At 40.5% G+C, this 50,456-nt stretch carries 42 protein-coding genes and 1 pseudogene; 35 read left to right on the top strand and 8 right to left on the bottom strand.

Features of this window, described 5'->3' with window-relative positions:
* The 3 genes and pseudogenes from AN944_RS18510 to AN944_RS18500 all read right to left on the bottom strand — a co-directional run.
* Positions 1-266: pseudogene (locus AN944_RS18510) on the bottom strand (hypothetical protein); the annotation flags it as partial.
* Positions 267-348: 82 nt separating this feature from the next.
* On the bottom strand, positions 349-4,638 hold the full coding sequence (locus AN944_RS18505; protein ID WP_055026132.1) for an EAL domain-containing protein: 4,290 nt from the start codon (positions 4,636-4,638) through the stop codon (positions 349-351).
* 275 nt (positions 4,639-4,913) lie between these two features.
* Positions 4,914-7,727: an insulinase family protein gene (locus AN944_RS18500; RefSeq protein ID WP_235531005.1), complete on the bottom strand. Its 2,814-nt coding sequence runs from the start codon at positions 7,725-7,727 to the stop codon at positions 4,914-4,916.
* Positions 7,728-7,906: 179 nt separating this feature from the next.
* Between AN944_RS18500 and sixA the strand changes: the two genes are divergently transcribed.
* The gene (gene sixA / locus AN944_RS18495) at positions 7,907-8,380 is read left to right on the top strand and encodes a phosphohistidine phosphatase SixA (protein WP_055026131.1); all 474 of its coding nucleotides are present in this window, start codon (positions 7,907-7,909) and stop codon (positions 8,378-8,380) included.
* A gap of 92 nt (positions 8,381-8,472) precedes the next feature.
* Here the strand turns inward: sixA and smrB are convergent, their stop codons facing one another.
* Positions 8,473-8,997, bottom strand: coding sequence for an endonuclease SmrB (smrB, locus tag AN944_RS18490; RefSeq protein WP_055026130.1), 525 nt, complete (start codon positions 8,995-8,997; stop codon positions 8,473-8,475).
* 80 nt (positions 8,998-9,077) lie between these two features.
* Here smrB and prmB point away from each other — a divergent pair, with 80 nt between their 5' ends.
* The 6 genes from prmB (at position 9,078) to AN944_RS18460 (ending at position 14,404) form a co-directional block, all read left to right on the top strand.
* Positions 9,078-10,022 (top strand): 50S ribosomal protein L3 N(5)-glutamine methyltransferase, encoded by a 945-nt coding sequence (prmB, locus tag AN944_RS18485; RefSeq protein ID WP_055026129.1) that lies wholly within the window; start codon positions 9,078-9,080, stop codon positions 10,020-10,022.
* A gap of 38 nt (positions 10,023-10,060) precedes the next feature.
* Positions 10,061-11,155 (top strand): chorismate synthase, encoded by a 1,095-nt coding sequence (gene aroC / locus AN944_RS18480; RefSeq protein WP_055026128.1) that lies wholly within the window; start codon positions 10,061-10,063, stop codon positions 11,153-11,155.
* Positions 11,156-12,337, top strand: coding sequence for an MFS transporter (locus AN944_RS18475; RefSeq protein ID WP_055026127.1), 1,182 nt, complete (start codon positions 11,156-11,158; stop codon positions 12,335-12,337).
* A 74-nt stretch (positions 12,338-12,411) separates the two neighbouring features.
* Positions 12,412-13,554 carry an ATP-NAD kinase family protein gene (locus AN944_RS18470; RefSeq protein ID WP_055026126.1) on the top strand — a complete coding sequence of 381 codons (1,143 nt, stop codon included), beginning with the start codon at positions 12,412-12,414 and terminating at the stop codon, positions 13,552-13,554.
* A 3-nt stretch (positions 13,555-13,557) separates the two neighbouring features.
* Complete coding sequence (locus AN944_RS18465) at positions 13,558-13,833, top strand: YfcL family protein (RefSeq protein ID WP_055026125.1); 276 nt, start codon at positions 13,558-13,560, stop codon at positions 13,831-13,833.
* A 25-nt stretch (positions 13,834-13,858) separates the two neighbouring features.
* The gene (locus AN944_RS18460) at positions 13,859-14,404 is read left to right on the top strand and encodes an RNA methyltransferase (RefSeq protein WP_055026124.1); all 546 of its coding nucleotides are present in this window, start codon (positions 13,859-13,861) and stop codon (positions 14,402-14,404) included.
* 2 nt (positions 14,405-14,406) lie between these two features.
* Here the strand turns inward: AN944_RS18460 and AN944_RS18455 are convergent, their stop codons facing one another.
* Positions 14,407-14,880: a hypothetical protein gene (locus AN944_RS18455; RefSeq protein ID WP_055026123.1), complete on the bottom strand. Its 474-nt coding sequence runs from the start codon at positions 14,878-14,880 to the stop codon at positions 14,407-14,409.
* A 21-nt stretch (positions 14,881-14,901) separates the two neighbouring features.
* The gene (gene mnmC, locus AN944_RS18450) at positions 14,902-16,953 is read right to left on the bottom strand and encodes an FAD-dependent 5-carboxymethylaminomethyl-2-thiouridine(34) oxidoreductase MnmC (protein ID WP_144430225.1); all 2,052 of its coding nucleotides are present in this window, start codon (positions 16,951-16,953) and stop codon (positions 14,902-14,904) included.
* Positions 16,954-17,218: 265 nt separating this feature from the next.
* On the opposite strand from mnmC, the gene fabB reads away from it, so the two are divergent.
* From fabB to AN944_RS18375, 15 genes are all read left to right on the top strand, one after another.
* Entirely contained in the window at positions 17,219-18,430 is a 1,212-nt protein-coding gene (gene fabB, locus AN944_RS18445; protein ID WP_055026121.1) for a beta-ketoacyl-ACP synthase I, read from the top strand.
* Positions 18,431-18,641: 211 nt separating this feature from the next.
* On the top strand, positions 18,642-19,808 hold the full coding sequence (locus tag AN944_RS18440; RefSeq protein WP_055026120.1) for a 4-phosphoerythronate dehydrogenase: 1,167 nt from the start codon (positions 18,642-18,644) through the stop codon (positions 19,806-19,808).
* A 2-nt stretch (positions 19,809-19,810) separates the two neighbouring features.
* Positions 19,811-20,827 (top strand): aspartate-semialdehyde dehydrogenase, encoded by a 1,017-nt coding sequence (locus tag AN944_RS18435; RefSeq protein WP_055026119.1) that lies wholly within the window; start codon positions 19,811-19,813, stop codon positions 20,825-20,827.
* A gap of 178 nt (positions 20,828-21,005) precedes the next feature.
* Entirely contained in the window at positions 21,006-24,557 is a 3,552-nt protein-coding gene (locus tag AN944_RS18430; protein WP_055026118.1) for a FimV/HubP family polar landmark protein, read from the top strand.
* A 127-nt stretch (positions 24,558-24,684) separates the two neighbouring features.
* Positions 24,685-25,470 carry a tRNA pseudouridine(38-40) synthase TruA gene (truA, locus tag AN944_RS18425; protein WP_055026117.1) on the top strand — a complete coding sequence of 262 codons (786 nt, stop codon included), beginning with the start codon at positions 24,685-24,687 and terminating at the stop codon, positions 25,468-25,470.
* 42 nt (positions 25,471-25,512) lie between these two features.
* Positions 25,513-26,805, top strand: coding sequence for a bifunctional tetrahydrofolate synthase/dihydrofolate synthase (gene folC / locus AN944_RS18420; protein ID WP_055026116.1), 1,293 nt, complete (start codon positions 25,513-25,515; stop codon positions 26,803-26,805).
* 13 nt (positions 26,806-26,818) lie between these two features.
* The gene (locus AN944_RS18415) at positions 26,819-27,415 is read left to right on the top strand and encodes an SPOR domain-containing protein (protein ID WP_055026115.1); all 597 of its coding nucleotides are present in this window, start codon (positions 26,819-26,821) and stop codon (positions 27,413-27,415) included.
* Between the two features lie 115 nt (positions 27,416-27,530).
* Entirely contained in the window at positions 27,531-28,019 is a 489-nt protein-coding gene (locus AN944_RS18410; RefSeq protein ID WP_055026114.1) for a CvpA family protein, read from the top strand.
* A gap of 33 nt (positions 28,020-28,052) precedes the next feature.
* Entirely contained in the window at positions 28,053-29,564 is a 1,512-nt protein-coding gene (gene purF / locus AN944_RS18405) for an amidophosphoribosyltransferase (protein WP_055026113.1), read from the top strand.
* 320 nt (positions 29,565-29,884) lie between these two features.
* Positions 29,885-30,952, top strand: a complete 1,068-nt coding sequence (locus AN944_RS18400; RefSeq protein ID WP_055026112.1) for a DUF4382 domain-containing protein — start codon at positions 29,885-29,887, stop codon at positions 30,950-30,952.
* A gap of 192 nt (positions 30,953-31,144) precedes the next feature.
* The gene (locus AN944_RS18395; RefSeq protein ID WP_055026111.1) at positions 31,145-31,390 is read left to right on the top strand and encodes a DUF2164 domain-containing protein; all 246 of its coding nucleotides are present in this window, start codon (positions 31,145-31,147) and stop codon (positions 31,388-31,390) included.
* A 117-nt stretch (positions 31,391-31,507) separates the two neighbouring features.
* Positions 31,508-32,398 (top strand): dienelactone hydrolase family protein, encoded by an 891-nt coding sequence (locus AN944_RS18390; protein ID WP_055026110.1) that lies wholly within the window; start codon positions 31,508-31,510, stop codon positions 32,396-32,398.
* 356 nt (positions 32,399-32,754) lie between these two features.
* Positions 32,755-33,429, top strand: coding sequence for a signal peptidase I (gene lepB, locus AN944_RS18385; protein ID WP_055026109.1), 675 nt, complete (start codon positions 32,755-32,757; stop codon positions 33,427-33,429).
* A gap of 217 nt (positions 33,430-33,646) precedes the next feature.
* Entirely contained in the window at positions 33,647-34,051 is a 405-nt protein-coding gene (locus tag AN944_RS18380; RefSeq protein WP_055026108.1) for a VOC family protein, read from the top strand.
* 115 nt (positions 34,052-34,166) lie between these two features.
* Positions 34,167-34,493: a hypothetical protein gene (locus AN944_RS18375; RefSeq protein WP_055026107.1), complete on the top strand. Its 327-nt coding sequence runs from the start codon at positions 34,167-34,169 to the stop codon at positions 34,491-34,493.
* A 195-nt stretch (positions 34,494-34,688) separates the two neighbouring features.
* On the opposite strand, the gene AN944_RS18370 is transcribed toward AN944_RS18375, so the two are convergent.
* The gene (locus tag AN944_RS18370; protein ID WP_055026106.1) at positions 34,689-34,871 is read right to left on the bottom strand and encodes a hypothetical protein; all 183 of its coding nucleotides are present in this window, start codon (positions 34,869-34,871) and stop codon (positions 34,689-34,691) included.
* A 431-nt stretch (positions 34,872-35,302) separates the two neighbouring features.
* On the opposite strand from AN944_RS18370, the gene AN944_RS18365 reads away from it, so the two are divergent.
* The 5 genes from AN944_RS18365 to AN944_RS18345 all read left to right on the top strand — a co-directional run bounded on the left by AN944_RS18365 (position 35,303) and on the right by AN944_RS18345 (position 40,759).
* Positions 35,303-37,318 (top strand): DNA topoisomerase III, encoded by a 2,016-nt coding sequence (locus AN944_RS18365; RefSeq protein WP_055026105.1) that lies wholly within the window; start codon positions 35,303-35,305, stop codon positions 37,316-37,318.
* Between the two features lie 205 nt (positions 37,319-37,523).
* On the top strand, positions 37,524-38,402 hold the full coding sequence (locus AN944_RS18360) for a prohibitin family protein (RefSeq protein WP_055026104.1): 879 nt from the start codon (positions 37,524-37,526) through the stop codon (positions 38,400-38,402).
* Between the two features lie 201 nt (positions 38,403-38,603).
* A complete protein-coding gene (locus AN944_RS18355) occupies positions 38,604-39,056 on the top strand; it encodes a hypothetical protein (RefSeq protein ID WP_055026103.1) in 453 nt (150 codons plus the stop codon).
* Positions 39,056-40,042, top strand: a complete 987-nt coding sequence (locus AN944_RS18350; protein WP_055026102.1) for an HlyD family secretion protein — start codon at positions 39,056-39,058, stop codon at positions 40,040-40,042. Before AN944_RS18355 ends, AN944_RS18350 begins: the two co-directional genes overlap by 1 nt.
* 222 nt (positions 40,043-40,264) lie before the next feature.
* Positions 40,265-40,759 carry a hypothetical protein gene (locus AN944_RS18345; RefSeq protein ID WP_055026101.1) on the top strand — a complete coding sequence of 165 codons (495 nt, stop codon included), beginning with the start codon at positions 40,265-40,267 and terminating at the stop codon, positions 40,757-40,759.
* 343 nt (positions 40,760-41,102) lie between these two features.
* Here the strand turns inward: AN944_RS18345 and AN944_RS18340 are convergent, their stop codons facing one another.
* Positions 41,103-42,401: an alpha/beta fold hydrolase gene (locus AN944_RS18340; protein WP_055026100.1), complete on the bottom strand. Its 1,299-nt coding sequence runs from the start codon at positions 42,399-42,401 to the stop codon at positions 41,103-41,105.
* A 330-nt stretch (positions 42,402-42,731) separates the two neighbouring features.
* Between AN944_RS18340 and AN944_RS18335 the strand changes: the two genes are divergently transcribed.
* The 8 genes from AN944_RS18335 (at position 42,732) to AN944_RS18300 (ending at position 50,317) form a co-directional block, all read left to right on the top strand.
* Positions 42,732-43,376 (top strand): MBL fold metallo-hydrolase, encoded by a 645-nt coding sequence (locus AN944_RS18335; protein ID WP_055026099.1) that lies wholly within the window; start codon positions 42,732-42,734, stop codon positions 43,374-43,376.
* Between the two features lie 336 nt (positions 43,377-43,712).
* The gene (locus AN944_RS18330; protein WP_055026098.1) at positions 43,713-44,738 is read left to right on the top strand and encodes an XdhC family protein; all 1,026 of its coding nucleotides are present in this window, start codon (positions 43,713-43,715) and stop codon (positions 44,736-44,738) included.
* Positions 44,738-45,394 carry a nucleotidyltransferase family protein gene (locus tag AN944_RS18325; RefSeq protein ID WP_055026097.1) on the top strand — a complete coding sequence of 219 codons (657 nt, stop codon included), beginning with the start codon at positions 44,738-44,740 and terminating at the stop codon, positions 45,392-45,394. The genes AN944_RS18330 and AN944_RS18325 overlap by 1 nt, the downstream gene beginning before the upstream one ends.
* A 3-nt stretch (positions 45,395-45,397) precedes the next feature.
* A complete protein-coding gene (locus tag AN944_RS18320) occupies positions 45,398-45,865 on the top strand; it encodes a (2Fe-2S)-binding protein (protein ID WP_055026096.1) in 468 nt (155 codons plus the stop codon).
* A gap of 2 nt (positions 45,866-45,867) precedes the next feature.
* Positions 45,868-48,126, top strand: a complete 2,259-nt coding sequence (locus AN944_RS18315) for a molybdopterin cofactor-binding domain-containing protein (protein ID WP_055026095.1) — start codon at positions 45,868-45,870, stop codon at positions 48,124-48,126.
* Between the two features lie 121 nt (positions 48,127-48,247).
* Positions 48,248-49,195 carry an alpha/beta fold hydrolase gene (locus AN944_RS18310; protein WP_055026133.1) on the top strand — a complete coding sequence of 316 codons (948 nt, stop codon included), beginning with the start codon at positions 48,248-48,250 and terminating at the stop codon, positions 49,193-49,195.
* A 423-nt stretch (positions 49,196-49,618) separates the two neighbouring features.
* A complete protein-coding gene (locus tag AN944_RS18305; protein ID WP_055026094.1) occupies positions 49,619-49,957 on the top strand; it encodes a hypothetical protein in 339 nt (112 codons plus the stop codon).
* A 108-nt stretch (positions 49,958-50,065) separates the two neighbouring features.
* Complete coding sequence (locus tag AN944_RS18300) at positions 50,066-50,317, top strand: hypothetical protein (protein ID WP_055026093.1); 252 nt, start codon at positions 50,066-50,068, stop codon at positions 50,315-50,317.
* Positions 50,318-50,456 lie beyond the last annotated feature (139 nt).

Here is a 50,456-nt window from a genome sequence, read left to right as displayed (position 1 = left end):
CCAGCAACTTGGGTATCAACAAACTTGATGTTTGGTAGACCAGCAACTTGGGTATCAACAAACTTGATGTTTGGTAAACCAGCAACTTGTGTGTCTACAAACTTAATATTCGGTAGGCCTGCGACTTGCGAGTCAATAAACTTGATATTAGGTAGACCAACAATGTAATTGTTATTTGACTCAATTGACTGTGAAACTTCCATTGTCATATTAGCGGCAGTAGAAGTAGAAGTTAAAAGTGCAGCTATGATAATTCCGTTAATCATTGTATTAATCTCTCAGTTCAGGGTTAATAAAAAAGTTTTTTATTTGACGTCTGAACTGCTAGTTGCACTTGTTGTGCCAATGTTAACTTTGTAGTGTTTTTAATTCCTGTTTATCGAAATTGATATTGAGTAATTCAGTAAAATCTTTTTCTGGAACAGGTTTACTGAATATGTAGCCTTGTATCTCTTCACACTTGAGTGCTTTGAGTATATTGAGTTGGGCATCGTCCTCGACACCTTCACCAACGACTGATAGCCCCATGTTATGAGCAATGGTAATAATACTGTCGACCATTTTAAGATCACGATCTGATTTACTAATATCATCGACAAATGACTTGTCAATTTTTAGACAGTGGATCGGGAATCGTTTTAAATAAGACAAAGAGGAATAACCAGTACCAAAATCATCAAGTGCCAAGGTCACGCCCATTTTAGAAAGTTGATTCATGACTTTGATAGCATTTTCAGGGTTTTTGATAATGGTGCTTTCAGTGATCTCTAGCTCTAAATGACAAGCGGGTAATTTAGTTAGCTGTAATACTGTTGAAATGCGTTGTTGCAGATCTGGTAGGGCAAACTGCCTAGAAGATAGATTAATTGCGACACGGCCTGTGAAGATGCCTTGTTCACGCCATTTTTGAGCTGCAAAGCAGGCTTTTCTGAGCACTAAGTCACCAATCTCAACAATCAACCCATTTTCTTCTGCTAACGGAATAAATTCGTTGGGAGAGATAACGCCAAAGTCTGGGTGAACTAAGCGAACCAGTGCTTCCATTCCAACAAGGTTATCATTTTTCAAATCGACCTTGGGTTGATAGTAAACCTCAAATAGGTCTTCTTTTAAGCCTTCGCGAATGAGATTTTCAACTTCTAACTGACGAAGTGCATTTTGGTTTAAAGACTCTGAGTAAAACTGATAACGATTGCCGCCGCCAGATTTCGCGTGGTACATCGCAATATCGGCTTTTCTTAATAGTGCTTGCTCATTTTGCTCATCTTCTGGATACAGCACAATACCAATACTGAGGCCAACAACTAAGGACTCTCTATCAATTTTAAATTCTTCTTTTAATGAATCTATTATTCTTGATGCTATAGCAGCACAAGAGCCGATATCAGGGTTTTGATCAACTAATATTGCAAATTCATCACCACCAAGTCGATAAAGACTAACGTGCTTAGGAACATTGTTTTGAATACGCTTGGCGACATCAACTAACAACTCATCACCGATCTGATGCCCTAACGAGTCGTTTATTCGCTTAAAGTTATCCAAATCTAAAACCATTAACGTGTGATGGATATCTTTCTTAACCAAATTATTCAGTGTAACTTGCAGGCTTGAACGATTTGGCAACCCAGTTAGTAAGTCACTATTGGTTAATTTACGTAGCTCTTCTTCCTGTTGTTTACGACGAGTAATATCAGAGAACACTCCAACATAATGAGTTGTTTCACCTTGCTCGTTATAAATCGCATCAACGGTAAGCTCCATTAAGAAGTGACTACCGTCTCCTCTATCAGCTTCTAATTCATTACTCCAGCAACCTTGCTGGGACAATGAGGCGTGCACTTGATTAGAGTATGATTCTGGGTAACGACCGAAGGTAAATAGCTGGCCTATAAACTCTTCTCGAGGCTGTGCTGTTAATACACAACAGGCATCGTTAACTTCGACAAAACGGTACTTTTCATCAAGAATAAACATGCCTTCGGAGATGTTTTCAATGGCTCGCTCAAATAAACGTAATTGTTCTTCGGTTTGTTTTAAATTATTGATGTTTTTAATCGTACCAGTCATTCGAACAGGGTTTTCTTTGTGGTCTCTTTCAACAATCTTGGCTCTATCAAGGATCCACATCCATAAATCTTCGCGACTTTTAACTCGGTAAGTGACTTCGAAGTGATCTGTAAGCCCTTTGAAGTGATCATTTAACGCAGTTTTGACGCGATGTTGATCAAGAGGGTGGATATTACTTTCTTCACCGGGTTTGCCTGAGCGTCGACCATCTTGCGGAAACTCAAGGGTTCCCCAAATGTTAGAGCGGTAGATTTCGCCCGTTTCAATATCCCAATCCCACATTTCATCGCCGCTTCCCCACAGAGACAGTTTTAGTCGTTCTTCACTGAGAGCTATCTGCTTTTGAATTTCTCGACGACGTAAAAGAATTTTAGATACGACTAATAAAAATAGTAAAAACAGAAGTGTATAGGTTAGTTTAGCTTCAAAAGAGTAATACCACGGTGGTGTAACAGTCACTGTTATAGACTTCGTTTTACCTTGCTTACCTGAAAGTTTATTAATTGCATAAACATTAAATTGATAAACACCAGCTGATAAGTTGGTATAAGTTGCTGAGTTAATATATTGAGATGGAAGCCAGCTATCGTTTAGGCCTTGCATTTGATAGAAAAACTCAAATTCATCTAAGTCTTGACCAGGAGTTACAAAAGTAAATGTGAAAGGGTAGTCAGAATATTTTAAAGTAATATTTTCTTGTTTATTAATCGGTTGCTGCAGGATGTCCCCGCCAACTTTTTCAGAAACGTTAAATAATGAAAAATCTATTAAAGCAACATCTGTACTTCCAGAAATAAGTATTTCATTATAGATTTCATTGGGGTTAACAATACTTAGTCCCTTAGCACCACCAAATAAAGAGTAATCATCCAAACGAATTGAAGCTAGGGAGTTGTAGTCACCTTGAGCTCCATTTCTAGATGACAATTTCAAATTTTTAAAGTTTGTTTTATTTGTAATGTTGAGTTCCATTGCTGATGATGAAACTAAAAAGTTATTAAATAACTCTATTGAGTAAACTAATTTATTATGTTTGAAAATTTCTTTGAGTTGGTTTGATATTATTTCTAACTGTAATAATGAATTTCTTGTACCAAAATAAAGGTAATTCTCGTCAAATTTTAATGTTGTCACCATGCTTTCTGAGTAAATTTTTTCAGAATTCCCATTAGTTATTTTAAATAGGCCACCTTGAGTTGCGACCCATAGGGCACTATCTCTCTCAACGAGATCAAAAATTGGATAACGTTCACCCGTAGTAAGTGTTTCAATAACCTCATCACCTTCAATGACGAATATTTTCCCATTGATTGTAGAGGCATAGAGTTTAGTTTTATCTTCACTTAGTTGTACATTACTTATATGACGCTCAAGTATCTTGCTAGTTTCTAAGGTTTCGAGGTCAGTAATTGTTAAACCAGTTATATTACCAGTATATAAATGTTTGTTGAGAACCTTGATTGATTTTGGGCCTGAAGCATTTTTAATTGAAATAGAGTGGGAATATTGAAGTGATTTATCCAAAACTCTGATTTCAAAAGAATCAGTTGCTAAATATATATTTTCTTCAGTTTGTGTTATTGCCCAAATATTGTCTGTTATGAATTTAGAGCTTTTAATTAAGTTTCTATTACGATCAATTTTAATAACACCTAAATTCACATCAGTAATGAAAATTGAAGATTTAGTCTCTTTAATATATGGACGTTTTCTAGCTGCATCTTGCTCTATAAATCCAATTTTTTTGATCACGTTTTCAGAGTTTATTCTAACAATATCCGAGTCAATAATTGATGTTAGTTCATTTCCTGATATTGAAGGCTCAAGGTAGGTCATAATTTCATCAGAAATTTTTTCCTTCTTGTTATTAATGATACTAAACAGGCCTTCCTGAGTGGAAATAATTAATTTATCAGAAATTATACCAATATCATTAGATTCGAAGGCAACTGTTGTAAGTTGGTCTTCTTCAAGTTTAAAAACGATACCATTGTAGTTTCTAATATATAGTGATCCATTAACTTCTATTACTTTTTTGACTTCTTGTAAAACTTCACTTTGGAAGTCCCACATGGCTCGAGTTAAATCTTCATTAAGTATAATTATCTTATTATCGAGACCAACGACTAATCCTTTTGATAAGGCTGATATTGACCATATTGATTGGGTAATGGGTTGGTTATCAATAATAACAGGTTCGAATGTTTCTTTATCTCCACGGTACAATGCTAAGCCTGAATCAGTACCTACTATTAGGCGGTTATTCTTATCAATAAAGAGACTTTTTATGAATGAGCTAGGCAATTTGGAATTCAAATCTTCAGCGAAAAAGTGTTTGAAATTTGTGCCGTCAAACCTGTTTAAACCATTAACAGTCCCTAGCCAGACAAAGCCTTCTGCATCTTCTGCAATACTTGTAACTGTTACTTGAGAGAGGCCATCCTCAGTATTGTATACTTCTGTACTGAGTGTAAGGTCATAATTTGTCCCTGAATCAGCCAAAGCTAAACCCAAAAAGCTTTGGATTAAAAGAGTTGTACAAATTAACAACCGTCTTAGTAATTGCATATAAAGTATACTTTTGTCTTTTGTATTCGAGAATTATTCAAGGTAATACTCCACTTTTTCAGAAAGTTAATACTTTGTCAAAAAATCGTAAGTGTAAATAAAATAAATATTTTTTACGGTTGTACTTTTTTTATACTACGCAAGTGCTTGCTCGTTTAACTTTTACGCAATTATCACTGTTTTACTGCTAAAAATCGGTTTTTTTCGCTGTTTTATCTGTCGATTTAAATACTTTGTAAAAGTTGTAATAAAATTTAAGCTCGACAGTCGCCCCTCTAAAACTCAAATTTATTTGCTTGCGCTTTAAAACCTTTTAAGTCAGTAATTTTCGTCGCTGTAGGCAAGGGGTCAAGATGATCATGTTGTTCTCCAGCATTGAACATCACTAATCTATCGCTATGCTTGCTGCGCATATTGGTAACAATAAACTTGATGAGATCTGCTCGGGTGAACTTTTTAATCTCTTCAACGACTCTTTCCCTTTGCTTAAAGTCGTAATCTCGATTGCCCAAGCAGACCCAATAACGTTGGCTGCGGCTTTTTAAGTTGGCATCTTTTTCAAGTATTTGATTGATTAAGCCAAGCTTTGTCGCTTCCCATTGCTCTTTCGTTATCTGCATCACTGCATAATTAAAGTCTGCAATAAACTCATCAATGGCTTCAAGCAGGTTTCTTGGACCTGTGGTTGGTGATTGTATGTAGAATATCATCCCTGGATGGCGATTGAGTGGCAGATATCCCGTTCCGACCATATAACCGAGTTGCTTTTCTGTACGAAGCTCATGGAAAAAAGTAGACGACATTGTGTGGTTAAGCAAACTAAATAAGCCTACTTTATGAGCTGAAGTGTCACTAGACTGGTAATAAACAATAATGGCACTGTCTTGATGTTCAACCGATAGTTCACGTAATAACGTCCCTTGCCCTGCAATATTTATTAGCTCTCTACTCGATTCCGAGCTGGGTTTAGTGACAAGTGACAATACTTGTTTTAACCGTTTAGCGAGTTGTTGGGCTTCGTTAACTAACCAGTCACCGTAAACAAGACCTTCTACGTATATTTTCTCGTAAAACGCGCTGACATGGTTGTGAAGCTCATCGAGAGTGACGTCCTCAAGCATCTCTGCCATGCGAGCAGGCTCATAGGAACGTTTTTGTAAGGTGACCGTTAAGCTGGTAAATAATTGCGCTATCGGCTTAGCTTGTGAGGCGTTAGTCCAGCTTCTGAGTAGTTGTTTTTTAATTAGCTTAAACCGATCTTGTGTGAAGTTTCTTTCTCTAGCCTTTTCAATAACCAATGCTAGTAGTGTTTCTTGGTTACCGGTGAAACCTGTTAAGTGCAGAGTGATCCCTCCTTGGTGAGGGTAAATATTGTAATTTAGTCCTGCGACCTCAGCTTGATAAGTGGCCTCAGTCATGTAGTCCAATACCATTTCAACATAAAGTCTGGTTAATGCTGCGTGTTTAGGTGTTGGGCTTGCATTTTCAGAATCTAATGACAAAAAGATATGGCCTTTGGGGACATTAAATTCATCGTCCTTTCGGTGCCAAATTCTGTATCCTGCATCTTCTGCAACCACTAGTGGTACATCACTTTCACTGTGCTCTACTCTTGATGTTGGGTTATCGACTATGAATGGATTTTTAGTGGGAAGCGTTAGCGCTTTCCTTGGGGTTACTTTTCCCCATTGTGCAATTTTTTCTGCTGGAATTTTTTCAACAGAGTAGGGGGTAAAGTACCATTGTGCTTGCTGGTTAGTGCTCACTTCTTTGGAAACTAATTGTGTTCTCATGTTGTCAGGAGATAACAATGCCAATAGCGCGAGAGTCTCGTCTGCATGCATTGCATCCATACGATAATCGCCGTATACGACGTCTTCGATATCATAGTGCTGCATATTGATGCTTAAATGACTGGCCAGATCGAGCGCCTTGATTTGTTCTTGATATTTAAATGCTGTGGCTAACAAGCTGGCTCGCTCTTGATAACGCCATGATTCAATTCCATCAGTAGTGATTAGTTTTATATATTCAAACGTGCACTCGATAATGGTATCGAGTTGTTCTAAACCTTTATCAGTGAGTTGGATACTAATGCTGTAATCTTTGAAGTTATAGCCATTGACGCCACCTCCAGCAGACAAGTTATTAGCAAAACCTTGCTCTTTTAAATATGACAACAAACTTCCAGGGCTTTCATTACCCAGTAAATGACTTATAAAAGTGAGTGGTTTACGCTTATAAAATTGCTCAATTGAGGGTAGCGCAAAACTGATGTTCAGCCTTTTCTGGTCTTTTACCGGGGAAATGTTGATATGGGTAAGTCGCTGATTATCAGTTAAATATGTGGTATCTGGATAATTGGATGTAAGGTTACGGTTTACAATGCTGGCAAAAAAATGTTGCGTATATTGTGCTTGTTGATCAAGAGAGTGTGGAGATACCAAACATAAGGTCATGATGTTGGCGCTGTATTTAGAACGGTAAAAGTCGAGTAACTCTTGACGCACTTCTGCTTCATCGCCTGCTAAGGTTTGTAAATTCCCCACGGAGAATTTACTGAATGGATGCTGAGGATTAATAGACTCTTTTTGAACTTGATAAACCCGTCTAATGTCATCTTTTAATTTAAGACTGTATTCTGAATCTATGGCATGCCTTTCTCTGTCGACTAGTTCTAAATCAAACTTGGGTGCAATAAAAAACTGGCTGAATCTATCAAGAGATTCTTCGAAATGCTCTGCGTCGATACTGTAAAAAAAGTTTGTTTGTTCTGTGCCAGTCCATGCGTTGTTTGAACCACCATGCTGATTGATGAATTGATGGTATTCACCTGAATCAGGAAACTTTTCAGTGCCTAAAAATAACATGTGCTCAAGAAAATGTGCCATACCAGGGCGAGAAACAGGATCGTCAAAGTGGCCGACAGACACGGTCATCGAAGCAGCAGCTTGGGTTGCTGTTTTATCTTCTACAAGTAAGACTTTTAATCCATTCGATAACACGACATGACGATAGTGTCGATGGTCATTTGGACTTGTTATTATGTTGTCTACAGTTTTTAATTCAATGTCTGGTTTTATGGTCAAGATGATGCTCCAGATAAGAAGGCTAGCTATATATTGATCTCGTTGCGGCTTTTTAGCAAATAACTAATGAAAATATCGACTAAAGACTAATTAAATATCCTTCATTGTTTCTTTGTGGATGAGTTATTTAAGGCTACAATTAACCTATAAACACAATAATAATGAGTAGCGAGAGAAGTATGCAGCTATTTTTAATGCGACATGGTGAAGCGGGTTTCGATGCACCGTCCGATAGAGAAAGAATGCTATCACAACTTGGTCGAACTCAATCTAACGCAATGGCGAATTGGTTAACGGAAAAAGTCAGCAGTGTGGACTTAGTTATTGTTAGCCCTTATCTACGAGCACAACAAACGTGGCAAGAGGTGGCAAAACATTTACCTGAGCCAAACAAATGGTTAGTACTAGACGACATTACCCCTTCGGGTAGCCCGCAAATTGCCGTTGATGCGATTTTGGCTTATGCCGAACATTATCAAGCAAAAAAAGTGTTAGTTATCGCTCACATGCCTATTTTAGGTTATATGGTTAGCGAGCTAGTTGCTGGTATGGAACCGCCCATTTTTGCGACTTCAGCGATAGCATCTATTGAGCGTAATGAGCATGGTGGTCACTTTGATTTAATGCAAACACCTGCGCAAATGAGTGCTTAAACTGAGTTATCATAAAAAATGGCAGCGACCGCTGCCATTTTGTTACATGCCGTCACTAATGTTTGCACAGCCAATCTTTCAGATTCGTTTGATTACCCTTTGGTATTGTCATCAATATCCACTAAGACCAATAATGCTGCGTCTGCTCCCCATTCTTTCGGTGCTTGATGAAAGGCGCTGACTTTAGGATGTTGAGCCAACCACATCGGTAGTTGTTGTTTTAAAATACCCGAGCCATAACCATGCATAACACAACAGCAAAGTACGCGCTGTTTGACACAAGCTTGCAATAATGCAGCTAGTTCAAGTTTGGCTTCTGCTTGGCGCATACCATGTAAGTCTAGTAGCAGATCTGGTTGATAATCTCCACGTCTTAAACGCTTGAGCTCAATTTTATCTACGTTGTCGTTTAGCCAACGCATTGGACCTTCAACAGGCAAAATTGGTTGATAATTATCCGAAAAGTAACTGTCAGCATAAACCTGCTGTTCTTTTACTTCGACTTGTTGTTTGGATTTGACCGACTGTTTAAAATGATGTCTGTCTTGATTTAACGGCTTAATACCGCCAAATTGCTCTGAAAACAGTGCAAAGTCGGGATTATTTTCTTTATTCATGGCGCTATTGTATTGAATTCTAGGTCATCTTAATAGACTTCAGTTACAATGGTCAGGAACAATTTTTCAGGAGTTATGTTTTGGATAAAATCTTTGTAGATGAAGCTGTCACCGAATTAAGAACCGTTGGCGATATGTTGCGTTGGGCTGTAAGCCGTTTTAATGATGCGAACATTTATTATGGGCACGGAACTGATAACGCGTGGGATGAAGCGATTTCTTTGGTTTTTCATGCATTACACCTTCCTGAAGAGATTGGCCAACAGGTGGTAAATTCAAATTTAACCAGTAGCGAAAAACACAAAATCGTTGAATTAATTATTCGTCGTGTTCGTGAGCGCTTACCTGTGCCATACCTGACGAATAAAGCGCGTTTTGCTGATTTAGAGTTCTATGTCGATGAACGAGTATTAGTGCCTCGTTCACCCATTGCTGAAATGATCAACAATGGCTTTAGTCCTTGGTTATACAATAAACCTGTTAATCGTGTGATGGATTTATGTACCGGAAGCGGCTGTATTGCGATAGCTTGTGCTTATGCATTTGAAGATGCTGAGGTAGATGCACTTGATATTAGTGAAGATGCCTTAGAAGTTGCGCAAATTAATATTGAATCGTTAAATGTACTTGACCGCGTATTCCCGATTCAATCAGATATTTTCTCAGCAATTCCTAAAGGGCCACAATACGATTTGATCGTATCTAATCCACCATACGTAGATGAACAAGACATTGGTGATATGCCTGATGAGTACCATCATGAGCCTGCTATTGGTTTAGCATCTGGACGTGATGGTTTAGATTTAACTAAGCGTATTTTAGCGAACGCGGCTGACTATTTGACTCCAGATGGGTTATTAGTGGTCGAAGTGGGTAACTCAATGGTCCATTTAATTGAGCAATTCCCTGATGTTCCTTTCACTTGGGTTGAATTTGAATTTGGCGGCGATGGCGTATTTGTTCTCACCTACGACCAGCTAGTTGAAAATGAATCACTTTTCGCCATCTATAAAGATAGTGAATAATAACGATTAAATGAATTACGTTGAGGTAAGCAGATAGCATGTCAGGAAATAGCATAGGTCAGAATTTTGTCGTAACGACTTTTGGTGAAAGTCATGGTGTTGCATTAGGTTGTATTATTGATGGTTGCCCACCAGGTCTTGAATTAACTGTTGAAGACATGCAACGCGATCTAGACCGTCGTCGCCCTGGTACCTCTCGTTATACAACCGCAAGACGTGAACCTGATGAGGTGCGTATTTTGTCTGGGGTATTTGAAGACAAAACCACGGGGACATCCATTGGTTTATTGATTGAAAATACCGATCAACGTAGTCAAGATTATTCAAACATTAAAGATCTGTTCCGCCCAGGTCACGCAGATTATACCTACCAACAAAAGTATGGTTTACGTGATTACCGTGGTGGTGGGCGCTCTTCAGCCCGTGAAACAGCCATGCGGGTTGCTGCTGGTGCGGTTGCGAAAAAATACCTTAAGCAGGTTCATGGCATTGAGATTAACGGTTACATGTCGCAACTGGGCCCAATCAGTGCAGAATCGGTTGATCTTAACGAAGTAGAACAAAACGCATTCTTTTTCCCTGATGCATCAAAATTAGAGCAACTTGATGAGTACATGCGTGATTTGAAAAAGTCAGGTGACTCTGTTGGCGCTAAAATCACTGTTGCAGCGACAGGTGTACCAGTAGGTTTAGGTGAGCCAGTATTCGATAGACTGGATGCCGATATAGCTCATGCTCTAATGGGGATTAATGCAGTTAAAGGCGTTGAGATTGGTGATGGTTTTGGTGTGGTAACCCAAAAAGGGTCTGAAGGACGTGATTTAATGTCACCTGCAGGGTTTGAATCAAATCATGCTGGTGGAGTATTAGGCGGTATTTCTTCAGGTCAGCCGATAGTTGCGCACATTGCTCTTAAACCGACTTCAAGTATTTCAGTGCCGGGACAAAGCATGACTGCACAAGGCACAACTGCTGATGTTGTTACCAAAGGTCGTCATGACCCATGCGTCGGTATTCGCGCTGTGCCTATTGCTGAAGCCATGTTAGCAATTGTGTTAATGGATCATTTACTTCGTCATCGCGCTCAAAACCAAGATGTTGTTTCACAAACTCCTGTTATTGGTATGAAATAAATGCCCAACGCTGTATCTGCTGAGCCCAACGCCCGTTGGCTCAGCGCTTGTTACTTTTTCTTTTTTTCAATTCTCGGTTTAATGGTTCCATATCTCGGTGTCTTTTTTGATAACCGTGGCTTTAACGCGCAAGAAATCGGCTTTCTTATGGCGATATTGATGGGAACTCGGATTGTTGCACCTAATGTTTGGGCAATGGTTGCTGACCGAACTGGAATGCGTTCAGAGCTAGTCAAGTTCGGTTCAGCGGCAGCTGCTATCACTTATGTCAGTTTTTTCTTTGATGGCAGTTTGACTTACCTTGCCATCAGTTTGATGATTTATACTTTTTTTTGGAATGCAATTTTAGCTCAGCTAGAGGTGATTACATTAGAGTCGTTAGGCGATGAATCCCATCGTTACGGTGCAATTAGAAGTTGGGGAAGTGTCGGTTATATATGCTTGGTGATTGCCGCGGGATTTGCTATTGGTGAATTTGGCGCTGAGATTGTGCCAGCGCTTGGAATGGTATTATTTATCGGCATGTTTATTTGTGCCATGGCTCTGCCGAGTAATCGCGTCAAACTGTCAAGTTCAGCACCAAGACCGCCGCTTAAATTATCTTCTGCAGTTGTTTGGTTTCTTATTTCAGCCATTTTACTTCAAATGAGTGTCGGGCCATTTTATGGCTTTTTTGTGTTGTATTTAAAACAGGCTGGTTATTCAGAGGGCGTTGCCGGTTTATTTGTTGCTTTAGGTGTTGTCGTTGAAATTTTAATGTTCATGTTGGCGCCGAGGTTATTAGGTCGATTTGGGGTTAAATTACTTCTACTAGTCAGTATCTTGTTAACGGTATTAAGGTGGGTTTTGTTAGCATATGGTGTGGATAATATTGCTTTACTCTCATTGAGTCAGGCGTTGCATGCCTTTACATTTGGGTTAACCCATGCGGCCTCAATCCAGTTTATTCATCGCAATTTTGACATTGCCCATCGCAGTAAAGGCCAAGCGCTATATGCCAGTTTGAGTTTTGGTTTAGGTGGTGCAATTGGCACTTGGATAAGTGGCGTTATTTGGGGGGATGGCTCAGGCTCAACCCATACTTGGTTTTTTGCCGCAGCGTGTGCAGGATTATCACTCATTGCAGCGTTAGCGATTACTGAGCCAAAACCCATTATAAAAAGTGACAGTATTAGCCCATAGAAAGTGATGGGCAAAGGGTGACAAAGAAAGGGCTTTATCGCCCAGCTTAGATATAAATGAAAGGATTGTATGCAGTGAAGCGTTTTAGGTTAGGTTTAATTATTAACCCTTTAGCAGGTTTAGGCGGCAGTGTTGGGTTAAAGGGGTCTGATAATGTGGCAGAGCTGGCGATCTCAAGAGGGGCTGAAGCTAAAGCCGGATTGAGAATGAAGCAAGCATTAACTGTCATAAAGCCCTTTAGCGAACAAATTGATATTGTGACCGCCAGTGGTGATATGGGTGAAACTTTAGCGCTTGAATTAGGCTTTTCGGTCAACTGTGTTCATCAGATATCACCAAGGAGTAGTAATAACAACACCTCTGCAACGGATACAAAGCAAACTGTAAAAGCGTTGCAAGATGAATCACTCGACTTGTTACTGTTTGCTGGTGGCGATGGCACTGCTAGAGATATCTATTCAGTCGTTGATGATTCATTACCTGTTTTAGGCGTGCCTGCTGGTGTAAAAATCCATTCCGGAGTGTACGCAATTACCCCTCACGCTGCTGGGGTTGTCGTGAGCATGCTACTTCAAGGTGAGTTAGTGAGTTTGATGACCGCTGATGTGATGGATATTGACGAAGAAGCATTCAGAAAAGGAACGGTAAAAGCCAAACGATTTGGTGAAATGCTCGTTCCTGCAGAGCCACGATATATCCAAGCGGTAAAAATGGGCGGCAAAGAAGTCGATGAGCTTGTATTAGCTGATATCGCAGCAGATGTTATAAATCAAATGGAAGATGAGTTATATATCATCGGCAGTGGCTCCACTGTGGCAGCGGTTATGGAAGAGCTTAATTTAGATAACACCTTATTGGGTGTTGATGTTATTCATGAGCAGCAGATCGTTGCCAGTGATGTTACTGCAAACCAATTACTCGAGCTGACCCAAAATAAGCCGACTAAATTAGTGATCACCTTGATTGGTGGGCAAGGACATATTCTAGGACGGGGTAATCAGCAATTGTCTCCTGAACTGATAAAACGGATAGGAAAAGACAATATAATTATTCTTGCGACAAAAACTAAGTTAAAAGCACTTGATGGAAGGCCATTAATTGTGGATAGTGGCGACCCAGAATTAGATAGTGCATTAAGTGGTTATTATAAAATTACCACTGGATATCATGATTACGTGATGTACCAAGTTGCCAACCCAGATTTATTGGAGAGTTAGACCATGTTAGAGAAGTATGATGCAGCATTAGAAGGGTGGATTGAAAATACGGTTGCTAATGGCGATGATGATGCCTTATTTGCCTGTGGATACCTACAAGGTCACATCGCTGTCGTCTTGTCTCAACTGGAACAGGAACAATCTACAAGTTTAGAGGCGCTTGACGACAAAATGGTAGATTGCTTGGGATTGGCTGATGATGAATTAGAAACCGCTGACTTTGAACTGGTAAAATCGGCTTGGCAACAATTGCGTCAAATTATCAGTGAAATTCAATAAGCATGAACTTAAATAAGTAAAAGGCATGACTGAATCTATTCAAAAGCACAGTGCCATGATTGGCCTTGTTAACCCTAAAACGCCAGTAAATGTAGGTGGCATCATGCGCGCGGCTGGTTGTTATCAAGCTAATTCAGTTTTCTATACCGGAAATAGATATGAATTAGCGGCCCGTTCAGGTGAGGCTCAGTATGACGTTGATACTAAAAATGCAGCTAAAACCATTCCATTAACTCGCGTTGAATCATTGCTGGAACAAGTACCTGAAGACAGTAAGTTGGTCTGTGTTGATCTTGTTGTTGGCGCAACGCCATTGCCTTTATTTGAACATCCTCAAAATGCCTTTTATATTTTTGGTCCTGAGGATGGCACCATACCGCAGCAAATTATTGATGCTGCGGATGAGGTGGTTTATGTGCCAACTGTTGGTTGTATGAACCTTGCGGCCTCAGTCAATGTGTTGCTTTATGATCGTTTATCGAAAAGTGCTCAAGTGACAGCAGATGATGAACTGATCAAAGAAAGCCGAGATAACAATAATCGAACTAAAGTCAAAAAATGGTTGAAGTAACTTCAGCCTCTTTTGATGCTAGATAATTGGGTGTTTTCTAAATAATGGTCAAGATATGCTTGGCCATTTTTTTGTTGTAATTCAGCTGAAAAACAGTTCAAAATGGCTGTTTCATGTTGTGCGATAATAGTCATGATTGATTGATGCTCTGTCGCAGAGGCTTGCCAGTCACGGTATTCTTGCTCGTAGGGTTTAGCCCAATCATAAAGTGTTTTTAATAACTCTTCCCAGGGAAGGTGTAGCCACTTGCGTGCATCTTGCTGACCTTTTTCAGTCATGGTTACCACGTCAAAGGGATATGTTTCAGGTTGTTTTAATAAGTGAGACAACAGTATCTCCGCAGTGATGCTTTCAACTTCAATTAATTTATCCCACAACGCAATACGCGTGGCGTCTTCTTCAATATTTTTAAATAACGTAAAAAAGGCAATGCCATACAGTTCGCCTAGATACGCTTGATGTATTTGCTGATTCATTGTTATTCCTTTATCGGGGTTTTAGCTAAGCAAAGATTTACCTTTCAATAGTTTTCTTAACCACATTCTATTTGGGTTTAGCATTGCAAACATGTCATAGCTGATCGGTGGGGTTTGATGACAAATCATTGCAGCTAAAGCTTCTGCTGCCAAAGGTCCTGAACTTAGTCCTCTTGAGCCGAGCCCACCTAAAACATAAAGTCCGCTATATACTGGTGCGGAGTGATGACGCCAAAAGTCACGACTGGCTACAGTGAGCTGATGTTGATCCAAAGGCTCGGTATTATATTGATTTAATATGGCGTCAATATCTGGTGCAAGCCCCATCATAGGACAGTGGTCTCTTGTGACCATTCTGACACCCACTCTGGCGTTGTTGTCTGATACATCAATATCACTCACCCAGTCTCTTTGTGGAAAACTATGATGCATTTTTTGCGCATTTTCTTGTTGCTCGGTAGGGCAAAAACGTAAGTCATCAGGCGATTTTACATAACTAGCGCCAACACAATGGTGCTGATTATTTTCAGGGGTTAAATAACCATGAGCACAAATAACGCTATTAAGTTTAGTTAATTGTCCTTTTGACGGAATATGGCTTACTTGCCCTCTAAAGCCTGTGACTTGTAGTTGTTTTGTTTGTTGATACTCAGTGAGTTGCGCCCCTGATGCAACAACGACCTCAGAATGAAGAAATGATTGTACCGCAGAGTTTTTGTTCGAGTTAGGGGGGGATTTAGGGTGTAAGCCTGAGGTTTGCTCAGTCGTGTTTAACTGCCAAAGGGTTCCTTGACGAGTTAGTTCACTAATTGGGGTATTAAGTCTGATCTCGACTGTAAGCCCTCTGTTTTTCGCAATAGCTTGCGCATAGTCTACGGCCGATTGAGCGAATTGATGCGGACAAATCCAACCAGCCCAAGGGTAGTAAAAGGCAGGCTTATCTATGGTGATACCAGCGAGCATATTAGCTTCACTTGGTGACACTTGGGCTGCAACTTCACTTGGCCAAGCTTGTCCTTGGATGATTTTAGTTAATCTTGCATCGCTACGCTCATCAAACCCCGTTTGTAACACGCCACAAAACTGGTGCTCAACAGCGTAACCTGCATTTTCAAGTTGCTTAAGCCTACGTCGACTGAATAAAAAAGCCTGCTGAAAGTATTGGCTCATTAAGTTGTTATCAGGCGTTAAAAGCGGATAAATAGCGCCTTGTTTATTACCTGAAGCTCCATCAGCAAGCATACTGTCTTTGCAATAAATCGTGACGTTTTTGCCTTTTTCTACGAGCGATAGTGCAAGGTGAGCCGCTGCAATACCACCGCCGATAATGGCCACACTCTCTTTTGAAGTCGATGTATTCGTAGGTTGAGCGCTTGCACTGGGTAAGCAATAAGCGTACTGGCGCTGATGGGAATACCTTAATGCTTTTCTTTCAGCAGCAGGAATGTCGCAATCTGGCGTACTTGAGCGTTCACTGGTATTGCTAATGTCATCTCTATTGCCACTTTGCGCATTGATGATAAAGCCTGATTGACTCGCTAATACTGTTATCGCTGAAGATTCAACACGGTCAATTTCCTGCGGATAAGCATAAAAGCATGCATTATCTTTACTTAACCTTCCCATCTGCCAAAACAATTTTTCTGAAATATGGTGATCTATATACTCAGTTGAGGTCGTATGAGGAAGGCAATGCCAATACTCAACTGCATCAGCTTCGACACTTTGAATACCTTTAAGGTTATGCTCAATATCACCAAAATAAATATCAACAATGAATTGACCATGATCAAATATGAGCCGCTGACAACCTTGAATATTGGCAATGCAAGCAGTTTGTAACTGCTGTGAAAACTCCGCTAAGTGCTGTGAATTAATCGTTGCTTGATTTTGCGGCATTGCTAAAAATTGACCCAACTCAATGCTGTTAATTGAATAGGGGTCAAAAACACTCAGCCTTACAGGACGTTTTAATTGTTGAGATAATTGCCACAACAACATGATTTCCATGGCGTTACCGAAGCCAATTTGCCCAATCAAGCAGCTTTTAGTTGAGTTTGCCTTGTTGGACAAGACAGTTTCATAATAATGCCTTATGCTTGCTGCATAATTAGGGTTTTGACAGTAACTACTTGGAAAATTAGTCGATATTGTTGCACAATCTCGGGTAACTATAGGGAAGTCAGTGGTTATTTGGGTCAAAGCTCATTACTCAATGTGGTTCAATTGAGATTATTTTACCTATGTTTATTGAAAGCTGACCACTTTATTCGTCTAAAGCGGATATCATTGCGGCAGCAAAATTAGGTACTGACATGTACAAAATGGATAGCAAATAATGAAAAGAGTCGTAATAACAGGTTTAGGTGTTGTTTCTAGCATCGGTAATAACAAGCAAGAAGTGACAGATTCACTAAAAGCTGGACGCAGTGGTATTACCCATTCTGACCAATTCGAAGAAATGAAATTACGCAGTCATGTGTGGGGAGATATTAAATTAAACCCAGCGGACCACATTGATCGTAAAGCGTTACGCTTTATGGGTGATGCTGCCGCATATGCATACATTGCAATGCAAGAAGCGCTCAGTGATGCCAACTTAACAGAAGAACAATATTCTCATCATCGTGTTGGCTTAGTTGTTGGTACAGGTGGTGCTTCGTCTAAAAACCAAGTTCAAGCGGCAGATACGTTACGTGAAAAAAGCGTAAAACGTGTTGGTCCTTACATTGTTCCTCGTATTATGGCGAGTACGGCAAGTGCATGTTTAGCCACACCATTTAAAATTAAAGGTATGAACTATTCAATCAGTTCTGCTTGTGCAACTTCTGCGCATTGTATTGGTCATGCAGCCGAGCTTATCCAAATGGGTAAGCAAGATATGGTGTTTGCTGGTGGTGCAGAAGAATTGGATTGGACCCTAACAATGGGCTTCGATGCAATGGGTGCATTATCAACGAAATATAACGAAACCCCAGAAAAAGCATCGCGTACTTATGATGCTGACCGAGATGGTTTTGTTATCTCTGGTGGCGGCGGAATCGTTGTTGTTGAAGAGCTTGAGCATGCATTAGCTCGTGGCGCTAAAATTTATGCTGAAATCATTGGTTATGGTGCATCGTCAGATGGCTACGATATGGTGGCACCTTCTGGTGAAGGCGCTGTGCGTTGTATGCAAATGGCACTTGCTGATGTCGATACTCCGATTGATTACGTCAACACTCATGGCACATCGACTCCTGTTGGTGATGTTCGTGAACTTGAAGCGATTCATGAAGTTTTCCAAGACAATATTCCACCAGTAGCGTCGACTAAGTCTATGACTGGTCATGCCTTGGGTGCTGCAGGTGTTCATGAAGCCATCTACAGCTTATTAATGATGGAAAACAGCTTTATTGCACCTAGCATTAATATTGATACTCCAGATGAAAAAGCGGCTGGCATCCCATTGGTTACAGAATATCGTGATGCAGAACTGACGACTGTAATGAGTAACAGTTTTGGCTTTGGCGGAACTAATGCCACATTAGTTATGCGTAAAATGAAGTAATATATTATCTCATCGCTGGCGTAGGTTAGTGTTTTGATATCGATAAAGCCTTTAGCTGAATGCTAAAGGCTTTTTTATTGCGATTAACCCACTTTGACAGTCAGTCAAATTACCAATTAAGAACACTTTATTTCTTTTTGTAGATAACTGCTGAGTGTCATTAGTTGATAGAATGATCGGATAACTCACATAAATAAGGTCAAACATTAGAATGAACATAGTTGCAGACGAGAATATGCCGTATGTCGAAGCGTTATTTGGTGAAATCGGAGAGATTACCCGTGTAAATGGTCGCCAGTTAACGCCAGAGCAGCTTATTGATGTTGATGTTCTTCTAGTCCGTTCTGTCACTAAAGTGAATGCAGAGTTGTTATCACAAGCCAATAAACTTAAATTTGTTGGTAGTGCCACCATCGGTACTGATCATATTGATTTAGCCTTACTAGAACAACGTAATATCCCTTTTACTAATGCACCTGGCTGTAACGCAGCAGCTGTGGGGGAGTTTGCCTTTATTGCTATGCTGGAATTAGCTAAACGATTCAAACAGCCTTTAAAAGACAAAGTGGTAGGAATTGTTGGCGCGGGTAACACAGGTAGCGCACTTGAGCATTGTCTTAATGCTTATGGTATGAAGGTCTTATTGTGCGATCCATTACTTGAGGAACAGCAGTTAGCGAACCGCAGCGCGACTAATATCAGCGACAAAAATTCCCGTCAGTTTGTGTCGTTAGACACCATTATTGAGCAAGCTGACATAATAAGCTTACATGTTCCTATCACTAAAACTGGACCGCACAAAACTTGGTACTTGTTTGACGAAGCTAAATTGAATCAATTAAAACCGCATGCTTGGTTATTGAATTGTTGCCGTGGTGAGGTTATTGACAATCGCGCTTTGATTAAGGTGAAACAACAACGGGATGATCTCAAACTGGTACTCGATGTGTGGGAAGGCGAGCCTAACCCTATGCCAGAATTAGTGCCACTTGTTGAGTTTGCGACGCCACATATCGCAGGATACAGCTTAGAAGGTAAAGCTCGCGGCACTTATATGTTGTTCGAAAAACTGTGTGAAATCTTTGGTCTTGAACACCAAAAATCGCTGTTGAACTTACTGCCTAAATTTAACATTAGTCAGTTACACATCACTGACAAGGTATCTGAAACTCAATTACTCACGCTAGCAAGATTGGTCTACAACCTCGCTGATGACGACTATTTGTTTAGAAATAGCTTCCTTAATAACCATGGGTTTGACCATATGAGAAAAAATCACACTCATCGACGTGAATTTAGTGCATTGTCGCTAGTCAACACGGGTCATTGTGAGGTAGATTGGATGTTTAAATTAGGTTTTTCAGGAGTCGAGCGTTAATTATGTCACAGGAATTTAATGTTGTTGTTTTAGGTGCGTCGGGCGCAGTGGGTCAAACTATGATTGAGATCCTTGAAGAGCGAAAATTCCCAGTCGCAAACTTATACCCATTAGCGAGTAGCCGCAGTGCTGGCGAAACCGTAAGCTTTAATGGTAAACAAGTAGAAATTCTTGATGTGGACACGTTTGATTGGAGCCAAGCACAAATTGGTTTCTTCTCAGCTGGTGGTGACGTTTCAGCTAAATGGGCGCCAATAGCAGCGGAGCATGGTTGTGTGGTCATCGACAATACTTCACATTTCCGCTACGACATTGACGTACCGTTAGTTGTGCCAGAAGTTAATCCACAAGCGATTGCTGACTTCCGTAATCGAAACATTATCGCAAACCCTAATTGCTCAACCATTCAAATGTTAGTGGCATTAAAACCTATTTATGATGCATTTGGTATCTCACGTATTAACGTGGCAACTTACCAATCAGTGTCTGGCTCAGGTAAACAAGCTATTGATGAATTAGCAGGGCAATGCGCTAAATTGTTACAAGGCTTACCTGCTGAAAATAAAGTTTATCCAAAGCAAATCGCTTTCAATGTGTTACCACAAATCGATGTGTTTATGGAAAACGGCTACACCAAAGAAGAAATGAAAATGGTGTGGGAAACTCAAAAGATTTTTGGTGACCACGATATCGTTGTTAATCCAACTGCTGTTCGTGTTCCTGTGTTCTATGGTCACTCAGAAGCAGTCCACTTAGAAACTCGTCAACCTGTTGAAGCTGAACAGATTAAAGCGGTTTTACGTGACGCTGAAGGTGTGGTGCTTTTCGAGAATGATGAAGACTATCCTACTGTAGTAACTGACTCAGCAGGTACCGACCCTGTATTTGTTGGCCGAGTAAGAAAAGATATTTCTCACGATTACGGTATAAATTTATGGGTTACGGCCGATAACATCCGTAAAGGTGCTGCTTTAAACAGTGTTCAAATAGCTGAAGTTCTGATCAGAGATTATTATTAATCTACTATGAATAGAGTTATTTAGACTAAAAAGCCTGCAGCCTGCAGGCTTTTTTCGTTTTACCGCTGTCAGCAGTAGCAGGGTGACTAATTCTGGTTTATAGTCGTAATTAATAAAAACAATTACCTAAAGCCAGTTGTCATGAAGACAACCCGATCGCGCTCAAAGGGAAAGATTGATGATTTTTCGAACCTCTTATTTTGTTGGCATGATGGCCTGTGCATTGGCCGCTGTTTCCGCATCTCAAATTATCGAGCCTGCCCACGCAGAAACGCTCAAAATTACCGGCCCCAATGGAGAAGTTGTCAACGCTCCAACCCGTCAATATGGGCCAACGACTTCTTCGGATACGTTTTGGAGTATTGCCCAAAAAGTTAGGCCAAACCAGAACGTCTCTGTTTATCAAGTGATGGCGGCATTATTTGATGCTAACCCTCATGCGTTCAGTAGTAATAATTACAACTCACTTGAACGTGGCATGACCTTACTCGTGCCATCGGCTGATGTGATGGCACAGATCAGTGCTGCAGATGCTAAGTTACGCGCCGAAAATAATGACAAGAGATTACCCAACGCTAATCCGGCTAAACCTGCAACGAACAATACTACTGCCGTTGAAACATCAGTGCCTGCGACGGGTAAAAAACCATTACAAATTGTTGCCAAGCAACCGACTGCTGAAGAATTGGCTCAGCAAGCGGCTTTATTAGCGCAGCCTGAAATTGACGAGCTAACAGCGAAATTAGAAGACGCGCAAACCAAAGCATTGTCACTGACTGATGAACTGGCTCGCGCTGAGGATACATTATTAGTCAAAGATGCAGATAACAATGCATTGAAAGCAAAAATCCAAGAACTCTCTTTGCAGTTATCTGCAATGCAAGAGGATTTGCAATTACTTACCGAGAAGTATCAAGCATTAGATACAGAACATCAGGCATTAGTTGAAAAAAATAATCAGCCTCAGGTTATTGAAGAGCCAACAGATTTTTGGCGCTCATTGTCAGATAATATGATTTTGCTAGCAATTGTTGCAGCATTACCACTGATTATTATTTTCCTCGCTATCTTCTGGCTCATGCGTCGTAAAAATAAAACAGAACCTGAGTCTGCAGCTCAAACAGAGCCTGTGATTGATCAAGCTGGTGAAGAGACCGTATCAGAAGTCGATGATATTGATAATTTAGCGGTTCACTTAGATGAAGATGAGAAATCGCCAGAAAACATTGAAGACTTATTAGATCTAGATAACCAAGATACAGGAGAGCTCACTCTCGATGGTGAATCTGATGCTGATATGTATATCACCGAAGAAGAACCAGCGGAAGAATCTGATGAAGGCACTTCTTTAGATGATCTTTGGGCTGAGGCGATGGAAGAGCAAGAAGAGGACATGCAGCCGCTTGAAGCGGATGAGGATGACTTAGATAGCCTTCTTGAAGGGCTCGATACCAATGATGATGTCATTGAGACTTCATTGGAAGAACCATTACCTGTTGACAGTGTTCCTGCCGACAGTGACTCAGATGAAAGTGCTGCAGAAGATGATATTGATAGCTTACTCGCAGGCTTTGAAGAGCCCGCGGTTAATGAGTCCACCGCAGAAGAGCCAGTACAAATAGATAGTCAAAGTGATGCACAAGATGACATTGACAGCTTACTAGCAGGCTTTGATGAACCAGCAAATGATGAACCAGCAATTGAAGAACCAGCGGTTAATGAGTCTGTCGCAGAAGAGCCTGCTCAAACAGATAGTCAAAGCGATGCGCAAGATGACATCGACAATTTACTAGCGGGCTTTGATGAACCAGCAATTGATGAACCAGCGGTTAATGAGTCTGTCGCAGAAGAACCAGCTCAAACAGATAGTCAAAGTGATGCGCAAGATGACATTGACAGCTTACTAGCAGGCTTTGATGAGCCAGCAATTGATGAACTAGCGGTTAATGAGTCTGTCGCAGAAGAACCAGCTCAAATAGATAGTCAAAGTGATACACAAGATGACATTGACAGCTTACTAGCAGGCTTTGATGAACCAGCGCTTAATGAGTCTGTCGCAGAAGAACCAGCTCAAACAGATAGTCAAAGTGATGCGCAAGATGACATTGATAGCTTACTAGCAGGCTTTGATGAATCAGCAATTGATGAACCAGCGCTTAATGAGTCTGTCGCAGAAGAGTCAGCTGAAATAGATACTCAAAGTGGTGCAGAAGATGATATCGACAGCTTACTTGCTTCAATAGATGTACCTGCAGAACAAGAGCAAGATTTCACTGCAGAGATTGCCGCAGAGCTCGAAGAGGATGTTGCTGTCAGTTTGGATGAATCGTCCGATATTGATGACCTCCTTGCTGATGTTGATACAGATAAAGAGTTTGCTCCATTAAGCAACGACGGATTAGATGTTGAACAAGTTTTGACAGCAGAGCTTGAGCAAATTGAATCTGAGTTAGCCATTGACACTGATAATGATGATATTGACTCGCTTATTTCTGATTTAGAAACGGACTCTACAAATGAAGCTCAAAATCAGTTTGCTGAAACGTTAGAAGAAAGCACCGCGGTGTCTGAATCAGATTTAGATGAGTTGCTAGCCGATGTTGAAGCAATAGAGCCAGTTTCGGTAAATAATACCGAATCTTCAGATGAGTTGAAATTTGCACCGGGTGATGAATCAACACTGAATATTCAAGATGATATACCGACCGGTGAGCAGCAAGAGGATCCTTTAGTTGCTGAGTTATTAGCAGCTGAGCAAGCCGATCAACAAGTGCAGCAAAGTCATGATGAGCAAGACTCTGATATTGATGAATTGGACGCATTATTGGCTGATTTCAATGTTGAAGACTTTGATATTGATAAGAGTGACATTGACAAGAGTGATACTGATAAGAGTGATTCAGACAAGAGTGAGTTAGATAATAGCAACAGTGAAGTTATTGATCCAAAGGTGGCCGACACACTTGAGACCGATCTTGATGAGCTTGAACTTAATGAACAAGATGACGTTCCATTATTTGTATCTGATGAAGAAATAAATGAGCAGGACAGCATCTCAGAACAAGATTTTGATGCCATGTTAGCGGGATTATCTGCCGATGAGCCAGATACCATCATCGAACAACAACCTGATACAGAGGCATTGTCGAAAGAGTCAGGCTTTTTCGACGATTTAAAATCTAAAAAAGCGGATGCAGCGAGTCTTGATTGGGAAGCTGATTTATTCCAACAAGCGTCAAATCATCCAGCATCGGAAGCGCAAGTTGATGATATCGATGACGAGACCTTCCAATTAACCGATGACAATTTAACGGTTGATGAAGCGCTAGCAGCTCTTGATGCAGAAGAAAGTAATAAACAGGATGCTAGGTTAGATTCTGATGAGCCATCTGACATGGTTTCAGATACTGCGCTAAATACCTTCGAGCAAGAAAATGGCTTTATCGACATCGATAAATTGTTAAATGATGCTGATGAAGATGTCGAAATTAGCGACCAATATAAAGATGTTGCTGTTGAAATGGGCGAAGTGAACTCACTCATTGGTAATGCTGAAATGATTGATGTTGACGATGAAGAAAACTCAGTGAACGCCAAGTTAGACTTAGCCAGAGCCTACATTGAAATTGAAGATGAAGATGCAGCAAAAGCAATCTTAAAAGAAGTTCAAATTGACGGTAATGAACGCCAGCAAACTGAAGCTGGTAAACTACTTGACGAGATGAGTTAAGCAGGAAATTAATTAATCATCATTCATTCGATTAATTTCCTATTTCATCGCGAACAAACGGCGCTAAATGCATGCGCCGTTTTTTTTGTGCTAAAATGCGCGCTCTTTAAATCTGAGGGTAATTTCAATGCGTGTGGCGTTAGGTGTCGAATACGATGGTAGTCAATATTTCGGTTGGCAAAGACAAAAAGAAGTTGTGTCTGTGCAAGAAAAAATCGAAGCCGCTTTATCATCAATAGCCAATGAATCCATTGAAATTATTTGTGCAGGTCGAACAGACTCAGGTGTGCACGGTACTGGACAAGTGGTCCATTTTGATACCCAATCTACACGTCAAATGTCGGCGTGGACCTTAGGGGTCAATGCCAAATTACCAGATGATATTGCCATTCGATGGGCAAAAGAAGTCGATGATACATTTCATGCTCGCTTTTCTGCCACGGCGCGTCGATATCGTTATATTATTGATAATAGTGAATTTAGGCCTGGTATATTACGTCACGGATTAAGTCACTATCATTACGCACTTGACCATCAATTAATGCATCAAGCGGCGCAACTTTTTGTTGGCGAACATGACTTTACTAGTTTTCGCGCGTTACAGTGCCAAGCTCATAGTCCAGTAAGAACGATAGAATTTGTGAATGTCACTCGCCAAGGCGCATTCATTATTGTGGATATTAAAGCGAATGCTTTTTTACATCATATGGTGCGAAATATTGTTGGTACACTCATCGAGATTGGACAATCTAATCAAAAAGTCGAGTGGGTCAATGAGCTTTTGGCGCTAAAAAATCGCAAGTTTGCCGCACCAACATCTAAGCCTAATGGTCTATATTTAGTGGATGTAACTTACCCTGAGCATTATGAGTTACCTAAGCCACCTATGGGGCCATTATTTATGTTGGATTGATTAATCCATCCTGTAATCAATGACATTGAGTTAAGGAATAACATGAGTTCAGTTAGTGACAATCAACCTTGTTCAGCACCGACAGATTCGGCAAGCTTGTCTCAGTGGTTGGATTATCTTTTATCTATTCATCCAACTGAAATTGAAATGGGGTTAACGCGTGTAACAGAGGTCGCTAAGCGATTAAATGTACTATCCCCTCAATCAAAAGTGATTACTGTCGCTGGCACAAATGGTAAAGGGACAACCTGCGCCATGATTGAGTCAGTATTAATGCAAGCTGGCTTTACCGTTGGCGTTTATAGCTCACCGCATTTATTAAGATTTAATGAGCGAGTGCGGATTAATCAGCAAGATGTTTCTGACAGCGCGTTAATAGCAGCATTTAATGCAATCGAAACAGCGAGAAATTTGCCAGATAGTGCCACTATATCCTTGAGTTTCTTTGAATATGCAACCTTAGCTGGCCTGTACTTATTTAATATTGAAAAGCCTGATGTCGTGCTATTGGAAGTTGGGCTAGGTGGGCGCTTAGATGCCACCAATATTATTGATGCTGATGTCAGTGTGATCACCTCGATTGATATTGACCATCAAGAATACTTAGGTGATACCCGCGAGCTAGTCGGGCGTGAAAAAGCAGGCGTGTTTCGTCCTGAATGCCTAGCTATTATCGGCGAGCCTGACCTGCCTCACACTGTGTTAGATTACGCAGCAGAAATTAATGCGAATGTTTATCGTGTTAACCATGACTTTAATTACCACCTTAATGGTGACACTTGGCAGTACATTGGTGCTAATTGTGTCTTTCATAAGTTGCTTTTACCAAAACTGCCGCTTGCCAATGCCGCCACAGCTGTTGCAGTAATCGAGCAAACTTGGCCAAGCATTAGCCCTAAAGATATTATGACGGGTATTGCTAGAGCATCATTAGCTGGGCGTTTAGAGCAAGTACAAGACAGCCCAAAAGTGTTAGTCGATGTGGCGCATAACCCACATGCAGCAAAATATTTGGCTTCCCAGTTACAGCAATATAAACCTGCACGTATTATTGCTTTATGTGGCATGTTAAAAGACAAAGATGCAGCCGCAGTCTTGTCTGAACTGAAAGACGTTATTGATGAATGGTACTTTACTGATTTACCAGTGGAACGAGGGCTAGAGGCCACTGCATTAGCTGGTATGCTTGCACAACATGAACCACCGCTAAAATCATCACATTTTTCTTCGATAAATCAAGCATGGCAAAGTCTTAATGCAAATATTACCACTGATGATGTGGTAATTGTTTTTGGCTCATTTTACACTGTGGCTGGCTTTAGCGAATTATTATAAAAGGGAATACACATTGTCTGCTCAATTTCAAAATCGTTTAGTTGGAACTGTCGTAATTGTGGCGCTCGGGGTGATTTTTTTACCTGATTTGCTCGATGGGAAAAAACAACGAGAAGTCGAACAATTTACCGAAATCCCACTTCGCCCTGTTATCACTGAACAAGCTAAAGATGATATCGGTGAAGGGTATAAACCTGAGACTTTTGAAGTCGAAGAAATCGCGCAGACTCAAGACTTGGTTAGCTCTTCAGAAGAAGAATCTGTGGAGCAAGCTCAAACTGAACCTGCTAAAAAACCAACGAATACTCAAACGCAGCAAGTGGCTAAATCTGAGCCTGTAGAGAAAAAAGCGACCCCAATTAAAGCGGGTTATACGCTACAACTCGGTGGTTTTAATAATGCCAAAAATGTTGAAGGGTTAGTAAAACAACTGCGTCAAAATGGGTTTACCGCTTATACCTTACCTGCAAAACCAATTGATGGCTCGCTCACAAAGGTGTTTGTTGGCCCAGATTTATCGGCCGACAAGCTAAAAACTCAGCAACAGAAAATTAAAAAAATAACGGGTCTTCAAGGTAAAATTGTTAAATACAATCCCCTAGAAAACTAACTATTCACTATTGTTTGGTACAGCGCAAAGTCAATTTATCTAGCAGTGGGTGAGAAAGTTTTCTGTCTCTGTTAGAATCGCGCCGTCTTAACATCTATACCGGATCCCCATCTCAATGGTTTGGATTGATTACGCTATTCTCATCGTCATCGGCATATCAACTGTCATCAGTTTGGTTCGCGGATTTGCCAAAGAAGCCATGTCTTTAGTGGTATGGTTTGCTGCCTTCTTTATTGCTAGCCAATTTTATCAAGATTTAGCCGTTCATTTGACTCAAATGAGCGACGAAACTATGCGAAATGGCGTAGCCATTGCCATCTTATTTATCGCCACACTAATCATTGGCGCGTTAGTTAACTATTTACTTGGTCAACTGGTTTCTAAAACCGGTTTATCAGGCACCGACCGAGTCTTAGGCTTGTGTTTTGGTGCCTTACGCGGGGCATTAATTGTCAGCGCGATATTATTTTTTCTTGATGCTTTTACCGGTTCGCCAAATCAGGACTGGTGGAAAGAATCAGAACTTGTACCCCAATTTGGTGTGGTTATTCAGTGGTTTTTTGACTATCTGGAAAATACCTCCAGCTTTGTACCCAAAATATAAATATAAAACATCTTACAATGAGGAAGCTTACCCATGTGTGGTATCGTCGGAATAGTTGGTCAGTCATCGGTTAATCAAACCATTTATGATGCATTGACCGTGCTTCAGCACCGTGGTCAAGACGCAGCAGGTATTGTGACTGTTGACAAGAACGCGTTTCGTTTACGTAAGGCAAATGGACTAGTTAAAGACGTTTTCGAAGTAAAACATATGCAGCGCCTGCAAGGTAAAGCCGGTATTGGACACGTGCGTTACCCAACAGCAGGTAGTTCAAGTGCTTCTGAAGCACAGCCATTTTATGTTAACTCACCATTCGGTATTTCATTAGCGCACAACGGCAACTTAACCAACACGGTTGAGTTGGCTGAAGGCCTTGTGAAAAAGCGTCGTCATGTTAATACCACCTCAGATTCTGAAGTGTTACTTAACTTGTTAGCTGATGAGCTTCAAGAAACAAGAAGCTTAACGTTAAGTGCTGATGAAGTGTTTGATGCAGTTGCTAAAGTACACGCCCAAACCCGTGGTGCTTACGCAGTAGCCGCGATGATCATCGGCCAAGGTTTAGTGGCATTTCGCGACCCATTCGGTATCCGTCCTTTAGTACTTGGTAAGCATGAAACACCAACGGGTACTGAGTACATGGTTGCTTCAGAAAGTGTTGCACTAGATGCCGTAGGCTTTGAAGTGATGCGTGATGTAGCCCCAGGTGAAGCGATTTATATCTCATTAGATGGTCAGCTATTTACTCGCCAATGTGCAGTTGAACCAAGCTATGCACCATGTATTTTCGAATTTGTTTATTTTGCACGTCCTGATTCGTCAATGGATAAAATCTCTGTTTACGGCAGCCGTGTAAATATGGGCGCAAAGTTGGGCGCTAAAATTCAAAAAGAATGGGAAGATCACGACATTGATGTGGTTATTCCAATTCCTGAAACCTCATGTGATATCGCGTTAGAAATAGCACGTTGTATGGACCTTCCTTACCGACAAGGTTTCGTGAAAAACCGTTATATTGGCCGTACGTTCATCATGCCAGGTCAGCAAGAGCGTAAGAAGTCTGTTCGTCGTAAACTCAATGCTATTAACACTGAGTTTAAAGGCAAAAACGTATTATTAGTTGATGATTCTATTGTTCGTGGTACCACTTCTGAGCAAATTATTGAAATGGCTCGTGAAGCTGGCGCGAAGAAAGTTTACTTTGCTTCTGCTGCTCCTGAAATCCGTTTCCCTAACGTTTATGGTATTGATATGCCAACCACTAATGAGCTTATTGCTCATGGCCGTGATGCTGATGAAATTGCTAAAATCATTGGCGCTGACGGTATTATCTTCCAAGACTTAACTGACTTAGTTGATGCAGTCGGCATGGAAAACCCAGAAATTAAACGTTTTGAAACCTCAGTATTTGATGGTCAATACATCACGAACGATGTTGACCAAGCTTACTTAGATCACCTAACACAGTTACGTAATGACGATGCTAAAGCAAATAGCAAAGACATTGGTACTAACTTAGAGATGCACAACGTTTGTCATCCTTAATTTGACGTGACGTCATTGCATTTGAAAAGCCAGCGAAAGCTGGCTTTTTTGTGCGTGTAATCCCATCAACAGCTGATTATTATAGAGATTTATAGGTAATACAGATGTGTGTTTTTATGGGCTGATGTAAACCTATAAGGCTAGTGAGCTGGAAATATCGTCGAACTAATCCATCAAATGATCAACTTATATACATTTTCAAACTTGCATGAGCATTATCGCTTATAATGTGCAGATACAAACAATAAATGAATAAACAGTGATTGAGTGAAACTAAAAGGAATTAAGATTCATCAATGATGTTCCAATAAGGTTTTATGATGACAATTAAAAAATATTCGCGCCTAGCATTGGCCGTCGCAATTAGTAGCGTATTAGTCGGTTGTGGTTCGGACTCAGACTCAAACCCAACACCAGAGCAAGGTGTGTTTAGCTTAGGTGTTTCAGATAACCCAGCGTCAGCGAATGTGGTTAATATTGCTTTTAAGCAGGTCGTGTTAAAAAATAGCGATGGTGCAATTTCATTTGATGTAAACACTGGAGAAGATGGCTTACAACACGTCGATTTATTAAGTGTACAAGGCTCTGAAATAGAAACATTAGTTAGCGGACAGTCAATTCCAGTTGGCGAATACCAGATGTGTATTTACATGCAAAACAATGAAGTCTCAATAGATGAGAGTTCATATGTGCTGTCTGGTGCAGAGCTAGATACTGACACCAATGAATGGGTCGGTGGCGTGGTAGAAGGGCTTGTCACTAATAGTAATGGCTCATGTGGTGGTGTTGAGGCTGAAGAGGAAGATACTGGCAGACTTTTCTTCAATAAATCATTCACCATCGCAGCTGGAACCAATAATTTTGTGGCTGAATTTAACCTTACCAAAGGCCTACAAGGACCAAAAGGTAATAAAGATTATTGGACCCTAAAGCCGACTTCTGTTCAGTTAGTTAATACTGTTGAAGTGGGCGCAATTTCAGGCCAAATCAGCGAACAAACTATGGCTGATTGTGAGACTGCAGCTGGTGGTTCTGAATTTAACGCTGCTGTTTACCTTTATCCTAAAGACACCGCACTAGAGTCTATGGCTGACTTCAGAGACGCTGACTACAGTGAAGATGAAGTCGCGCCAATAGCTTCAGCAAGAGTTAATCCAGCTCTTGATGCCAGCGGAGACGTTGAAAGCTATGGATATGAGTTTGGTTTTGTCAGCGCAGAGACCTACAGTTTAGGTTATACCTGTTTAGCACAAAACGATGATCCAGAAGATACCAACATTGCTGAGCCTGACGATGGTTCTTTGCCGTTCTTTTTAAGTGCAGATGAACAGAGTGTTGTGGTAGTTGAAAATGAAACAACTGTAAGAGATTTCCCAATGGCGCTTTAGTCGCAGATGAATGACTTATTACTTTTGAAAGAGAAGCCTAGCTTCTCTTTTTTATGTCATGAAAATCGAAAATTAGTTTGTTCTATTAAAGGGGAATTAGTCATACTTAGCTGAATTTTAATTAATTACTTTTTAAAACAGTATCAACCGTTATATATGGTTTAACGGTTAACACTAAATGGAGGCTATTTAATGTCCAAAATCGAATTTACCGCAGAACAACGTGAAATGATGGTTAACAAGCTTCAACGCTATTTTGAAGAAGAGCTAGATCAAGATTTAGGACAGTTTGATGCAGAGTTTTTATTGGACTTTTTAGGCAAGAATATTGGTGCGCATTTTTACAATCGTGGCTTACATGATGCCCGGGCAATATTCGAAGCTCGTATCGAAACCATTGATGAAGATATATACGGTATTGAGAAAGATATTAAATAGCTATTCAAATAAATCAGCCATTTACTATTTGTACGACAAACTATTTACATTGTGCTTTTCCTCTCATAGGTTAGTCAAAGGAACTCAATCTTAAAAGATCCAAAATGGAGAAAAGCAATGTCTCAGCCACAAAGAAATGATATCCCGCAAGAAGCGTTTGATTGGTATGATGAATATGCCCACGGTGGTATGGACCGTCGAACCTTCATAAAGAAGCTGGGTACTTTAGTCGCTGTGGGATACTCCATGAGTGTTCTGACATCTGCGCTTTTACCTAATTATGCTCTTGCTGAGCAAGTATCATTTAATGATGCAGATATTAAAGCGACTTATGAGACATTTGACTCGCCACAGGGGCACGGTAAAGGTCAAGGTTATTTTGTGGTACCTGCGAATAAAACGGGTCCATTACCTGTTGTATTAGTGATTCACGAAAATCGCGGCTTAAATCCTTATGTTAAAGATGTCGCTCGCCGTCTTGCTAAGGTAGGTTTCATTGCATTTGCGCCAGATGCTTTATATCCATTAGGTGGCTATCCTGGTAATGATGACGAAGGCCGCGCAATGCAGCGTTCGATGGACAGAGATAAAATTCAGCAAGATTTTGTCGCTGCGGCTAAATTTTTAAAATCTCATGAAAACAGTAATGGAAAACTAGGCGCGGTAGGTTTTTGTTTCGGCGGCTATATCGTCAATTATCTTGCAGCAGTCGAATCTGACTTGCTTACCGCAGGGGTGCCTTTTTACGGGACACCCGCTAAGAAAGAGCTTCGAGAAAATATTAAAGCGTCATTAATGGTACAACTTGGTGAAGAAGATGAACGGGTTAATAAATCATGGCCTGATTACGAAGCTGATTTAAAGCGTTATAAAGTGCCTTATCAAATGCATATGTATAAAGGCGCCAAGCATGGTTTTCATAACGATTCGACAGGTCGCTATGATGAAGCCAACGCTAAACTGGCATGGGATCGTACCATTAGCTTTTTTACAGAGAAATTAAGTTAACGACTCGTTATTGATGGTGCCACAATAACAGGAAGCTTCGGCTTCCTTTTTTAATGCGAAAATTTTGAACGAGTGGTTTGTTTAACTCATTTTCATATTACGACGTATCACTTGTTTAGGTTAAAAGACTAAAAGGTGGTGATATTACTCATTTCAGTTAACCCTAAAAATATTAAATTACTGATTTTATTCTTAAATAATAGTGGCCTTATAATTGCTTTAACCAAGTGCTCAAATTATTACGTAAAGTTCATTACAGAAAGTTCATTACAAAAAGTGCATTACATTAAACGGTAAGCGTAAAGCCGCAAGCTTAGCGTTAGCACTAGGTTCATCACTAAACATAAGGGATTATGATGATAAACAAATTCGCAAAGTTGCTAAAAGAGTATAAATCACTGCTCATTTTTATTGCGTTAATGAGTGTATTTAGAAGTGCAGTCGCTGATTGGTATACCGTGCCTACAAGCTCAATGAAGCCAAGCATATTAATTGGTGACAGAATTCTTGCAAACAAAATGGCGTACGATGTTCGCATTCCTTTTACTCATGTTTCTTTATATAAAACAGGCGATCCAGCTCGCGGAGATATCATTATTTTTGACTCCGAAGCTGCTGGAAATAGACTGGTAAAGCGTGTCGTTGGCGTACCTGGCGACACCGTAGCGTTAAACAATAATCAATTGGTGATTAACCATCAAAACATTAATTATCATGATCTTAGTTATAAGAGTAATCGTTATCAAGATGATAGGCAGGATAAGATTGAAGATTTACTCGGCGTGGCACATTCAATAAGAGTGAATAAAATGGGCTCAATACGCTCAAAGTTTAACGAGGTTACTGTGCCAACCGGGTATTATCTTGTATTGGGTGATAATCGGGATAACAGTGCTGATTCACGTGTGATTGGGTTTGTGCCTCGCAATGAAATCATCGGACGCACAAAGCGTGTTGTGATGTCTTTTAATTATGATAATTATTATTTACCTAGGCATGATAGATTTTTCCATTCCCTTGTCAGTGGCTAAAAGAGGCTAAATTGTCACTAAAGCACTTTACTATTTGCTGACCAATGAATTCGAAATAAGCCACACCTTAATGAGTGGCTTATTTTTACTTCTCGCTGAATTTAATCCTACCTTTAAAAATTTAACTTGTTTTATATCAATAAAATAAATCAGATTTTTTCTAATTAAACCCTTACAATCTTAGTGCTAATTTCGTATTCAATTAAAAGGTTATTGCATGTCGACTGTTACTCAGCAGCAAATCGGAATGATTGCATTAGTCGTTGACGATTATGATGACGCTATTGCCTTTTACACTCAAAAACTACAGTTTACCTTGGTCGAAGATACCGATTTGGGCGGCGGAAAACGTTGGGTGTTAGTGTCACCGCCAAATGGCAATGGCACCAATTTGTTATTAGCCCAAGCCAGCAATGAAACTCAAAAGCAGTCGGTGGGTAATCAAACTGGAGGTCGGGTATTTTTGTTTCTTCAAACTAACGACTTTTGGCGTGACTATAAGTCAATGCAGGCCAATGAAGTGGTATTCAATGAGGAACCTAGGGTAGAAGAATATGGCACTGTTGTGGTGTTTCAGGATTTATACGGCAATAAATGGGACTTACTTGAGTTGAGTAAGTAAACAAAATAAGCAAGTCGAATAAGCCAGTTTAATGAAGTCATAACAGTAGTTATAAAAGCTGTATTTAATGCAGTAGTGAAGTTTAATTAATCGTTTGTTGAGGTAATGAATGGGAATGGTGATTGCTTTTCTTTTATGGGGTGTGGCAGTGGTTTTCTCTGTTATCACTGTTGGTGTTATTCATCTGTGCAATAAAAAAGCTAAGCAACGAGAAGTTAACAGCAAGTACATGCTTCATATTGTCTTAAGCTCAATACCATTGTGGTTGTTGATTTTCTATTTCCCTGTTGATTATTACACATCCCATAACGATCTCGATGCTCTGATAACGGTATGGTCAACCAAAACTGCACTGACAATATTGAGTCCAGCAGTTACTGCTATCGTTATTTTAGTGCTACGTATTATGAAAGCGAAGCAACTAGCAGACAATGCAGATTAGGTGATAAATAGGCTGCACATCGTTCTTTACAACATAGCACTTAATTTATCATTTAAAATAGCACTAAAGCCAAAATACACTCTGGTTATAGGCTTAAATAGCAGCCATAAAAAAAGCAGTGTTAGCACTGCTCTTTTATCAAAATTCAAAGGGCGTTGTTGCCACTTTTAGCTGAATAAAATCAGCAAACTTTACTCAGAAAGTACTGGTTAGCATATCGATTAACTCAGTTTCAGTGGTTGGCATTTTAGCAAGTTCAACCATTTCTGGTGAGCCACCATTTAACATGTAAGCACTTGTGGTCAAATGATCATGATGAAACCATTTCCCGTTAACGCAGACGTCTGTGTAACACTTCTCACATTGTTTCAATTCCATAACGGGCTCCTGAGCTCAAAATTTGCGATAACTAAACCTATCCCAAGAATTCATTAACAATGATGATCCAGATCAACTTTATTTCAGCTTTAATCATCTTAATTTAGATGAAACGTTTGTTTTTGGTGGTATAAAAAGTCAATTATATGGCAGTTGGGGCGATTTTATATTCTTTATTTTTCGGTTATGAAAATAAACTACAAAAAAAGCAGTAAAACTCGCCAATTCTAGTTCGTTAACATGCTTGAAGGTAATATTTTGTCGTGCAGGCGTCATTTATTGCCAACGATTACCAAACTAAATTTTTTATGGATAAAGTAAAAAAACTTTAAATAATTACTGTAATTGCCCACTGTAATTATATACAGTATCAGCATGATATTAAAAAGCCTGCATTAAAAGGCTTAACTGATTTAAACGGTTTGAATTGAATGATCCTGTATATTGCCGAGAAACCCAGCTTAGGTCGCGCTATTGCCGATGTATTGCCAAAGCCCCATAAAAAAGGCGACGGTTATATCATGGATGCTAATGGCAACTATGTTTCTTGGTGTGTCGGGCACTTGCTGGAGCAAGCTGAGCCAGACGCTTACGATCCAGCCTACAAGTCCTGGCAATTGGCACATTTACCAATTGTGCCTGACAGTTGGAAGCTTAAGCCTAAATCTAAAACGCGTTCGCAGTTGTCCACCCTTAAAAAATTGATAAAACAAGCCTCAAGTCTTGTTAATGCGGGCGATCCAGATAGAGAAGGACAATTGCTGGTTGATGAAGTGATAGCACATGCGGGTGTAAAAGCCGACAAACTTGCCCAAACCCAACGTTTGCTGATTAGCGACTTGAACCCTAGTGCTGTCAAAAGAGCACTAGGACAAATGCGCAGCAATAAAGAGTTCGTTCCGCTTTCAACATCAGCATTAGCTCGCAGCCGTGCTGATTGGCTTTACGGCATGAATATGACCCGAGCCTATACCATTCAAGGCAAAAAAGTGGGTTATCAAGGAGTATTGTCGGTTGGCCGAGTACAAACACCGGTTTTAGGTTTAGTTGTGAGGCGTGATGAGGAAATAGCCAATTTTGTCCCTAAACCTTTTTATGAAGTACTTGCGCATTTATTAACTGACAAAAATGAATCATTCTCCGCTAAATGGAAGCCAAGTGAAGCGTGCCAGCCATATATGGATGAAGAAGGTCGCGTGTTAGCAAAGGGCTTAGCTGAAAATGTTGTTGGTCGAATTACTGATCAGCCTGCACAAGTAACTAAGCTTGAAGCAAAAAGTAAACGCCAAAATCCACCTTTGCCCTATAGCTTATCGTCACTGCAAATTGATGCTGCTAAACGTTTCGGTATGAGCGCAAAAGACGTCTTAGATACTTGTCAAAGCTTATACGAGCGCCATAAACTGATTACTTATCCGCGCTCAGATAGTCGTTATTTACCTGCTGAACAACATGGCCTTGCACCGCAGGTGATAAAAGCAATTGTCAGTAATGACGCGACGTTAACTGCAAAAATTGATTCGCCAAATGCTAAGCTTAAATCTAAAGCTTGGGATGATAAAAAAGTCGACGCTCACCATGCCATCATTCCCACTGAAAAAATGGCTAATTTAACCTCTTTATCGAGCAAAGAAGCGAAATTGTACTCGCACATTGCGAGGCAATATTTAGCCCAGTTTTATCCAGCTTATCTTTATGATGAAACCCAAGTGGAAGTGACCATCGCTGGAGGACTCTTTACCACTAAAGCGAAACAAGAAACTGCAATGGGGTGGAAACAACTATTTGCTTCAAGCCAATCGAGTAAAACAAGCATGAGTTATATAAATGGCCCAAGTGGGCATAAAGATGAAGAGGAACTCAACACCTTACCTCCGCTCGTAAATGGTCAGCAATTACATTGCGCTCGTGGTGAACTGCTTGAGAAAACCACCCAACCACCGAAGCATTTTACTGATGCGACATTACTTGGCGCCATGACAGGGATTAATCGTTTTGTGAGCAATAGCGAAGTAAAAAAAATCCTTAAAGATACCGATGGACTCGGCACTGAAGCGACTCGTGCAGGCATTATTGAATTATTATTTAAACGAGGTTATTTGCAGCGTCAAGGGAAGTCAATTGTGGCAACCCAAGTCGGAGTCGGACTCGTTCATTCACTACCAGAAAGTGCGACCACACCTGATATGACCGCATTATGGGAAAGTAGTTTAGATGCCATTAGCCAAAAGCAATTACGTTACGATGCATTTATGTCTCCTTTAATTACCCAGCTCAATGAGTTGGTTACTCAAGCTGCTAATCAGTTACCTAATGCCTTAGCGGGTGTGACAGGTCCTGGTTACAAAAAACGCCGAAGCGGCGCAAAAGCGGGTTATAAACGCAAGTCCACAACGGGTGTAAAATCGGCCTCTAAGAAAAGGCCACCAAAGAAGGCGACGAGTTAATTGGTTTTATAGAGTAAGCCAAGCAATATAAAGCTATGGCTAGTGATTAGCTTAGTATTGATCGAATAGCGTTACTGTCACTGAGTAACGTGCGTGTGAACAAGAAGCTTTACAAGGTTCTTTTTGATTTGATGTTGCGATTTTGTTTGTTTTAGGTAATCTAGCGCCTTTAATTTAACTACATCATTAAATCAAAAGGAAGTTTATGAATATCAAGGATGTTTTTAGCACAGGTTCGTTATTTAAAGCCTTGCCTTTATTATTATTAATCATTGCAGTTTTTAACTCTTACTACATCGTTATCGAGGGGCATGTAGGGGTTGTTAAACGCTTTGGCGAAGCAATGGATCAACAAAACCCTGGATTACATTTTAAAATCCCATTTATTGAAACTGTCGAAGTCATTGAAGTTAGAACCCGTAAAAATGCAGAAAAAATGGCTTCAAGCACTAAAGAGCAAATGCCTGTAACCATCGAAGTATCGGTTAACTGGACTGTCAATAAAGAAGCCGCTTTAGATTTGTTTAAAAGTTATGGCGGCTTAAGTCAATTTGAACAGCGTATTTTAGATCCTCGTTTTCGTTCTGCGACCAAAGATACGATCCCACAGTTTGAAGCTGAGCAGTTAATTCAAGATAGGGCCAGTGCAATACAAGGGATTGAGCGTCGTTTATCAGAAGAAATGGCAAACTTCCCAGTGGTTGTAGATAACATTCAAATCGAGAATATTATTCTTCCGCAAAAATACATTAACTCGATTGAGATTAAACAAACTGAGAAGAACTTAGCTGCAGCTGAAGAGCATAAGCTTGAAAGACAGCGTCTAGAAGCATTACGTGCGGTGAATACCGCAGATGCTAAAGCAAAAGGTATTTTAAAAATAGCCGAAGCTGAGGCGCAATCAATTCTGTTAAGAGGTAAAGCAGAAGCACAAGCCATTGAAGCAAAGGCGAAAGCTCTTAAAAACAATCCACTAATTGTGAAGTTAACAGAAGCCCAAGCATGGGATGGTAAGTTGCCTAGCACCATGATGGGTGAGGGGGTCATGCCTATTATGGATATTCGTGAGACTAAAAGTAATTAAATCCAGCTCAGTCCTGAATAGCCAATAGCTACAATCGATAAGCGCAATAGTCTTACTATTGCGCTTTTTTTTGCTCCAATGTATTGCGACCGATTTTATCAAGTAAAAAACCGTGGCGTATAATGGTAAGTTTAGCGCGCGAGCACTCCCTATAATTTCTGCCATACCCGATGATTCATTCACATTACGTTAAGGCAGGTTATGACAGATACAGTTACTACAACGCATCCTAACACTCAGTCAGCTAACGGCTTTTTTGCTCGTCATAAAGCTAAGTTTTTTATCTTATTGGCATTAATCACAGTGGCTCTTGGTTCGGTATTTTTGGCCAGTGGCTTTACTGTCCATCATCAAGATATTCCAGCTGATTACTGGACAACAACATCGGCACTTAAAGACAAGTTCTTAGACACTGAAGTCTTTATTGGCGCATTAACAATGATGTTAATAGTGACAATTTGCTTAGCGATTTGGGGGTATTGGAAATTGCACTCACTGCCTAAAAAATATGCGGCACATACAGGGCAAGCCAAGTTAGTGTTCTGGCTATGTACGATCGGCTTTTTTTATAACGAGTTATGGATAGCGGCCATCCTTATCGTGGTGACAGATTGGAAGAAAATTTCTGCAGTAATAAAAGCGAGACAAGCATAATGAAAGAATTACTTTACCCATACATTTTAATTTGCTGGATTTTAATAAAAACCGGTTTAGTGAAAAAAACCACAGCTAACTACATTTCAATGGTGGTGGTAGGTGTGCTTATTAACCTTGCAGTGTTTTTTGCGCATCGCTTTTATTCACCAGTAGACTTAACTGACTCATCGGTTGTTCGGGCGCAAACGGCAGTGTTAAGCCCAATTACAGAGTCGATTGACCAATATTATGTGCAGCATAATCAGAAGGTTAAAAAAGGTCAGTTGCTTTATACATTGGTCAACAATGAAGAAACGAATAACTTGCGCAAAATAGAGGCTGAAATTAACAGTTTAAATACTGAAATCAGCCAAACTGAGCAAGATTTAGCTAGATTAACGCAAGTTGAACACGTAGTTGCTAAGCGCGATATTGACCAGTATCAGTCAAGACTGAATGCTTTGAAATTTGATCGAGAGTCTTTAGTTGCTCAAAAACAACAAGTGGAATTCGAAGCAAGCCAACTTGAAATTAGAGCTCCATTTGATGGTGCAGTCACCCGTCTTGATACCGCTGCAGGCTCAAGGGTTGGTAACATCCAACTGTGGAATACTGAAACAAAAATTTTAGAAATGCGTATTCCAGATCAGCTATGGAGCAGAGTCAAACAAGGTCAGTTTACAGAGTTTTATGTCGATGCGTATCCAGGCCATATTTTTAGAGGACGAGTCCATTCTGTGTCATTGGCAACAGGTGAAGCACGAGGCAGTCATAGTAGCCAAGAGCAAGGCGTAGCACAGCAGTTAGTGAGTAACGCTAAAAATATTGGCCGCACAGTGCTAATTGAGTTTACTGATCCAGAGGGCATTGAAATTCCAATAGGCGCCCGAGGGTCTGCTTGGATATCAACAGAGAAACCTTTTTCGTTACTTGGACCGATTGACATGTTAGGTGCAGCAACCTTAAGACTAAAAGCCATGAAGAGTTATTTTGGCGCATTCTAATCATCATTAAGACTAAAAGACGTCCTATGAACCTGCTAACAGAGTCGAATTTGTTAGCAGGCTCATTTAGTTCACATATAGCAAAATGATTAATCAGCTTCGAGTTTGCAGTAAAAAGAAACCAATATAGCCCAATATAAACGGAATTTTAGATTGAAGATTGTTGTCAACTTGTTAGGATGATGTAAGTGGTGTTATTTGATTAAATATTAGAGGTTTATGATGTCTGAAGAGCAAACAACTTTAGCAAGACCCTTACATGGTTTTAATAGTCCTCAACGGTACTTCGTGGGTTACACTCTCGCCGTTTTAGTCGATTTAACGGTATTGAATTTACTTGATGAGTTTTGGCAACACATTAACGTGTCATCATTTTCGATTTCATTACTTGTGGCTATTTTGCTGCAATTATTACTTAAGCTCACTATTGCTTTTGAACATAAGCTAGCTGATTACTTTAAAAGTAAGCCAGGAACTGCACCTAAAATCTATCGAGCGCTAAGCACTTGGGCGATTTTGTTCTTTTCAAAAATAATCATGCTTGAAGCAATTAACTTAGCATTTGGTGATGCCATTACCTTTACGGGGCCTGTTGATGGCTTGGTTGCGTTCTTTGTTCTGGTCTTTGGTATTTTGATTGCTGAATTTATTGTGTCAAAAATATACTTTTCATTGCGTGATAAGCCAAGTGACAACGAGTCAGAGACCACTGCATAAAGACCGATATTGCCTAAGTAAAATCAACTCAGTTGATTTGATAACTGATGACAGTTAGATAAGGGATTTTCTGATTAGCCAAAGCAAGCTGAGTTTGCTTTGGCTTTTTTATTTGTGTTTACAGTGCAAGGTTAATCCAACCTATTGCTTTATAATCTTTATTTTTAAATTCAATAAATTAAAGGCAAAAAAAATGAGTAAGCTCATTAAGAACCTACTCATAAAATTCACTAGTTCACAACATAAAGGGCGGAACAGGTTTGAGTATGGATGCACTTACTTAACTGAAGATTAATTTAGCGTTCAATAGTGTGATCTGACGCTGCTTTCAGCTTAAAAGTATTTATCTCAGGCTCTTAGAGCGATTTAATGAAATCAATTTATCTAGAATGTGCTCACCATCGATGCGGATCCCATTATGCTCATATTCCGAAGTCACCCAATACTGTAAGTTATCGACTAATGCCGCTGTTTCAAGGCTGTAGTTCATATCAACGTACATATCTTCGCTATAAATAGCTGCAGCTACTGGCACCGTATTTTGCATCAAAATATCGACGTCATATAAATTAGTCCAATCAGATTTGGCTGCAACAGCATCAGCTAAGTCTTTAAGAGGCTTAAGCTGATTAAATTGTTCAAACATCCATGGATAAATCATTTCACCAGTAAAGAGTAATCGTTGACCTTTTTGATAGTTAAATTGCTGAAATTGTTCTCGCACACGATGTGCTGACCAATTTGCGCCACGTTGATGGAACTGCTGGCAATAGATTGATTCATGCATTAAAGCAAAAATTGGATTGGTGTTAAAATCTAACAATTGGCAAAATTGATGCAAGAATAACGGGTTTATTTGTTTACCGTTTGCGGTGTCGATTAAGGCTTGTTCCAACAAGTAATAAACCGCTTCAGGCCCTTGTTCCATACCAAGGTTAACGCCTAATAACTGCAGCATCTCAACCGTTAACTGCTCACCCGTGGCTAATATAACGTTGTTGTTTTCAATAAATTCAGCTAATTCGGCAGTCAGTTTGGCAGCGTCACTGAAGCGGCGATAAAAATCATTGTTCTTTTTAATCACTCGCTTATAAGTGGCTTGGTAGACATCGTCAGCTTGGCGCGTTAATGAAGGAATGCCGCCCGTAATATAGGCTTCTTTAATTGAATCTGGCGCCGCTGATAAATATTGCAGTACACAAAAACCACCAAAACTTTGGCCTAAAATACTCCATTGGGTATTGTTAGTTAGCTGCAATCGAATCGTTTCAGCATCCCGAATAATATTGTCAGCGCGAAACTGGCTGACATATTCAACTTGTGCTTCAGGGGATAAATGGCTCAGGGTGACATGATTTAATAAGGTCGATAAGCCAGTGCCACGCTGATCGAGTAAAATAACACGAAACTCTTGCAATGCACGTTTAATCCAGCCGCTGTTTTCAACAGGTCTTACAGCGCCAAAGCCTGGCCCACCTTGAAAATAAACCAAATAAGGTAAGTCTTTATGCTGGTTTTCAGTGCTAACAATTTCACGGGCGAATACAGTAATTTTCTCGCCTTCAGGTTGTTGATAATTGAGGGGAACCGAGAAAAAATGTTTCTTTGAAACAATACCTGAAAGTATGCTATCCATTTGCATGCTGTACCTGTGAATAAAGGCTAGAGAAAGGTAGTATTGTAGAAAGCTTAACTATCAATCACAATCAAAAACTGAGGGTATATTAGTAATTTACCTTTCGCTTTTACTGATTTATGTTTGTTATCATTTACAGCGTTTTTAACTTGTTGATTATTTGACCTTTTAATCGCTTTTCACGTGTTAATAACCGAGTGATTTAATTCAAGTGGCTTTTGAATATCATTTTTCGTCAATTTATTTTGTTGATTGCAAAGATAGATCAAACTTTTTTGCGCCACTTAACGCATAATAGCGACAAAGCAAACGCCTGCTAAAGTGAGGATGTAAGACATGAAATACCAAATCATTCCAGTGACCCCGTTCCAGCAAAATTGTAGTGTGATTTGGTGTGAAAAAACCAAACTCGCTGCAGTCGTTGATCCTGGTGGTGACATTGACCGCATCGTCACTGAAGTCGAAAAACTTGGACTCACTTTAGAGAAAATATTATTAACACATGGGCATATTGACCATGTTGGCGGCGCCAAAATGTTATCTAATCAATTAAATATTGATATTGTTGGCCCCCATAGTGCCGACAAGTTTTGGTTTGATAATCTAGCTAAACAGAGTCAAAACTTTGGTTTTCCGCATATCGACCCCTTTGAGCCGACACAATACCTGAATGAAGGTGATAAGGTGACAATTGGCGAACAAACCTTATCGGTATTGCATTGTCCCGGCCATACACCTGGCCATATTGTATTTCACTCTGCTGAGTCGCATTTAGCTTGGGTTGGCGATGTGTTATTTAGAAGCTCTATTGGTCGCACTGATTTTCCGCAATCTGACCATAAGCAATTAATTCATTCAATTACTCAAAAGCTTTGGCTATTGGGCGATAAGGTCAGCTTTATTCCGGGCCATGGGCCGATGTCAACATTTGAAGAAGAACGTCAGCATAACCCGTTTGTAGCAGATCAGCTGCTTGGTTAAACCGTTATCAATAATTAATGGGTCATTGATTCGGTTATTGTTACATTTTATTACGCTTTTACTTCTACTTCATAAGCCAGCAAGAGCCCCGTCTTGCTGGTAATACGCCGACTAAATCGTTAACGGTATTTTTATTAGGCGTTACTAATCTTTGCTTTATGCCTATCCTTTGTTAGCTTATACAGACTCGCTTTGCAGTATTCTCATTTTCGTTTGTCTATATCCAATGACTTGAGGTGCAAAGGTCAGTTCGCTTTGGCAGCGTTATGCTGCCTGCTCCCTTTTGGGGTTAGCGCAATAAGTGCGAAAAGGAATTAAAATGATAGGCAAGGATTTATGGCACATCACTTATTATCATTGTTAGATACTTGGGCTGAAAAGCCGCAATTAGATTGGGCATTAGCCATTATTACCTCTGTTGAAGGTTCATCTTACCGTAAGCCTGGGGCAATGATGTTATTCGATCCTTTGGGTAAAACATTAGGAATGCTCAGCGGTGGATGTTTAGAAGCTGATTTACGTCGTCATGCCCAACATGCGATTCAATCACAACAAGTATTGCAACTTACCTATGATGCTACCGATGAAAATGACACCAGCTATCAGTTAGGCTGTGGCGGCATTGTGCACATTATGATGGTTCCTTTACTGGCTGATAACCAATACCTAGGTTTGCATGAGCTACATCAGCAACTCACTGTCGGCCAACAGGGCTATTATCAATTATCACTGAATGACGACGGTTCCCATGCCGCAAATACTCGAGGGAAGTTTATTCCTGCAGTGCAGTTACAATCCTCTTCGTTAACTAAAACAACCCAAATAACAAACGAGCAAGGTGAACTTCTACAAGTGCCAGTTAGAGCACCTTTTCATCTTGGCATTTTTGGTGGTGGATTAGATGCGCAACCATTAGCAGCCATGGCAAATCAGTTAGACTGGAAAGTTACCGTATTTGATAGCCGTACGGCCTATGCAAGAAGTTATGACTTTCCAACCGCCAAAATTAATAAAACCCCATTAACACAATGCCAGCAGAGTGATTTTTCTCACTTAGATGCTGCCGTTGTGATGAACCATAACCTTGAGCTCGATAGCGACGCATTAACGGCGTTACAGCCGACGGCAATCAGATATATTGCATTACTTGGACCTGGTCATCGACGTGACAAAGTGTTTGCCATGGCAGGTTTACGCCCACAAGATTTTAGTGGATTTATCTCAGCACCAGCCGGATTAGCGATAGGTGGCGAGCTACCGAGCTCAGTCGCTTTGAGTATTTTATCTCAGTGTCATGGAGTACTTCATCATCATTTTGCGCAACAAGATGATGTCATTAGACTCGATAGGGTGATGGACTGATGACTTTTTTGTCTTCTATTCCCAAAATTACCACAGTGATGCTAGCGGCAGGACAAAGCCGCCGATTTGATGGCGCTAAGCTGGCTGCTTTGGTGTCAGGTCCAGAAGTGAACGATCCTGATATCAAGGCTAAAAACCAAAGTTTGCTAGCTCATAGCTTAGATGAACTGACGCAAGCAACTGAGCAGATGGGCATGGATAAACCAGTTGTGATGCTCGGTGGTCATAAAGATACTTTGCTTCCTTTATTACCAAGTAACACTGAGTACCTAGTCAACCCAGATTGGCAGACAGGTATTGGCAGTTCAGTTGCGATGGCGGCGGAATATGCCCAAGCACAACATGCCGATGCTTTATTGCTATCGCTGGCAGATCAAGTTGCTATCACTCAACAACACTATATGAGCCTTTTTCGTGTGTTTTGCCTTTTTGGTCAAACCACAGCAGCGTATTACCAACAAAACCCTGGAGTACCTGCGATATTTTTGTCTGAAGATTTTCAACAACTACAACAATTACCAGGTGATGCTGGTGCTAAAAAATTATTACTACAACATTTATCAAATCAAAGCTTGGCAGTACTACCGTTAGAGCAAGCCGCCATTGATATTGATACTAAAGCCGATCTTAATTGGTGGTTGGCTAACAAGGAGTAAGTGATGTCACAAGAGATGCAAACACTTGAAATTAATGGAAAGAGCTTCACCTTAGATGCAGATCCGAATATGCCGATATTGTGGGCACTACGAGATATCTTAGGATTAACTGGTACTAAATATGGTTGCGGTGCTGGTCTATGTGGGGCTTGTACTGTGCATGTTGATGGTAAACCTGTTCGCGGTTGTTTAACCAGCATTAAGCAGGCCGCAGGTAAGTCTGTAACGACCATTGAAGGACTTGAAGCTGACAAGTTAAAAGCGGCATGGGAGAAACACAATGTGCCGCAATGTGGTTATTGCCAAGCTGGGCAACTCATGTCTGCTGCTGCATTACTTAGTACCACAGCCAAACCTTCTGACGCGCAAATCGATGATGCGATGTCAGGCAATATTTGTCGCTGCGGCACTTATCCCCGTATTAAAGCTGCGATCAATACCGCTGCAGACAATAGTAAAGTGGAGGCATAACCATGACCACATTTACCGCAGTAGAGAATATTAGTCGCCGTAATGTGCTAAAGATGTTTGGTGCAGTAGGAGGCGGTTTAGCACTAGGGGCATCAGGTTTAGCTTGGAGCCCTATGGCTATCGCTCAAGAGGCAATAGCCCAAGGTAAGCAAGCACAGCTGAATATCTTTATTGCCATTGGCGAAGATAATAAGGTGTATTTAACCTGTCACCGCTCAGAAATGGGTCAGGGGATCAGAACAGGTGTGCCACAAGTTTTAGCCGATGAATTAGAAGCCGATTGGGATCAAATTGTTGTCGTACAAGGCTTAGCAGATGAAGAGTTTGGCAGTCAAAACACCGATGGCAGCCGCAGTATTCGTAAGCATTATCAAAAAATGCGTCAAATGGGCGCAACAGCAAGAAGCATGTTAGAGCAAGCCGCCGCTAACCAGTGGCAAGTCTCTCCATCAGATGTGTATGCAAAAGCGGGTAAAGTGCATCACAAAACCAATGGTAAAAGCTTATCATTTGGTGAGCTCGCGATTGCAGCGTCCGCTTTGCCAACACCCGCACTTGATAGTGTCACATTAAAGCCTGCATCAAAATTTACCCATATCGGAAAATCGCCCACGATTGTTGATATGGACGATATGCTTAACGGTAAAGCTGAATATGGTTTTGATGTCAAAGTAGCAGGAATGGTGCACGCCTCAATTACTCGCCCGCCAGTATTAGGTAGTGATGTGGCTACTTTAGATGATAGCGCCGCCCGTCAAATCGCAGGGGTGTTGGATGTGGTTCAAATCCCGATATCAAAAGGTGCGCCGTTATTTCAGCCATTAGGGGGCGTTGCCGTTATCGCAACCAATAGCTGGAGTGCGTTGCAAGGGCGAAAAGCCTTAAACATCACATGGACAGAATCAGCAAACAGCCAGTATGACTCGGAAGCCGATTTAGCAGTGCTTGTTAAACGGGTCGGTGAGCCAGGGACTGTGATTCGACAGTTAGGTGACTCAGTGACCGATTGGAGCGATGATAATAGCTTGTCAGCGGTTTATACCGTGCCGTATTTAACCCATGCCATGATGGAGCCGCCAGCGGCTGCAGCATCTGTCACCAAAGACGGCTGTGAGTTGTGGGCATCGACCCAAACGCCGCAAAGTACTCAAAAGAATGTCGCTGGCGTTTTAGGCTTAAAAGATGAACAAGTTAAAGTGAATGTCACTTTACTAGGTGGTGGTTTTGGCCGAAAATCAAAACCTGACTTTAGCGCCGAGGCCGCGTGGTTATCACAAAAAATCGCCAAACCTGTAAAGCTGTTATGGAGCCGTGAAGATGAAATTCAAAACGGGTATTACCATGCGATTAGTGCGCAGCATTACCAAGCTAAGTTAGATGGCAATAAAGCCCCAACGGCGTTACTTGCCCGTACAGGTTTTCCATCAATTAGCTCAACCTTTGCTGAAGGCGTCGATATGCCATCAGCAGGGGAGTTAGATCTTGGTTTTTCGGATATGCCGTTTAATTTAAGCCAAATTCAATTGGAATCAGTCAAAGCTACTGCGCATTCCCGTATCGGTTGGATGCGCTCAGTGTGTAATATTCAGCATGGTTTTGGTGTCGGCAGCTTTGTCGATGAACTTGCTGTTAATGCAGGCAAACCCTGTATTAACATGTGGCGTGAGCTATTGGGCAAACCGCGACAAGAAAAGCTTGAAAACCAAGTGGTGAAATACGGTAACTATGGTGAGACGCTAGAAGATTTTCCCATTGATATTGGCCGCTATTTAGGTGTGATTGATGCCGTTGAAAAGGCTATGGCTAAACAGCCTAAAATCAAAGCCAATCAAGGCTGGGGTTTTGCCGTGCACCGCAGCTTCGTCAGTTATGTTGCTGTCGCCACATTAGTTGAAATGGATGGCGATAAGCTAAAGGTTCTGAAGAGTATCGCCGCCATTGATGCAGGCACAGTGGTGAACCCAGATAGAGTGCACTCGCAAACGGAAGGCGCGATTATATTTGGGTTAAGCCTCGCAATGATGGGCGAAATTAGTTACAAAGACGGTAAAGTCGAGCAATCTAATTTCCATAACTATCCGCTGCTACGCATCGGTCAGTCACCAGAAATTGAAACCATTATTGTTGAGTCAGATGCCAAACCTGCAGGCGTAGGTGAACCCGGCGTGCCGCCAGTGGCTCCGAGTTTAACCAATGCGATATTTGCAGCCTCTGGTAAACGTTATCGCGATTTACCATTGAGTAAAGTGTTAAAAATGTAGACGAAGTATTTATAGTCGTATTTACGCCCAAGCTATTAACTAGCTTGGGCTTTTTATGGTTTAAGTTTTTATAAAATGTCGTGAAGGAAGGCTTGTTGTAATGTTAAAAGGAATTGACTACATGAAAAAACGTTTCACTTTTTTATTGTTGGGGCTCAGTGTCAGCTTAGTTTTTTTGTATACCGTCACGCCAGTTTCGACATTATTTCATTACCTAATCAAAACTGAACGCAGTATGGCTAGCCTAGACGTTAATCGAGTTAAGGTTGGGGAACTTGAAATTGAATATCTGCGAGGAGGTAGCGGGCCACAATTAGTTTTACTGCATGGTTTTGGCGCAGATAAAGATAACTGGAATCGTTTATCGGGCTACTTAGTCGATCAATTTGATGTTATCGCAATTGATTTACCAGGATTTGGCAATAGCACAAAGAATATAGCATTAGACTATGATGTTGCTTCTCAGGTCGATAGATTACATCGAATAACAGCGGCAATTGGCTTAGAAAAATTTAGCTTAGCAGGTAGTTCTATGGGGGGATACATTGCAGGAAATTTTGCTGCTCAATATCCAAACTCTGTTGATAAATTGTGGCTCATAAGCCCATTTGGAGTTGAAGGTGCCCAATTCAGTGACATGTTTGCTGCGACTAAGAAGGGACTAGCCCCCATTGTTTTACCGAAAACAGAAGCGGAATTCTCAGCGTTATTTGATTTTTTATTTGTCGAACCGCCATTCATCCCATCGCCAATTATTCGTTATTTAGCAAGTCAGGTAAGTGAGAATATAGCAATAAATAGCAAAATATTTGAACAAATTCATAGAATGAAAAATGGCGAACCGCACCCAGATTTACCTCTTGATAAGGTCTTGAATAATTATAAAGGACCAGTACTCGTAATGTGGGGAGACAAAGATAGAGTATTGCATGTGTCAGGGGCATCTGTTCTCAAGCAGGTTATTCCACATGCCAGATTAGCCGTTATGACGGATGTGGGGCACTTGCCTATGGTTGAAGTGCCATCAGCAACCGCAGAATCATTTCTCACGTTTACGAACGCGCATTAACCATTATGTGAACCGGTTAATGCTTGTGATACTAGAGATAGGGACGTTAGCCCACTAGCATACATAATTGACGAGATAAGTCAGTCTTTCCTAACTCATTGAGAGGCGATTGGCTTTATCATGTATAAGTACCGTTGGGAGCGCCTTTTCGCGTTGAGTGAATGATTATTTTATGTCAGTAACCAAAATCTCATTTTAAATTTTTAATCATGAATATTCACATAACGACCCAAAATAACTCTTGGTTAACTCAATTCTCGTTTTTATCCATAATTAAGCTGATTGATTTAGATGATGGTGGCTGTTAACTTATTAAAATTATTAATAAATAGAGCTGCTAGTGATCAAGTTTTGGTAAAGTACCTAAAGGTGTTTATCGGAATTCTCGCTAATACGCTGTTATGTTTTACTGTGAATTGAATTATGAAATTAATTGGTAGCAGAGTTGAAAACGAGTTCAGAGCTGAGCTGGAAGAATCAAAACGTAGTCTTTTATCGGAGTCTAAACTCAGCCTCGCACTAAAGTCTAAAGGTCATTCAATTGATAATGCATATGTATTAAATTGGATACCTGAGCAATATGAAGATATATATCTTGTCATCATTGATGGAAGTTATTTAGTAAAGGTTGAACTTGATCGCCAAGATTCCAATGTAACTCCTGTATTTGATGAAATTGATCTTTCTGAATATAAGCATGAGCTTAGTCGTATAAAGCAAGTTCAGTTAATGGTTGCTCTCGACTTGGCAAAAAAAACATAACAAGGCATTTAAACGGAACAAAAAAACAGTGGGTTACGTTTCGCTTCGCTACACATTTTAACCCACTATTTTTGTCCGCTTAATGCGGCGTTATAAGCCAAGGTAAGTATGAGTATTTCGAGGGAACAATTAGCAAAAGTCAGAACCCCATTTAGAGTGTTATCTGGTTTTATTTTTATATTGACCCTTTTACTTGTCCCTATGATTATCTTCATTGCTTTCACAGAACCCTATGATCATTTTATTTGGTTATTCACAGCTGTGATTTTGATAATGGGCTACATATCAGGTCATGTAACATTCACAGGGTACGCCCCTAAATTTTTACTGTTTACGCATGGTGCTAAAGATGGCTTATAACAAGTTGCTCAAGTTCGTTCGTAAACTCACTGGGACAATTAACAGTTGGTTTGGCGCTTCGCGCAAGTATAGCCAACAGTCAATTGCCCCTTAGCAAAGCTACATGGACTCCCCTTTGTCAAGCAATAGTAATCCGACA

Origin of the sequence: Shewanella sp. P1-14-1 (assembly GCF_001401775.1) — a bacterium.
Classification (GTDB): Bacteria; Pseudomonadota; Gammaproteobacteria; order Enterobacterales; family Shewanellaceae; genus Shewanella; species Shewanella japonica.
The sequence above is the reverse complement of the archived record's forward strand: the minus strand, read 5'-3'. Positions and strand labels throughout refer to the sequence as shown.

Excerpts from the sequence above, each read along its gene's own strand:
- AN944_RS18505 (WP_055026132.1), bottom strand. The coding sequence starts at position 4,638 with ATGCAATTACTAAGACGGTTGTTAATTTGTACAACTCTTTTAATCCAA.
- sixA (WP_055026131.1), top strand. The coding sequence starts at position 7,907 with ATGCAGCTATTTTTAATGCGACATGGTGAAGCGGGTTTCGATGCACCG.
- smrB (WP_055026130.1), bottom strand. The coding sequence starts at position 8,997 with ATGAATAAAGAAAATAATCCCGACTTTGCACTGTTTTCAGAGCAATTT.
- aroC (WP_055026128.1), top strand. The coding sequence starts at position 10,061 with ATGTCAGGAAATAGCATAGGTCAGAATTTTGTCGTAACGACTTTTGGT.
- AN944_RS18475 (WP_055026127.1), top strand. The coding sequence starts at position 11,156 with ATGCCCAACGCTGTATCTGCTGAGCCCAACGCCCGTTGGCTCAGCGCT.
- AN944_RS18465 (WP_055026125.1), top strand. The coding sequence starts at position 13,558 with ATGTTAGAGAAGTATGATGCAGCATTAGAAGGGTGGATTGAAAATACG.
- AN944_RS18460 (WP_055026124.1), top strand. The coding sequence starts at position 13,859 with ATGACTGAATCTATTCAAAAGCACAGTGCCATGATTGGCCTTGTTAAC.
- AN944_RS18455 (WP_055026123.1), bottom strand. The coding sequence starts at position 14,880 with ATGAATCAGCAAATACATCAAGCGTATCTAGGCGAACTGTATGGCATT.
- fabB (WP_055026121.1), top strand. The coding sequence starts at position 17,219 with ATGAAAAGAGTCGTAATAACAGGTTTAGGTGTTGTTTCTAGCATCGGT.
- AN944_RS18440 (WP_055026120.1), top strand. The coding sequence starts at position 18,642 with ATGAACATAGTTGCAGACGAGAATATGCCGTATGTCGAAGCGTTATTT.
- AN944_RS18435 (WP_055026119.1), top strand. The coding sequence starts at position 19,811 with ATGTCACAGGAATTTAATGTTGTTGTTTTAGGTGCGTCGGGCGCAGTG.
- AN944_RS18430 (WP_055026118.1), top strand. The coding sequence starts at position 21,006 with ATGATTTTTCGAACCTCTTATTTTGTTGGCATGATGGCCTGTGCATTG.
- truA (WP_055026117.1), top strand. The coding sequence starts at position 24,685 with ATGCGTGTGGCGTTAGGTGTCGAATACGATGGTAGTCAATATTTCGGT.
- folC (WP_055026116.1), top strand. The coding sequence starts at position 25,513 with ATGAGTTCAGTTAGTGACAATCAACCTTGTTCAGCACCGACAGATTCG.
- AN944_RS18410 (WP_055026114.1), top strand. The coding sequence starts at position 27,531 with ATGGTTTGGATTGATTACGCTATTCTCATCGTCATCGGCATATCAACT.
- purF (WP_055026113.1), top strand. The coding sequence starts at position 28,053 with ATGTGTGGTATCGTCGGAATAGTTGGTCAGTCATCGGTTAATCAAACC.
- AN944_RS18400 (WP_055026112.1), top strand. The coding sequence starts at position 29,885 with ATGACAATTAAAAAATATTCGCGCCTAGCATTGGCCGTCGCAATTAGT.
- AN944_RS18395 (WP_055026111.1), top strand. The coding sequence starts at position 31,145 with ATGTCCAAAATCGAATTTACCGCAGAACAACGTGAAATGATGGTTAAC.
- AN944_RS18390 (WP_055026110.1), top strand. The coding sequence starts at position 31,508 with ATGTCTCAGCCACAAAGAAATGATATCCCGCAAGAAGCGTTTGATTGG.
- lepB (WP_055026109.1), top strand. The coding sequence starts at position 32,755 with ATGATAAACAAATTCGCAAAGTTGCTAAAAGAGTATAAATCACTGCTC.
- AN944_RS18380 (WP_055026108.1), top strand. The coding sequence starts at position 33,647 with ATGTCGACTGTTACTCAGCAGCAAATCGGAATGATTGCATTAGTCGTT.
- AN944_RS18375 (WP_055026107.1), top strand. The coding sequence starts at position 34,167 with ATGGTGATTGCTTTTCTTTTATGGGGTGTGGCAGTGGTTTTCTCTGTT.
- AN944_RS18370 (WP_055026106.1), bottom strand. The coding sequence starts at position 34,871 with ATGGAATTGAAACAATGTGAGAAGTGTTACACAGACGTCTGCGTTAAC.
- AN944_RS18365 (WP_055026105.1), top strand. The coding sequence starts at position 35,303 with ATGATCCTGTATATTGCCGAGAAACCCAGCTTAGGTCGCGCTATTGCC.
- AN944_RS18360 (WP_055026104.1), top strand. The coding sequence starts at position 37,524 with ATGAATATCAAGGATGTTTTTAGCACAGGTTCGTTATTTAAAGCCTTG.
- AN944_RS18355 (WP_055026103.1), top strand. The coding sequence starts at position 38,604 with ATGACAGATACAGTTACTACAACGCATCCTAACACTCAGTCAGCTAAC.
- AN944_RS18350 (WP_055026102.1), top strand. The coding sequence starts at position 39,056 with ATGAAAGAATTACTTTACCCATACATTTTAATTTGCTGGATTTTAATA.
- AN944_RS18345 (WP_055026101.1), top strand. The coding sequence starts at position 40,265 with ATGTCTGAAGAGCAAACAACTTTAGCAAGACCCTTACATGGTTTTAAT.
- AN944_RS18340 (WP_055026100.1), bottom strand. The coding sequence starts at position 42,401 with ATGCAAATGGATAGCATACTTTCAGGTATTGTTTCAAAGAAACATTTT.
- AN944_RS18335 (WP_055026099.1), top strand. The coding sequence starts at position 42,732 with ATGAAATACCAAATCATTCCAGTGACCCCGTTCCAGCAAAATTGTAGT.
- AN944_RS18330 (WP_055026098.1), top strand. The coding sequence starts at position 43,713 with ATGGCACATCACTTATTATCATTGTTAGATACTTGGGCTGAAAAGCCG.
- AN944_RS18325 (WP_055026097.1), top strand. The coding sequence starts at position 44,738 with ATGACTTTTTTGTCTTCTATTCCCAAAATTACCACAGTGATGCTAGCG.
- AN944_RS18320 (WP_055026096.1), top strand. The coding sequence starts at position 45,398 with ATGTCACAAGAGATGCAAACACTTGAAATTAATGGAAAGAGCTTCACC.
- AN944_RS18315 (WP_055026095.1), top strand. The coding sequence starts at position 45,868 with ATGACCACATTTACCGCAGTAGAGAATATTAGTCGCCGTAATGTGCTA.
- AN944_RS18310 (WP_055026133.1), top strand. The coding sequence starts at position 48,248 with ATGAAAAAACGTTTCACTTTTTTATTGTTGGGGCTCAGTGTCAGCTTA.
- AN944_RS18305 (WP_055026094.1), top strand. The coding sequence starts at position 49,619 with ATGAAATTAATTGGTAGCAGAGTTGAAAACGAGTTCAGAGCTGAGCTG.
- AN944_RS18300 (WP_055026093.1), top strand. The coding sequence starts at position 50,066 with ATGAGTATTTCGAGGGAACAATTAGCAAAAGTCAGAACCCCATTTAGA.